The sequence below is a fragment of the Streptomyces mayteni genome (genome assembly GCF_054783955.1).
In genome coordinates, this window is sequence record NZ_BAAGPR010000067.1 from 1 (window position 1) to 44,242 (window position 44,242).

Here is a 44,242-nt window from a genome sequence, read left to right on the forward strand (position 1 = left end):
GCCGCCGCGCTCACCGCGGCCGCCGCCCTCACCGCGCGGGCCCCGCTCCTCGCGGCCACGCCCGCCGCCGCCGGCGCCCTGCTCCTCGTCGAGCCGCAGCGTCAGCGAGATCCGCTTGCGCGGCACGTCGACGTCGAGCACCTTCACCTTCACGATGTCCCCCGGCTTCACGACCTCGCGCGGGTCGGAGACGAACTTCCGCGACATCGCCGAGACATGGACCAGGCCGTCCTGGTGGACGCCGACGTCGACGAAGGCGCCGAAGGCCGCGACGTTGGAGACCACGCCCTCCAGCACCATGCCCGCCTTCAGGTCGCCGATCTTCTCGACGCCCTCCTTGAACCGGGCGGTGCGGAAGGCCGGACGCGGGTCGCGGCCCGGCTTCTCCAGCTCCTTGAGGATGTCCGTGACGGTGGGCAGGCCGAAGGTGTCGTCCACGAAGTCGGCCGGCCGCAGCGCCCGGAGCGTCGACCCGTTGCCGATGAGGGCCGCCACGTCGCCGCCGGACGCCTCGACCATGCGGCGGACCACCGGGTACGCCTCGGGGTGCACCGCCGAGACGTCGAGCGGGTCGTCGCCGCCCCTGATCCGCAGGAAGCCGGCGCACTGCTCGAACGCCTTGGGCCCGAGCCTCGGCACCTGCTTCAGCGCGCCACGGCTGGTGAAGGGACCGTTCTGGTCGCGGTGGGTCACGATGTTCTCGGCCAGGTTGGTGCCGATGCCGGAGACCCGGGCGAGCAGCGGCACGGAGGCGGTGTTGACGTCCACCCCGACACCGTTCACACAGTCCTCGACGACCGCGTCGAGCGAGCGGGAGAGCTTCACCTCGGCCAGGTCGTGCTGGTACTGGCCGACGCCGATCGACCGCGGGTCGATCTTCACGAGCTCGGCCAGCGGGTCCTGGAGCCGGCGGGCGATGGAGACGGCGCCGCGCAGCGACACGTCGAGCTCCGGCAGCTCCTGCGCCGCGTAGGCGGAGGCCGAGTAGACCGAGGCGCCGGCCTCGGAGACCACCATCCTGGTCAGCTTGGCCTCGGGCAGCCGGCCGATCAGCTCGCCGGCCAGCTTGTCGGTCTCCCGGGAGGCCGTGCCGTTGCCGATCGCGATCAGCTCCACCCCGTGCTCGCGGACCAGCGTGGCGAGCCGGCCGAGCGCCTCGTCCCACCGGCGGGCCGGGGCGTGCGGGTAGATCGTGTCGGTGGCGGCCACCTTGCCCGTGGCGTCGACCACGGCGACCTTGACGCCGGTGCGCAGCCCCGGGTCGAGCCCCATGGTGGCCCGGGTGCCGGCGGGCGCGGCGAGCAGCAGGTCGCGCAGGTTGGCCGCGAAGACCGCCACCGCGTCGTCCTCGGCGGCGGTGCGCAGCCGGGTGCGCAGGTCGATGCCGAGGTGGACCAGGATCCGGGTGCGCCAGGCCCAGCGGACCGTCTCGGCCAGCCAGGCGTCGCCCGGCCGACCCCGGTCGACGACGCCGAAGCGGTGGGCGATGGCCCGCTCGAACGAGGAGGGCCCGGCGTCCCGCGCCGCGGCCGGGTCGTCGCCCGAAGCCTCGGACCGTTCGGGCTCCAGGGTGAGGTCGAGGACCTCCTCCTTCTCGCCCCTGAACATGGCGAGCACCCGGTGCGACGGGAGCTCGGCGAACGGCTCGGCGAAGTCGAAGTAGTCGGCGAACTTGGCGCCCTCGGTCTCCTTGCCCGACCTGACCCTGGCCATCAGCCGGCCCCGCTGCCACATCCGCTCGCGCAGCTCGCCGAGCAGGTCGGCGTCCTCGCCGAACCGCTCGGTGAGGATGGCCCTGGCGCCGGCGAGCGCCGCCTCGGCGTCGGGCACGCCGCGCGCCTCGTCGACGAAGGCGGCGGCCGCGGCCGCCGGCAGCACGCCGGGATCCGCGAGCAGCCCCTCGGCCAGCGGCTCGAGCCCGGCCTCGCGGGCGATCTGGGCCTTGGTGCGGCGCTTGGGCTTGTAGGGCAGGTAGATGTCCTCCAGGCGGGCCTTGGTCTCGGCGCCGCGGATCGCGGCCTCGAGCGCCGCGTCCAGCTTGCCCTGGGTCCGCACCGACTCGAGCACGGCCTCGCGCCGCTCCTCGAGCTCCCGCAGATAGCGCAGCCGCTCGTCGAGGGTGCGCAGCTGGGTGTCGTCGAGCGCGCCGGTGACCTCCTTGCGGTACCGGGCGACGAACGGCACCGTCGCGCCTCCGTCGAGCAGCCCCACGGCCGCCTGGACCTGCCCCTCCGCTACGCCGAGCTCCTCGGCGATCCTGGTTTCGATGGACCGTCCTGCGACGGACTGTGTCACGATCTCGCTCCGCATTTCCCGCGCTTTCCCGGCTTCGCGACGCGCACTCCACGCCGCGCAGAGCATTGTGACAGGCGGCACCGACATCCGGGCGTTCCGCTAGCGACTCGGCTCGGCGTTCCGCGTGTCGTAGCGCTCCCTGGCCTCGACCACCCGCGGCAGCCGGCGCTCCACGAGCCGGGTGAGTTCCCAGACCTGGGCCGCGAACTCGCGGCCGAGCGGGGTGAGCGAGTAGTCCACGTGCGGCGGGATCACCGGGCGCGCCTCGCGCAGCACCAGGCCGTCCCGCTCCAGGGTCTGGAGCGTCTGGGCGAGCATCTTCTCGCTGATGCCGCCGACGGCGCGGCGCAGCGCGCTGAAGCGCATCCGCTCGGCGTCGAGCAGCACGGCGAGCAGCAGCACGCCCCAGCGGCTCGTGACGTGGTCGAGCAGCACCCTGGACGGACAGTTCGCCAAGTTCACATCGGCGGGCAACGCACTTACCGGCATGCCAGTACCTTACTTCAAAGTGGGTACTTTCCCATGGTTAGTGTGCAGCTTAGGGTCGTGGTGACCGACAGAACAACACCGAGGAGACATGCATGTACGTCGTCACCGGAGCCACCGGCCACCTGGGCGCGCTGGCCGTCAGGGCGCTGCTCGACAAGGTCCCGGCCGAGCAGGTGGCCGTGGTGGTGCGGAACGAGGCGAAGGCCGCCGACCTGGCGGCCCGCGGTGTGAGCGTCCGCGTCGCCGACTACGACCGCCCCGAGGCCCTGGCGGGCGCCTTCCGCGCCGGCGAGCGGGTGCTGTTCGTCTCGGGCAGCGAGGCGGGGCGGCGGATACCGCAGCACACCGCCGTGGTGGCGGCGGCCGGGGCGGCCGGGGTGGGGCTGCTCGCCTACACCGGCGTGCTGGGCGGCCCGAAGGCCGACTTCCGGCTCGCCGACGACCACAAGGCCACGGAGGAGGCCATCCTCGCCTCCGGGCTGCCGTACACCTTCCTGCGCAACGGCTGGTACCACGAGAACTACACCGAGAACCTGGCCCCGGTGCTGGAGCACGGGGTGGTGCTCGGCAGCGCGGGCGAGGGGCGGATCGCCTCCGCCTCGCGGGCGGACTACGCGGCCGCCGCGGTCGCCGTGCTCACCGGCGAGGGCCACGAGGGCAGGGCCTACGAGCTGAGCGGTGACACCGCCTGGAGCCTGGCCGAGTACGCGGCCGAGCTCTCCCGGCAGACCGGCCGGGAGATCCGCTACGCGCCCGTCAGCGCCGAGGAGCACCTGGCCGTGCTGACCGGCGCCGGGGTGCCCGAGCCGTTCGCCGCGATCCTCGTCGACGTGGACACGGCCGGCATCGCCCGCGGGCTGCTCGCCGGCACCTCGGGCGAACTGACGCGGCTCATCGGCCGGCCGACCACCCCGCTCGCCGACGCCGTCGCGACCGCCCTGAACCCGTCCTGACCTGCGCGGGGAGGCGCCCGAACGGCGCCTCCCCGCACGCTTTTCGGCCATACCCGAGTGCGGGAGCGCTCCCGCCGAATACCAATCTGAGCCGGTGTCAACTCCACCACTCCTTCGAGTGATATGAACTCCACACGTGCAGCTGAATTCCTTGCGGACTGCCGGGAGTTAGGGGCAGGGTGCGAGACATAACGCAGCGCACCCATTCCCTGACAACGCGTGGAGCACCGGAGGGACCATGACGCTCACCAGCCCGGACGCCGAAATCCAACGCCTCTCGTACAGCTGGCTGCTGACGGCCAGGCGTGAGGATCTGGCGCACTTCCGGCGGCTCGCCTCGCTCGCGATGCGGGACTGGGGGCAGCCGCCCCGGGTCACCGAGGTCGTGCTGCACGCGGTCACCGAGCTGTTGTCCAACGTGGCCAGGCACGTCGGCGACCGCCGCTGCACGTTGGAGCTCGCCCTGCTCGGCAACGCCGTCCAGGTCTCCGTCAGCGACCGCTCAGCCGAGTTGCCCAAGATCACCCTGCCCGACTGGACGGCCGAGGAGGGCCGGGGGCTCTGGCTGCTGCGGGAGATGGCCGACGGCCTCGGCTACGCGCTGACGGAGGAGGGCAAGCAGGTCTGGGTGCGGGTCGGCACCGACCCCGGCGGCTCCTGAACACACGGCGCACGGCCCGGGTGTTCCGCCACCCGGGCCATGCTCACGACGGTCCCGCTCACTCCGCCGCCGTGTCGAGGGGGCGGCGGAACCGCACCCCGTTCGCGTCCGCCTTGTAGAGGTAGCCGAGCGGCCCCTCGCCCGCGTAGCCGCCCGCGGCGTCGAAGGCCAGGTCCCGGCCGAGACCGTGGTACTCGGCGTCGCGCAGCCGGGTCAGCAGCGCCCCCTTGGTCACACCCGACGGCTCCCCGGCCAGCGCGCGCATCGCGTCGACCAGCATCCGGGTCGCGTCGTACGCCTCGACCGCGTACGGCTCGACGGTGCCGCCGAACCGCCCCCGGTGCACGGTGGCGAACCCGCTGGCGTCCGGGTCACCTATCGGATCCGTGTACGTGGTGACGAAGTACCAGCCGGCCGCGGCCTCCCCCGCGAGTTCGAAGAAGGTGGCTCCGAGCGCCTCCTGGGTGGCCACCACCGACCCCTGGTAGCCCGCCTCGGCCAGCGCGCCGGCGAGCCGCCCGGCGCCGTCCGCCAGGCCCCCGTACACCACGGCGTCCACCCCGGCCGCCGTGAACTCCGCGGCGACCTCGGCGAAGTCCCGGGTGCCAGCGGGCAGCACCCGGGGCGTGAGCTCCACCGTCGCCCGGTCCACGGCGTCGCTGACCGCCCGGGTGACCAGCCAGCTGTACTCGTCCGCCGTGCGGTCGTCGATCAGGCCGACCCGGCGGGCACCGAGCTCCTGCGCGAGCACCAGCGGGATCGCGCCGGCCGCCGTCCCGGTGTCCGGCCGCCCGAGCAGCAGCGTGTCCTCGGCGGCGCGCGGCTCGAAGTTCCCGGCGGACAGGGCGAACAGCGGCATGCCGGCCGCCCCGTACGCGTCGGCCGCGGCCCGCGCGACCGCGTCCGCGGTGGGGCCTATGACGGCCATCACCGCCGGGTCGGCGATCAACGACCGCGCCACCTCGGCCGCGCGCTCGGCGTCACCGCCGTCGTCCACCTCGCGCAGGCTCAGCGAGAAGCCGAGGTCGCCCAGCGAGTTCAGCTCCTCGACGGCCATGGTGACGCCCCGCCGCTGGCCCTTGCCGTACTTGGCGTGCGGGCCGGTCAGGTCGGCGTGCAGCCCGATCGCGTAGTGGCCACGGCCCTCGGCCGAGGCCGCGCCGCCGGACCGCGGCAGCAGCAGCCTGGCGGTGAGCGCCCCGCCGAGCAGCAGCGCGCCCGCGCCGCCGATCGCCGTCAACACCCGGCGCCGCGACGACATCGGCTCGGGCGCGGGTTCGGGCGGCGGCTCCTGGGCCGCACGCGGCGGCCTGGCGGGCGGCGGCGGTTCCGGGTCGAGCCACTCGGACAGCTCCGGCCCCGGCGCGGGCAGCCGGGCGTGGAAGCGGTGGTTGACGTCGGCCGCGACCGCCGAGGGCAGCCAGCCGGCGGAGTGGCCGACCCCCGCGGCGTCGCCGGCGTCCGCGAGTTCGGCGCGCAGGTCGGCGGCGGTGGGGCGGAGCATCGGGTCCTTGGCCAGGCACGCCTCGATCACCTCGAGCAGGCTGCGGGGCACGTCCGCCAGGTCGGCCGGCTCGTGCACCACCCGGTGCAGCAGCTCGCGACCGGTGCCGGTGCCGAAGGGGTGGCGGCCGGTGGCCACGTAGGCCAGCACGCAGCCGAGCGAGAAGACGTCCGTGCCAGGACCTGGCGGCGTGGCCCCGCCGCGGGCCTGCTCGGGCGACTGGTAGCCGGGGGTGCCGCCGACGGTGCCGGTGCCGCCGAAGCCGGTGAGCCGGGGTCCGTCGGGCACCAGTTGGACGTGGCCCGGGCGCACGTCCTGGTGGACGAGGCCGGCCTGGTGCACGGCCGCCAGCGCCTCGGCGAGCATGGCCCCGACCGTCCGCACCGGGCCGCGCGGCAGCGGGCCGTGCGCCGCGACCGTCTCGGCGAGCGTGGGCCCGGGCACGTAGGGGAAGGCGGCCCACATGGTGCCGCCCGCCGTGTCGGCGGCCAGCACGCCGACCAGGCAGCGGGCCGACACGTGCCGGGCGGCGGCCACGTCGCGTTCGAACCTGGCGCGGAACTCCGGGTCCCTGGCGTGCTCACGGCGGATCACCTTGAGCGCGGCCGGTGCGCCGCCGAGCGACCTGGCGAGGTAGACGACCCCGGTGCGGCCGTCGGCGATCCGCCGCAGCAGCCGGTAGCCGCCGATCCGCCGGGGGTCCGACAATTCGAGATCCCTCACCGCAGCTCGCTCTCCGCCCGCGACAACATCAGTTCGAGGCCCGCGTTGAGCAGCGCCCCGACGTCCTCCTCGTCGTAGCCCCCGGTGCCCTTGACGGCGAGCGCCACGGTGACCGGGCCGAGCCTGGCCACGCCCCACAGATAGGGGTGCGGGCCGCCGGGACCCCGGCCGTGGTACTCGCCGCCCTCGTGGATCATGTCGTCGGCCGCCAGCTGGCCGCGGACGCCGTAGGGGGCGCCCTCGGAGCGCAGCCCGGTGATCCGCTCGCCCTCCCTGAGGGTCTGCTCTGGGCAGCGCAGCCCCTCCTCGAGGGTGGCCGCCATCCGCTCGTCGGCCACGGTCGTGCTGCGGTACACGGTGACCGAGGACATCACGCGTAACGGCTCGTCCCGCTCGTCGGGCGCCGGGTGTTCGCTGTTGCGCGAGAGGCTGGCGAGCACCTCGTCGGGCAGCGCCTCACGGCGCCAGACGCAGCCCTCGTCGAGCACCGCCCAGGTGGCGGGTTCCGACTCGAAGGGATCCTGCTCCAGGAATCCGTCGCCGAGGTCGGCGGGGCCCGCGGCGACGGCCCTGGCCAGGTCGAGGGCGGCCGCCGGATCGGCCGGCGGGGCGACGACCCGGGGCGAGGCCCCGTCCGACGCCCCGCTCGGCGGTGACGAGCCGTCCGCGGCGCCCCGCCCACCGCCGCCACCGTCGTCCGCCGGCCCGTCGCCCGCGTCGGCGGTGGTGCAGCCGAACAGCAGCACCGCCGTGGACACCGCCAGCGCGGCGCGCACCTGCCTCAGGTACCGCACCGTGACCTCCCGAGTCCGCTGAGTGGGGGATCACCCTAGCGTCCCGGCCCGACAACCGGCAGTGCCGGCCGACCCGATCGCCGCCCACCAGGCCGAAACGGGATGGCGGCCGGCCGGCGCGGTCAGCAGACTTCGAGGCATGGAGCTCCTGCCGCCCGGCGAGTACGCGCCGTCCCTGTCGTATCTGAACACCGCGAGCCACGGTCTTCCGCCGGCCCGGGCGGCCGCCCGGCTGCGCGCGGCGCTCGCCGACACGCAGGAGGGCCGGATCGATCCGGGGGCCAACGCGGCGGCCCTGGAGGCGGTACGCGCCGGCTATGCGGAACTGGCCGAGATCTCACCCGAACGAGTGGCGCTCGGCTCCGGCGTCGCCGTGCACGCCGCGCTGATCGCCGCCGCGTTGCCGCCGGGCTCAGAAGTGCTCTGTCCCGAGGACGAGTACACCTCGCTGGTGACGCCGTTCGCCCGGCGGCCGGGGATCAGGCTGCGCGAGGTGCCGCTGGCCGAGCTGGCCGGGGCGGTGGACGGCTCCACGGCGCTGGTGGCGTTCTCGGCCGTGCAGTCGCTCGACGGCCGCACGGCCGACCTGCCGGCGATCCTGGCGGCCGCCGGTCGGCACGGCGCGCGGACGCTGCTCGACACCACCCAGGCGCTCGGCTGGCTGCCGCTCTCCGCGGGGGACTTCGACTTCACCGTGTGCGCCGGCTACAAGTGGCTGCTCTGCCCACGCGGCACCGCCTTCCTGACCGTGCCAGAGGACGGCGGCGGTCTTGTCCCGCTGCACGCGGGCTTCACGGCCGCCCGCGCCTCCCGGCGGGGCCCCTACGGGCCGGTGGCCGAACTGGCGGCGGGCGCCCGGCGGTTCGACGAGAGCACCGCGCTGCTGCCGTACCTGGCGGCGGTCGAGTCGCTGGGCCTGGTGGCGGAGTTGGGGCGGCCGGCGATCCAGGCGCACGACGTGGCGCTGGCGACCAGGTTCCGGGCCGGGCTGGCGCGGATCGGGCTGCCTGCGGTGCCCGGCGACTCCCCCATCGTGTCGGTGCCGGGCGCCGCCGGGGCCGAGGCCCGGCTCGCGGCGGCGGGGGTGCGCGTGGCGGCGCGCGGCGGCGGTCTGCGCGCCGCCTTCCACGTCTACAACACCGAGGCGGACGTGGACCGGGCGCTCGAAGCGCTGGCGGACGCCCGTCAGGCGTCGGGCGGGTAGCACGTATGAGGTTGGTTTAGCTCGATCGTGTGGTGGTCGGTTCCTAGGCTTGCATCGCTACGGACAAGGCGGGTTAGCGTGGGGGGCGATCTGGGATGCCGGGTGCGGCGCCAGTGCACGGGGCCCCCGCTCCACCGGAGTGATGGTTCGGGGCCTCCCCGTCGCTCTTGGCCGTACCTGGCTGGCCAGATCACACAGGGAACCGGCCTCCCGGGATCGGACCACGCACAGGATGCGTGTCGCTGCCTCGGGGTTGAGTACGCCGGGGACCAGTGCGCCCAAGACCGTTCGGGGCGTGCGGCTGACCGGGCAAACTCCCGCCCAGTCCTAAGGAACGGTTCTTGGCGACGCCGATGGCGTCCAGCACAACCGGCAGCTCCCCGGCACGTAGGGGAAGGCCACCCGGTCCACCGCCGTGGCGTGCTCGACCTCGGCCAGGGTGGCCGCGTCGAGCGCCACGGCGGCGGCCGCGACGGTGTCGCGCGCGTCGTCGTAGGCGACGTCCACGCCGACCACCACGGTGCCGGGGGCGCCGGGTGCGGGGCCCGAGTCGTCCAGGCGGGTGTGCGGTCGCAACCGTTCCTGGACGGCCTCGGCCTCGGCCTCGGTGGCCGGGGTGACGTGCGGGTGGACGAGCGGGATGTCGGGCACGCTCAGCTCAGGTCGATCCCGGGGTAGAGCGGGTGCTTGGCGAGCAGGTCGGCGGCGCGCTTGGCGACCTGGTCGGCCACGCCCTCCTCAAGCCGGTAGGTGGCCTTGGACGGCTTGCCGTTCTTGGCGGTGCCCGGGGTGGTGCGGGAGAGCACGACGTCGATCAGCTCGGCGACCTCGTCCATGCCGGCGGTGTCCAGGCCGCGGGTGGTCAGCGCCGGGGTGCCGACCCGGATGCCCGAGGTGTACCAGGCGCCGTTGGGGTCGCGGGGCACCGCGTTCCGGTTGGTGACGATGCCGGCGTCGAGCAGCGCGGCCTCGGCCTGGCGGCCGGTGAGGCCGTAGCCGGAGACGTCGATCAGCGCGAGGTGGTTGTCGGTGCCGCCGGTGACCAGGCGGGTGCCGCGGCGCAGCAGGCCCTCGGCGAGGGCGCGGGCGTTGTCGACGATGCGCTGGGCGTAGTCCTGGAAGGCGGGCTGCCTGGCCTCGGCGAGGGCCACGGCCTTGGCGGCCATCACGTGCGGCAGCGGGCCGCCGAGCACCATGGGGCAGCCGCGGTCGACCTGGTCGGCGAGCGAGTCGTCGCAGAGCACCATGCCGCCGCGGGGGCCGCGCAGCGACTTGTGGGTGGTGGTGGTGACGATCTGGGCGTGCGGCACGGGGTCGAGGTCGCCGGTGAGGACCTTGCCGGCGACGAGGCCGGCGAAGTGGGCCATGTCGACCATCAGCGTGGCGCCGACCTCGTCGGCGATCTCGCGCATGATCCGGAAGTTGATCAGCCGGGGGTAGGCGGAGTAGCCGGCGATCAGGATCAGCGGCCGGAACTCGCGGGCGGCGGCGCGCACGGCGTCGTAGTCGACCAGGCCGGTCTCGGGGTCGGTGCCGTAGCTGCGCTGCTCGAACATCTTGCCGGAAATGTTCGGGCGGAAGCCGTGGGTGAGGTGGCCGCCGGCGTCCAGGGACATGCCGAGCATCCGCTGGCTGCCGAGGTCGCGGCGCAGGGCGGCCCAGTCCTCCTCGCTGAGGTCGTTGACCTGGCGGGCGCCGGCCCGCTCCAGGGCCGGGCTCTCGACCCGCTGGGCGAGCACCGCCCAGAAGGCGACGAGGTTGGCGTCGATGCCGGAGTGCGGCTGGACGTAGGCGTGGCGGGCGCCGAAGAGCTCGCGGGCGTGCTCGGCGGCGATGGACTCCACGGTGTCGACGTTGCGGCAGCCGGCGTAGAAGCGGCGGCCGACGGTGCCCTCGGCGTACTTGTCGCTCATCCAGTTCCCCATGGCGAGCAGCACGGCGGGGGAGGCGTAGTTCTCGCTGGCGATGAGCTTGAGGGACGCGCGCTGGTCCTCGATCTCGGCGCCGATCGCGTCGGCGATCCGCGGTTCGACGGACCTGACCACGTCGAGACCGCTGCGGAAGGCGGTGGAGACGGTCGGGTCGGCCGCTGGCTCGTGGGTCATGGTGGGCCTCCTTGACAGCATGAGTCGCGATGGCCCAGGCGCACGGCTCCACATCGCACAGCTCGGGCCGCTTCCCGATGGTTGCCCCCATCCCGACGCGCCAGTCACGGCCCGCGTGTGAGGGTAGCACCGCTGGTCGCGGCCGTGTCGCGGGTGTCCACGCGGTGGGGCACGGTGGAGGTGGGGCGGGGTTCGGTGCCCCGTTTTCCCCTTCGTCTTCTTCTTCGTCCTGGCATGGAGGCCGGCATGAGCGAGCACATCTACCGGGTGACCGAGATCGTCGGTTCCTCACCGGAGAGCGTGGACGCGGCGGTGCGCAACGGGATCGCCCGGGCGGCCAAGACGCTGCGCAACCTCGACTGGTTCGAGGTGACGCAGATCCGCGGCCATGTCGAGGACGGGGTGATCGGCCACTACCAGGTGGGCCTGAAGGTGGGCTTCCGGCTGGAGGACGCGTAGGGCAGGCGGAAACCCTGCCGCCCCCGGCCGACGGGCGTCGGCCGGGGGCGGCAGGGTGAATCTCGGTGACGCGTCAGCGCCAGCGGGCCAGGAAGGAGCTCCACCAGCCGCTCTTGGCGGGGGTGGACGGAGTGGCCTGGACCGGCTGAGCCGGGGCGGTGGCCTTGGTCGGGTCGGGCGTCCTGGTCTGGAGGCGCACCGGGGTGAAGCTGGCGGGGAGCTCGACGAGCCCGCGCTGGAACGGGCTCGGCCGCCAGGCCAGGTTCTCGACGGGCACCGCGAGCTCGATGTCGGGCAGCAGGTTGAGCAGCCGTTCGATCGCCCCGACGGCCATGAGGGTGGCCGGGTCCTTGGCCGGGCAGGCGTGCGGTCCGGCCGACCAGGCGAGGTGGGCCCGCTTGCTCAGCATCTGCCGGGAGGCCGAGAGCGCGGGGTCCGTGTTCGCGCCCGCGAAGCTCACCACGACGGGATCACCCGCGGCCAGCTTCATGCCGAAGAACTCGATGTCGCGGGTCGGGTAGTGCACGCCGTAGTTGGGGACCGGCGCGTTGTTCCACAGGACCTCGTCCACCGCGTCCTCGACCAGCAGCGCGCCGCCGTACTGCCCGCCGTAGAACCGCTCGTCGGAGAGGACGAGCATCAGTCCGGTGCCGATGAGGTTGCGGACGGGGTCGGCGCCGGCGGCCGTCATCGTGAACAGCTGGTTGGCGATCTCCTCGTCCGACAGCGCGGACGGGTGCTGGATCATCCACGAGGTGACGTCCTCGCCGGGCTGGGCCCGCTTGATCGCGACCAGCTCGGCCAGGCACTCGGCGGTCTGCATGGCCGCGGCCGCGGCGTCCTCGCCGGCCCACACCGCAGACCAGCCTTCCGCCAGCCGGTCACCGAGGTGGGCCGGGCAGCCGAAGATGTCGTTGACGACCAGGAGCGACACCAGCTTGGCGTACTCGTCGACCAGGTCGACCGTGCCCCGGGTGCTGAACTGCTCGATCAGGTAGGACGAGATCCGCTCCACCTGCCGGCTGAGCCGGTGCGTGTCCACCTTGGCCATGCTGTCGCTGATCGCCTGACGCAGCCGCAGGTGCTCGGCACCGTCGGCGAAGAAGGCGTTGGGCCGGTGGGCCATCATGGGAACGGCCGGGCTGTCCAGCGGTATGCGACCCTCGTTGAGGTCCCGCCACCGCCGGGAGTCCTTGGAGAACAACTCGGGCGACTGGAGCACCTGCAGGGCGGCTGAGTAGTCGACGACCAGGGTCGCCGGCACCCCGGGAGCGACCTCGACGGGCGCGGCCGGGCCGTACTGACGAAGGTAGTCGTAGAACCGCTGCGGATCGGCCGAGAACTCGGGTCCGTGCAGCGGCACTCGCTCCACGTACGCAGGCCCGCTGCCGTTCTGGGACTGGTGTGCGGGGCAACCGGGCGGCGGGGTCTGGGAGCCTGCGGGGAATTCCATTCTTACTCCTGTCGGGTGCGGCTCTGCAGATAGCGCACGAGAGCCACGAGAGCCTGGGCCGACGACTTCTCGTCGCGGGCATCGCAGGTGACAACCGGGGTTTCGGGGAGCAGGTCGAGCGCCTCGCGCAGCTCCGCGTCGGAGTGTGACGTCGAGCCGTCGAAGTGGTTGACGGCGATGGCGTACGAGATGCCGTACTTCTCGACCAGGTCCATGACGGCGAAAGAGTCCTTGAGACGCTCGGGATCCACCAGGATCAGCGCGCCGAGGGCACCCCGGGTCATGTCCTCCCAGACCTGAACGAAACGCTGCTGTCCCGGCGTTCCGAACAGGTAGAGCACGAGGCGGTCGCTCAGGGTCAGACGACCGAAGTCCATGGCCACGGTCGTCGTCGTCTTGCCCCGCACTCCCTTCAGGTCGTCGATCTCCGCGCCGGCCTGCGTCATCGTTTCCTCGGTGCGCAGCGGCGGAATCTCCGAGAGTGTGCCGATAAACGTCGTCTTGCCGACCGCGAAGTGGCCCACAACCAGGATCTTCGCCGCGATCTGGACCTTGTCGGCCAGATGCACGCCGTCAGCCGAACCGAGCCTGGAGTCCATCCAGCACCTCCTGAAGAACCTTGATATCAGCGAGTTGGGCTGGCGGAATCGGCGCCCTGGTAAGGATGAAGCCGCGTTCTGAGAGGTCCGCCAGGAGCACCTTGACGATGCCGATGGGCAGGCCCAGGTGCCCGGCGATCTCGGCGACCGAGAGATAGCCGCCGTCACACAGGTCGACCACGCCACGCATTTCGGGGTCGAGCTGTCCCCTCTGCTGCTCGGAGTCGGCCGATGCCGTCACCAACGTGACCAGGTCGAAACGGTTTCCGTCGGAAAAGCCGCGCCCGTTAATGATGACGTACGGTCGCACTAATTCGCCGGCCATCGCATCGATGTCGCCGCTGTCCGGTTCCTGGGGTGTGGTCATGCCTGAATACCGGAGTTCTCACGGGGCGGGGTGGTCAGCACCTTGCCGAGTTGACCGACGAGCTGCTGCATGCGGAAGGTGATGTCGGCCATGTCCACCGTCTGCGCGGCGGAGACCGCGAGGTACGCGCCCTCGCCGGCGGAGATGAGGAACACCCAGCCTCCGTCGAACTCCACCACGGTCTGTCGCCAGTGCATCCGCGCGTCGCCCCCGAAGCCGGCGACGGTGCGGCTGAGCGACTGCATGCCGCTCATGGCGGCGGCGATGGTGTCGGCCTCGTCCTTGTCGACGTCGTTGGAGCGGGCCATCAGCAGACCGTCAGCCGAGACGAGGATGGCGTGGCGCGCTCCCGGGACCTCGAGCGCGCTCTCAAGCATCCACGACAGTTCGGTGTTCACTGAACCTCAAATCCTTCCCTGCTCGGATCGGCCTTGCGACCTGACTGCGTGCCCCGCTGAAAAGCGCCCATGATCGACGCGGTCTCCTCGCTCGTCCGCCCGGCGGTCGACTCGGATTCGCTCCTCGACTGCGGCACGATCGCCATCTGCCCGCGCCGCCTGCGCTTGGGCAGACCGCCTGCGGTGGTCGACGGGGCGGGCCGCTCCTCGGCGGAGGTCGTCTGGGGCACGGCAGGGGTCTCGGGTTCGGGCATGTTGGTGAGCAGCTCCTGAGGCAGAAGGACCACCGCCCGCACGCCGCCGTACGGGGAAGCCGAATCGACTGAGACGGTGAATCCGTAGCGGGCGGCGAGCACACCGATGACCGCGAAACCGAACTGGGGCGGGTTGCCGAGCTCGGTGACGCCGATCGGGTGCTCACCCGAGAGCAGCCTTCCGGCCCGGCTCTTCTCCTCCTCGTTCATGCCGACGCCGGCGTCGTCGATGATCACGCACACGCCCTTGGGGACGGTGCGGATGTTGATGTCGATCGTCGTCTCGGGCGCCGAGTAGCTGGTGGCGTTGTCCAGCAGCTCGGCGAGCACCAGAGCCACGGGCTCGACGGCCCGGGGAGCCACCGCGAAACTGGTCTGCGAGCGGATCTCGACCCGGGTGTAGTGCCGGACGCGCCCCTTGGCGCTGCGCGCCACGTCGTAGAGCGAGGCGACCGAACGCTGACGACCGAGCCAGCCGTCGCAGAGCACGGCTACGGACTGTGCCCGTCGACCGAACTGCGAGTTCATGTGGTCGATGTCGAGCAGGTCCTGGAGGATCTGCTGGTCACCGTATTTCTCCTGCACCTTGGAAATCGCCAACTGCTGCTCGTTGGCGAGACCCTGCAGGGTACGCATAGCGGATTTCAGCGCCGTTTTGGTCGCGTCCTCCGCACGGATTCTGGCGTCTTCGACAGATTCCGAGAGGGTGCTTTCGAGTTCCGCGTGTCGGGCCGCCAGCTCCTCGTTCTCCTTGCGGAGCCTCGCCGCCGACTTGCGGCCTCGGTAAATCACGGCTGCAGCAAGGGGAGTGCCAGCAATCAGACCCCAGAGCGCCGGATCCTGCATGTATTGCGTCATGAGATTCTCTTTAAGCTAGACCGCCAGGTACGAAGACAAGAGGGTGCCCTGATGTCGAATCCGACGTCCCCCGAGGTGGATTCACCCCGCCAACCGGCCTGGCACCGCGACGAGGCCCTCTCAGCCCACAGGTCGGCTCCCTATGCCTGGGTGTCGGCATAACGCTCCTCGGGGTGACCCTCTTGTGGCTTGGCTGATTTCCGATGGCCGCTGTCTTACGCGCCCTCAGCTCGCTTGGCAAGCGCGGCGATCGTATCATCTGAGCGACTGTCGGGTTCGGTCACTGCGGCAAGCGGATGAGTCCTGACGGGGCCTCAACGTCGCTGGCGTTTCCTAATTGTTAACCCCATCTCATCTCCCCCACAGCGGAGTCACAACGCCGCGAGTTCTTCCCAAGTGGGCGGGTCGGCGCCGATCCTGGTGCAGGTGATGGCGGCGGCCGTCGCACAGCGCCGCAGCACGGCTGACAGCTCGTCAGGCGCGGCCGGCGGGGCGCCGTGTTCGGCGATCGAGTCGAGCAGCGCCGCCTGGAACGTGTCCCCGGCGCCGATCGTGTCCACCACCGTGACGGCCGGCGCCACCACGCCGACCTCGTGTGCGGCGGTGACCGCGAGCGCCCCGCGTTCACCCAGGGTGACCACGACGAGCCTCGGGCCGGCCGCCAACAGCGTGCGCGCGGCGTCGGCCGGCCCGCTGCCGGGGAAGAGGAACGCCAGGTCCTCGTCGCTGGCCTTGAGCACGTCCACCGCGCCGGCCAGCCGCAGGCCCGCCTCCCGGTAGGCTTCCCGGTCCGGCTGCACGGCCGGCCGCACGTTGAGGTCGGCCGCCACCGTGGTGCCGGCGGCGCGGTGCGCCCGGCACAGCTCCAGCACCCGGGAGGCGCCCGGCTCGATCACCACGGCCAGCGATCCGGTGTGCAGCACCGCCGTGTCCTCGGGAACCGGCAGCTCGCGCGGATCCCAGGAGGCGAGGAAGTCGTAGCTGGCCGCGCCGTCCGTGCCCAGGTAGGCCAGCGCCACCATGGTGCGGTCGGTCTCGGCCGGCACCCGGATCACCGCCACCCCCGTCTCGGCCAGGTGCTCCCGCACCAGCTCGCCCGGCGGATCGTCGCCCCAGGTGGTGAGCAGCGTGGCGGGACGCCCCAGCCGACGCAGGCCGACCGCCACGTTGGCCGGGCTGCCGCCCGGCGCCGCGTGCACGTCCCGGGCACCGGTCTTCCACAGAAGATCGACCAGAGCCTCCCCCACCACCGTCACCCGAGCTGTCACTTGGCCTCACCTCTTCGTTCGGGGGACAACGCGCCGACCGCCACATCCTGGTGTGCCGAACGCCGCAGGGCAAGATCCAGTTTCCCGATCCCCCAGCTCAGCCGGTCACCGACCGGGCCGGAAACCGACCGGATCCGGGCCCGGGACGGGGCCGGCCAGGGCCCGGCTCACGCCCGGGCGCGGCCGAGCAGGTGCGCGCTCACCCCGAGCGGCGCCCTGACCCGGTCGGCCCGTTCCCGCAGGTGGTGGAGCGGCCCGAGCACCAGCACGCCGTCGAACGCCCCGTCCTCGCACGGCAGTCCCCTGGCGTCGGCCGGGCGGCCAGCGGCCTGGGCGAGCCTCGCCTCCTCGCCGCCCCGCGCCGACCGGGACGGCAACGGGAATACGTCGTGGCGGGGCTGCCACGTCGCGCCCAGCGGTTCATACTTGCCAGGGCCCTGCCGCCGCGGACGAGGAGCGCGCCATGGACGTCGGAACCACCACGGCGCCGGACGGCCTTCCGGTCACCACCTACACCTGGCTGCCGCCGGACGGAAAACGACCGCGCGGCTGGGTGCAGTTGGTGCACGGCGCGGCCGAACACGCCCTGCGTTACGACCGGTTCGCGCGCCTCCTGACCGGGCACGGCTACGCCGTGGTCGGCTCGGACAACCGCGGCCACGGAGCGACGGCCGCGCACACCGGTGGGCTCGGGGTGGCGGGCGAGTCGGGTTGGCGGGCCGTGGTGGCCGACCTGCGGGCGGTCTCGGACGCCGCTCGGGCCCGGGTTCCGGGCGTCCCGCTGGTGCTCTTCGGGCACAGCATGGGCTCCCAACTGGCCCGCGACTACGCCCAGGAGCACGGCGACACGCTCGCCGGCCTCGTCCTCTGCGGGACCTTCCGCTCACTGCCGGGCTGCGAGCCGCAGAGCGCGGCGGACCGGCTGCGGGCCGAGATCTACCGGGGTGGCCGGGCCGCGCCGTCGTCCTTCGTCCCCGATCTCTTCGCGTCCTTCAACGATCCCTACCCGCGCCGCACCGGCTTCGAGTGGCTCTCCCGCGACCCGACCGAGGTCGACGCCTACGTCGCGGACGAGCGCTGCGGCTTCGCGTTCAGCGCCGGCCTGGCGCTGGACTGGGTGCTCGGGGTCCGCAAGATCAACGATCCCGGCCACCAGGCACGGATCCCCCGTGAGCTGCCCGTGCGTGTCGTGGTCGGCGAACTCGACCCGTGCCACTCGGGGTTGACGCTGGTCTACGGGCTGCTCGAGGACTTCAGGTACGCGGGCACCCGGGAGTTGAGCTGGCACGCCTACCCGGGGGCGCGGCACGAGATCCTCAACGAGACCAACCGCGACGAGGTCGGCGCCGACCTGGTGGCGTGGCTCGACGGGCGGCTCGGCACCGGGTGACATTCAGGCGGTGAGCGGCGGCGCCTCGCTGCCGCCGGTCGCTCAGAGGTTGGTCTTCAGCCCGTCGAGGAAGCGGAGCCCGTCGAGGAAGTCGCCGGTCTTGCCGTGGGGTTCGGCGGTCGCGCACAGGTTGTCCATGACGGCGAGGTAGTCCTCGACGTCCTCGCGCTTGTCGAGGTACAGCGCGCTGTTGAGCTGCTCCAGGTAGACGATGTCCGGGAGGTCGGGCTCCTGGAACCGCAGCACGGTGATCGGGCCGCCGGCCGCCGAGAGGCCGCCGATCCTGAACGGCGCGATCTGCAGCGTGACATTGGGCAGCTCGGCCATCTCACGCAGTTGCCGGATCTGGGCGCGCATCGCCTCGGCGCCGCCGAGCGGCCGACGCAGCGCGGCCTCGTCGATCACGGCCCACAGCCGCGGGGCGTGCGGCTTGTGGAGCAGCTTCTGCCGCTCCATCCGCAGCTCGACGCGGCGTTCGATCATCCGCTCGGAGGCACGCGGGTTGCCGAGGCGGATGCAGGCGCGGGCGTAGTCGGCGGTCTGCAGCAGGCCGGGGATGAACTGCACCTCGTAGGTGCGGATGACGGACGCCGCCTCCTCGAGACCGATCAGGGTCTCGAACCAGCTGGGCACCACGTCGTTGTACTTCTGCCACCAGCCGGGGTTGCTGGCCTGCCTGGCCAGCGCGAGGAACTGCCCGCGCCGCTCCTCGTCCAACACGCCGTACAGGGTGAGCAGGTCGGCGATGTCCCGCTCCTTGGCGCCGACCCGGCCGAGCTCCAGCCGGCTGATCTTGGCGTGCGAACCACGGATCGCGTCGCCGGCGGCCTCGCGGGTGATCCCGCAACCCTCACGAAGTCGACGCAGGTGGGTGCCGAGCACGATGCGCAGCACGGTGGGCCCGCCGCGCGGGTGAGCGAGTATGTCCCTCACCGACGAGGCAGTGCTTGGCTGAGCTGACGACATGTCTGTGTCCCCTGAGTGTTGAATCCGCGCCCAAGTGTTGCACTGTTCGATCGCTGCGTACAGTCGCCGCCGCGCAACTCGGGGCGATCCACGGGGTATCGGCCGGGCCGAGCCCCAGGTCAGTCGACGCGCACGAGGTCGTCGAAGTCTCCGTCCTTCGCGCCCTGGAGGAAGGCGGTCATCTCGGCGTGCGTATAGATGAGCGCGGGGCCCTGCGGGTCGCGGGAGTTGCGCACCGCGACGTCGCCGCCGGGCAGGCCGGCCATCTCGACGCAGTTGCCGTTGGGGTTGCTTCGTCCGCTCTTCCGCCAGGCCGCGCCGCTCAGCAGGCCAGCCGAGACTCCGTTGACGAACTGCGACATGAGGACTCCTACGTTCTGCTTGCGGCACTCGCGTGCGTGCCGTCCGGTGGTTCACGTGGACAGCTTCTGACCGAATACTGCCTCAAGTCCGAGCGTTCTTGCATCTGTTCTTGCATCTGTTCTTGCATCAGTTCTTTCGGATGTACTTGCAGGGATACGCTCGGTTCAGTGAGGATGGACCCTGCGGAGCCACTGCCCAGGGTGAAGTCGGATCGTCCGGAGGTCGTCATGACAGCTCTCCCGTTCGCCGCCATGGCGCCTTACCGCGCGCCGGCGACCCGGACAGGAGCGGCCGACACGGCCGGATTCGCCACCTTCCCGCTGGCGAACTCGTCGGACTCGCCCAAGTCCGCGCGGGACAGCACACGTTCGGCGCTCAACGGCTGGGGCCTCGGCGAACTCCTCGACGACGCCCTGGTGATCGTCTCCGAGCTGGTCACCAACGCCGTGCGCTACGGCCGCCCGGTCGCGGCCGACCACCGGCCGCTGGCGCCCGCCACCCCGGAGCAACCGTTTCTCCTCAGCCTGGTGCACTGCGACGGCGCCGTGCTCTGCGCCGTGTTCGATCCGGGCCGCGAGGTGCCGCGGGTCAAGCAACCCGACTACTTCCAGGAGTCCGGGCGCGGGCTGCACGTGCTGGAGTCACTGGCGCGGAGCTGGGGCTGGACCACCCCGGACCGCCATGGCAAGGCCGTCTGGGCCCTGCTCACCTGTCCCGAGCGGTACGCCGACGCCGAGGACGACCCCGAGTGGGAGCCGCTGACCCGGCTCCTCCTGCTGCTGGAACTGCTGAGTGGCCCCTCCTGGCTCCGCGCCCTCGGCTCCTCCCCCACCACCCTCCCCGGCACCGGCCGCCGCTGACCGCACCCGCCGCGACCACGGGCCCCGGCACCCTCCGCACCGGCTCGATCACCCTGTGAATCCGGGAGAGAGCACCCACCGAACCTTGATATGGTTAACCCGTCGCGCCGGCCGCTCAGGCCCAGCGCACACACCCCGTCCGGGTGGCGGAATGGCAGACGCGCTAGCTTGAGGTGCTAGTGCCCGTTTAAGGGCGTGGGGGTTCAAGTCCCCCCTCGGACACACTCTCCCCCTGCGGGGCCCGCTTCGCGGGCATGCAGGATCGGCGCCCGCCTCCGGCTACCAGCCGGACGTGGGCACTCCTTTTATCCGACGTGTCCTGGCTCTTCTCCTCTCGTCGTGCGGTGCGGGACGGCTCGGGGTCAGCCGACGGCGATCCGTTCTCCTCGTAGCGTGTCGGTCGTCAAGGTCCTGTCCGCCGGGTCGAATGTCAGTGACACCACCCGATCCTTCAGGCTGCGGACGGCGTCCTCAGGCAGAAGAGGGTCTCCCCCAGCCGTTACCGGGGAGAGGCCGTCCTGGTCAGCGGAGAGCATGATCATCAGAGCGGGTAGATGCGGCAGGATGTGATCCTCACGCACATAGGCATTCGGTGGGCGGCTCGAGTCCGGCGTGGTCGCGCTTGAGTGCCCATGCCGGCAGCGATAGGCCGGACGGCCATGCGCCCAGGTCGATTCCATCCGCCGCTGACACACTCCACAGCGCAGCAGCCCAGCCAGCGCATAGGTACGGCCTGGGGCGTTCTCGCGTGGGGCCCGGATGCTTTGGACCGTGACGAAGTCCGCCTCGCTGATCAGCGCGGGATGGGCCGTCTTGCTGGAGATGACCCAGTCCTCGGGCGCGTTCCAGCGCATGACATCACGGTGCCCCAGGGTCGTGTTGTCCGGGTCGAGCAGTTCGTGGTCGGTGCGCTGCCGATTCCATACTTGGCGGCCGGTGTAGCGGGGGTTGGCCAGGATCGCCCGCACCGCTGTCAGTCTCCACCTGTGCGCTTGCCTGTGCGGATTGCGTTCCGGGTCGGCCGCGGACGGGCAGGGGATGCTGGCATCATTCAAGGCACGCGTGATCCGAGCAACACTGTGTCGCGCCAACCGCTGCGCGAAGATCCACCGCACGATTGGCCCGCACTCCGGATCAACGTCCAGGCGCCGGATCCGCACACCACGCCGCGCGAGTGAACGATTCGGATGTGGACCAGCATCGACCAGCCGGTAGCCATACGGCGGTCTACCGCCGAGGTAGCGACCCTGATCACGGGCCTGGACCGTCATCGCAGAGCGGACTCTGATCCTGGTCCGGGCGATCTCCCGCTTCGAGAGGATCCCCAGCAGGATCATCAACTCCTCATGCCCGGCGACCTTCGGATCGACCACCCCGCCCAGCTCCGGCACCCACAACTGCACGCCGAAATGCTCGAACAACGGGGCCATCGCCGCGAACTGGTTGCCGAAGAAGGCTCGCTCGCTGGACCCGATCACCACCGCGTCGAACTCCCGGTCCGGATCCGACAGCGCCCCCACCAAGGCAGCGGCCTCAGGCCTACGCGCCCATGGCAGTACTCGGCTGTGTCCGACATCGAAGAACTCCGCCACGATCCGGCCATGCCCGGAAGTGATCGCCTCAGCCCGCAACAGCTGCCAGGCACGGGAAGTCTCCGGATCCTGATGATCCTCCGTCGACACCCGCCCATAGAACGCAAACCGTAACCCGCCCGGCCATGTCGCCTTCGCGTGCACCTCGTCCGCGTGGCTTCGGCGAACCCATCCCGATAACGGACTCTCCTCAGCCGAGTCATCGTGTCCGTCTGTTGTCCGCGACATCCGTGCTGGCATCGCTCACACCCCCGGCAGACTGGCCCATCTACCTCAGACCCGATCCTGTCAGCCAGATCGCCGAAGCTCCGGACAACGAGGATCTTTCACCCGTACGGGTGAGCATCCGGCAGAGGAAGACCCTCGAGAACATGTGGCATACGACCAGCCAGCCTGATCCCCAGGAGGCAGCCTTGGTCCTCGAACGGCGCTCAAGCAGGCTTCTCTGGGCGCCTCATCGGGCACCGGTGCGAAGAAGGTCCCGTCCTACGTCGGCCCCGAGTACCTGACCGAAAATATCTCATCCCAGAGTTCACGTTCCCGGCAGGTTCTGGCTCTTACTTCATGACGGGTCTGTCATCGGCCCGCGACCAGATCAGGAGGGGACTCTATGGATACGGGCACGGTCGCCGTCACCATTGCCTCGATCATCACCGTCAAAGGTTTCGCTCTGCTCGGCCTGTGGCTGCGCCTGAACTGGCGTGTACGGCAGGAAGAGGCCCGACATCGGTACCTCACCGACATCGCCGGAGCTGTCACCGTCGGCGATCACCTGGAGTTGGACGAGCAACAGGGTGATGGGCTTCGTCTTCGAATAGTGGTCACCCGCACCTCAGCAGGGAATGCGAGTAGGGCAGCGTGAGTGATCCTGATCCCGTGGATGGCTTAGACCATCCAGCTGCTGCTGCGGCAGCCGCCCGCCCGGGTGCGCTCAGCGAGCGTGATCACGCGCGCTACCTGGTGGATGAGAAGTTCTCGGCGTTCTACCGAAGCACCATTCGCAAGCTGGTCGGCTTCTTGATCAACCACGGCGCCACGCTGCCCGTTGCCACGGACATTGCTCAGGACACGATGGTCAAGGCGTACCAGCGCTGGAGTGAGATCACGCAGCCCCAAGCGTGGGTCCATACGGTGGCCTCGCGTGCACTGGTACGCAAAATCGCCGACATCCGTGAGGATCCGGTAGAGCAGATGCCGGAACCGACCTCACTCCTGCCTCGTCCAGACGCCGTCGTGGAATGGGAAGTCCGGCACGACACCCTACGGATGCTGGTGACCCTGCCGCCCCGGCAGCGGCAGATCCTGGCCTGGACGCTCAGCGGCTACACGCCGACCGAGATAGCAGGCCAGCTGAGCCTGACCCCTGAGGCAGTACGTGCCAGCCTCAAGAAGGCGCGTCGTACCGCCGCTGCGTACATCAAGGCAACGGAGGAGGAGCAGTGACCAGTCCCCAAGCGTCTGACCACCATGACGACGACGTGGACCGCTGGCTCAGCCAGCACCAACGCGCCCTCACCAGCCTTCTCGGCAGCATGCTCGATAGCAACGCCGGCCTGCGTGAAGTCCTCCTTCAGTCACGCCATGACTCCCTCGTCAACAGCCTCGGCCCCGTCCTCGACACCGAAGCCGGCCTAGCCGCCATCCTGCCCAGTCCACCACTCACGTCTGACCAGTCCGCAACAGGCGAGAGGAACAGCGCCCAAACGACCGCCGAGCTCCTCCAATCAGTCCACGCACACACACGCATGACATTGCGAGCGGACCCTCATGTCGGCGAGGCATACTTCACTCTCAACCTCGCCCGGGCACTCAACCGCGACCTCACGCGTGACCGCGCCCTGGAACTCGCCCGGGCACTTGATCTCTCCCGTGCCAACGCACTCACCACCGCACTCGAGTACATCCGCCCTCAGGAACTCACCGCGGCGCTCGAGCATGCCCGCATGCTCAGTCTCAGTCTCAGTAGCGACCTCGACCGCGACCTCGTCCACATCACGGTCACCGCCAGCGGGCTCATCAGGAACAGCAGCAAGGCCAGTGCCCTCGCCGACGCTCTCGACCACGCCCACACCAAGGCCAGCACCAGCGCTCTTGGCATCAACGGCCTCACCAGTGCCTGCCACGACGCCATCGAGCTCGCCAACACCCTAGAGCGCGCCGGCTCCCTCGCCCGCGCCTTGGCCCATGCTCTCGATATCGCCCGCATGAGCGACCTCATCCGGCATGCCCGCCACTCCCATGCCCACACACTCGCAAGCAATATCGTCACCATTTCCGTCACGGAGACTCGGCGCGCCATCGGCACGCTACTCGGCCAAGCACCCCCCATCACCGAAAGCTCTGCAGAAGCTTTCCTGAATGACTTCACCACATCAGATCTACGCAACGCCAACCTGGCTGAGTCCGACCTAAGTGGCATCCGCTGGTCGGAAATTGGGACTCTGTGGCCACCAATGGTGAACCTCGCAGATCTTAAATCCCGATCGGAGGAAATCCCCACCAGAAGCGGAGTCTACGTCGTCCGACCGGGCGCAACGACGGCACGCGACCTCGCCCAACTCACATAGAAGCGGCAACACACGAGTGCACGAAAGGCCGTTGAGAGGGACTGTAAAACGAGTGGTGTACCCCGATCACGGAAGATGCATCTGTGACCAGCGAGAACATGTCCAAAACCCGCGGTCCCCACGGACCGACGCCACGATGGCTGACACCCTGCAACAACTGAGCGCTGCGGGCTGGCTGTTCGTCGACAACAACTGCTGGTGCCGCACGCCCCCGGCCACATCTACCATCGACGGGTGGCCCGCTAGAAGGAAGCGCGGCACGATCGACACCGGAGCCACGCCTCGGACCCCCGCCCCCGGCCGCTCACAAGGCTGCCGCTCCCCGGCGCCTCCCGCCGACCCCGTGGTTCAGGAACCGGCGAAGGCAGCACCCCGCGTGCTCACCTCGACGCCGCCCCTCCCTCTCCCGGCGCGCGGCGAGATGGTATGAGAACGTCCCCCAACCCCGCCTTCCCACCGACGAGCTACCCGGAGGACTGTGGCTCATCCCCGGCGCGCAAGTGGTCCTCGGTCCTCGTCGCGTTCCGAGATAGCCGCACCCGAACTGGCGCTCAGGTGTCGTAGGGGGCATGCCCGAAGTGGTCGATCTTCCACTGGTCGTTGTGGCAGTCCCGCGATAGGCCCGGGTGCAGGGCAGCGAGGCGGCGGGAGATCGTTGAGGCAGTCGGCCCAGGGGCAGTTGGCGAGGTGGGGGCACCAGTCGATGGCGTTGTTGCAGTTGCGGCACAGCAGTCCGCGAACCCGGCCCGAGAAGTGGTGGTGCTCGACCTCGGTTCCGAGGGAGGTTCCGCAGCCGGCGCACAGCGGGCCGAAGGCCACGGCCAGCTGTGCGCGGATCCGCCCGAGCTTCGACTTCGCGCGGAGGTATCTGGGCCAGCGGCCCAGGTGGACGTTGACCGGGCAACGTTGCTGAAGGGGAACCGAGGCCGGGACGACTTCGTCGTCGTCGAGTCGGACTGTCCAGCGGACCTCAAGCCCTTGGTGGCCGTCGAGACCGCGGCCGCGGGGGCCGGTCAGCCGGTATCGGGTCCCGTCGGTCTACCAGGAGGATGTCCGAGTGGCCGTCAGCGAGGCGGCATTCGGTGAACGGGGCGGCTTCGCCGCACACGAGGGTCTGTCCGAGCCGGACGTGGTAGCGGCCAGTCCCCGCGGACGGCGGAGGCCGGGCTCCAGTTGCCGCTGCTGAGGATGGGAGGGGCGCGGCAGGCCGGTTGGCGGCTGTCGACTCGGACGTGTTCGTCGAGGTCCTCGTAGGTGCACAGGTAGGCCCAACACCACAGCATCACCACTGGTCCACTTTCAGCCGTCGCCGACAGAGGGAGTCGGCCGGCACCGGCCCTGACACCTTGCTGCGGCTGCTCGTGTTCATCGGCTTCCTCGGGGGATCTGCGGGCCGCCGCGCGCGGCGACAGCTCGGCCCGGTAGGTGGGGATCACGTCTGCTTGGGGGTGGGGCATCAACGAAGCCATCCGCGGACTCGTTCAACGACGGAACCGTGAGGGCTGGACGCCATAGGCACGCCACGAACTCGCCGAACTCTACGAGCAGCGGCACGAGGCGCTCGTAAGCGAACGGTGTTAGGCCGCGGCGGCTCCGGACTTCTCTCCAGTCGCGACGCCGTCCTTCACGGTGAAGAAGGCGCCTGGCTACATGCCGTCCAGGCCGAGCATCCGGTTCACCGCCGCCTTGACGGAAATGCTGCGGTCCGGCGGGCTCGGCGGCTCGGCGTCCTGCTGTGCCTCGAGCACCTCGATGTGCTGGCTGGGGTGGGTGTTGGCGGCGATGCGGTCGCGTTCTCGTTCGGTGGCGGCGAAGAGGATGAGCCCGGCGAGCCGGTCGCGGGTGGCAGGGATCCGGCCGGCGACGGGGCAGATGATCGCGCACTGGGCTTCGCCCAGGTAGACGGGCACGCCCATGGCGAAGTCGGAGATGCCGTCCTGGGCGACCCGCGGGTATCGGCCGGTCTGCTTGTAGACGTACTCGACGGCCAGCCTGGTGAGCGCCCTCTGTCGCGAGAGGAGAGTCTCGATGGCGGCCTGGTGGTCACGGGCGTCAGTCCGTTGCCGGCGGCGGGCGACGAGCCGGTCGACGGCATGTTCGCGTCGGGCCTGGGCTTGGACCTGTTCCTCCTCAAACTCATAATACTGGCGGGTGATCCACCGCCACTGGTCTACGCCTTCCTCGGTGCGGAGTTGATGGGGGCGGGTCGCATCGGCGCAGATGGCGCGGACGAAGCGGTCGAGGCGAAAGGGGGCGACGGTCTGCCAGGTGCCGTGGCCGCCGCAGGGCAGCGGCCCGTCGACACCGCCGGCACAGCACTCGCACTGGCACTCGCCGCACGTTGCGCGGTCCTCGCACCACTCGGGGATAAAGCGGGCCGGGCCGGCGGTCACCTGGACCGGGCCGTCGTCCTCGGGCCGGGCTATCTGGGCGGCGGGCGCGTTGCCGCGCCAGGGATCGTCTTGCGGTCGGTGAACCAGCACACCTCGATCCCGTCCGCACGGTAGCGGGCGGTGCGCGCCGTGATGTCCGCGATGGAGATCGACGCAATCTGCGCTTCGAGGGCGAGGCGGCGGGCGCCGTCCGGGGAGGTGGCCAGCACGTCGGCGCGCCAGGCTCCGTCTGCGGCGGGGACCTCGTACTCGGCGGTCCAGCCGGCGGCGCGGGCGTGGTGGGCGAGCTTGAGCAGGTGGTGTTGGAGGCCTTCGCCGGCGGTCTTGGTCGCGCAGTGGGGTGCCTTGTTGGCGTGCCGTAGGAACCACAGGTCGTGGGCGGCGTGGGTCTTGTGGACGAGGTGGAGCTGCCACTCGCCGGCTCCTTGCTCGTCCCGGTCGTGGAGGTGACCTGCAGATGTCGAGCCGAGGGGAGATATTGTCAATGTGACAGCAATCCGATACGGTTGACACCATGCGTGATGATTCCTGGTTGCCGCCGTCCGTTCTGCTCACAGTTGACCTGGTGATCCTGACGTTGCGTGAGGGACAGTTGTGTGTCCTGCTGGTGAAACGAGGCAAAGAGCCCTTTGCGGGCATGCAGGCACTGCCTGGCGGTTTCCTCGACTACATCGGTGAGGCGATCTCGGACGCTGCTCGCCGCGAGCTGGGCGAGGAGACGGCCGTGGATGCCGGACAGTTTCATCTTGAGCAGTTGGCGACCTACGGGGATCCGGGGCGTGATCCACGTGGGCGAGTCGTCTCCGTGGCGCATCTGGCGATCGCCCCGCGCCTTCCTGATCCGGTCGCGGGAACAGATGCCGCGGATGCCTCATGGGTCCCCGCGGAGGCGGTCCTCTCCGGACAGGTAAAGCTCGCTTTCGATCACGATCAGATAGTGACCGACGGAATTGAACGCGCGCGTACGAAGCTTGAATTCTCGGCGCTGGCCACGGCGTTCTGTGAAGCCCCCTTCACGATCGCCGAGTTGCAGCAGGTGTACGAGGCAGTGTGGGGCGTCACGCTCGACACCCGGAATTTCTACCGGAAGGTCCAGGCCGTGGAAGGGTTCATAGTCCCGGCCCGAACGGAACGCAGGACCACGGTAGGGCGGCCCGCGCGACTGTTCCGCGCGGGACCGACAACGGCGCTCTCCCCCCCACTGGCCCGGCCCATTCTGCCACCGACAGAACAGCAGACGGAAGAACCATCAGAGGAACAGAGGAAGGAATAAGATTACATGCCAAACGACCTGGTTGTGATTCTCACCGCCCTCAATCTCGAATACGAGGCCGTGCGCCGGAAACTTGCCGATCCGCAGGTGACCGTACATAAGAGCGGCACTCGGTTTGAGGTCGGGACCGTGCCAGGCACCTCCTGCCGTGTGGCACTTAATCTGACGAGCAAGGGGAACCATTCGACCGCGGTGCTGACAGAGCGCGCGATCGACCACTTCTCCCCGGCAGCCGTGCTGTTCGTCGGTGTCGCCGGGCGCAGGCGGAGCTCGATCGCGCTGGGCGACGTGGTGATGGCCACCCATGTGTACGCCTACCACGGCGCGACCAGTGAGGACGACGGTCTCAAGGCGCGGCCCCGGGTGTGGGAGGCGCCGCACCCCATCATCCAGCTCGGCCAGCATCTGGCCCGTATAACGGCTGGGGCCGGCCACGCACCGGAGAACGGGGAAGTGCCGAGGGTGCACTTCGGCCCGATAGCCGCCGGTGAGGTCCTGCAGAACTCGCGGGACTCCGCCGAGACCGTATGGCTCCGGCAGCACTACAACGACGCGTTCGCGATTGACATGGAAGCCGCTGGTGTGGCACAGGCCGGCCACCTCAGCGGTCTGCCGGTCGGCATCATCCGCGGTATCAGCGACCGAGCAGACGGCACGAAGAACGGAGAGGAGGACCGCGAGCGGCAACCGCGCGCCGCAGCGAACGCGGCGGCTTTCGCGATACGGCTGGCTGCGGAACTGATCAAGGAAGCAGAACTGGCAGAGAATGCAGAGGAAGAGGAGCAGATCGCCATGGCTCAGAAGGACAGAACTGGCAGGGGCAGCGGAGGCGTCGTCAACACCGCCTTTTCCAGTGCGGTGGGAATCATGGCTGACAAGGCCACCGGCAACACCGTTTACGTCAGCGGGGCGGCTCCAAAGGTGTCCAACCCGAGGGAACTGGTCATGGAGCTGGACCGCTTCCGTGAGCACCTGACACGACATCACGCCCACGGCACCCTCGACGCAGACATTCACCACGAGGCGCAGGTCGAGCTGAGCATCGCGAGGCGCGCAGCGGAGAAGTGCACCGCGAACGACCCGGCGCCTCCGAGGCAGGCAGTTCTGGCGCTCAGGAAGTTACGCGGCCTGCTCATCGACCACCCGGAACTGGCCGCCGGTCTTGCGGTCCTTATCGCGGCGGCGGGTGACCCGGCATGACCGGGGGTTTCCCCTCCACGCACAACGAGGCGCACAACTCCTACGTCGGCATCCAAGCCTCGGACGTACACAACTCCACCATCAACATCGTCCCGCCGGACGCCTCGCCCCAGAAGAAGTACGAGGTCGGGGTCCGCTGTCTGGAAGAAGGCTTACCCGGCCGGGCGCGGGAACTGATCTGGGACGCGATCACCCACAACCACGACGGCCCGCAGATCCGTTTCCACTGGGCGCTTGCGATGCTCAGCAAACGCGCCCACCACGACCTCAGCGCCGAGGAACGCCGTCAGCTGGACCGGACGTGGGACGTCATGCAGGGCTACGCCGACGACAAGGACTGGAAACCCGGTCTGCAGGTCGTCTTCGATCTGCTGGCACTGCCCGGCAAAGCTGACAGTGAGACCGCCGCTGTGCTGAAGCGGCTGAGGGATCTGGCACCGCTCCAGCGTGACCTGATCGTCCGCCACCTCGATTTCGTGCTCACGAGCCGGACAAAGGCCGCCCTGTGGGCCGAGATCTGCGAGCTCGCCAAGGCCGGGCAGTTCAGCGGCGACCGTTCCCGGCGGGTCCGGTTCTACTTCGAGCCCGATCCCATCGGGGCACGGACCCGGCGTCCCGAGGAGGACACCGCCTTCCGTTACCGTCCTCGCCTGGCGACCTGGACGGGTCTGTTCGTCGTCGCCGCGGGTTTCCTCGGGATCTCGGCAGTGATCGCGGAGCCGCTGACCGCAATCGGCGAGATACTGATCGCGCTCGGCACCGGATTCCTCGCCGCCCGGTTCGGTCAGCGATGGTGGCACAACAAGCACCGGCTGCAGGCCAAGGAGCAGGAGCTGGGCCAGGCGCCGGACCAGGATCCGGCCCGCTCTCCGGCCGCCCCTTCCTCCGCATCCGCGGGCGGCGAGACCCTCGCGGCGGACGGGTTCACTAGCCGCGTCCGCGAGTCCTTCGAGCGCTACTTCAGCAAGTACGTGCCGCACGGGTTCGACCGGCCCGAGTGGCTCGCCCGCACCGCCGGCATCCGCGCCGTTCTGGCCGCCGAGGTCGCGTTCCTCTACCGGGAGAGCAGAATCAGCGTCGATCGGGTCAACTGGCTGATCCGCTACCTGGCCCGGGACGCCAGGGACCGCCACAACAACGGCACGCTGTTCGCCCACCGGCAGCAGTACCGGACTCCGGTGACGACGAAACTTGCCTGCGTGCTCGCCCTCGCTCTCCTGGGCGTCACGTCCCTGGCCGTCATCGTCACCGCCGCGACGGGTTCAACGAGTGCGTTCCACGCCCTGCTGACCTTCGGCGTATTCTTCGGTGCCGTCGGGAGCGGGCGCCGGGCAGCGTCGGTGTGGCTGGACATGCGCAGCGAGGAACAGCGGTTCGCCGAGGAGACGCAGAAGTATCACCGGCGGATGTACGCGCGTGAAATGGAATTCCAGCGCTGGAAGGAGCGTCTGGAAGCCACCCGGCCCTCCGACGCCGAGATGGAGGCGTGGCTCAGCCAGGACAAGGTTCTGTTCACCGCCGATGTGCTCCGTCACTACCAGCTCACCTGGCACGACATCATCGCCCACACGATCCTGACGACACCGGCAGGCTCCTACAGACGAGCACGGCGGCGAGGCGGCCCCTGGCGCTACTCCCGTTACACCTTCCGGCTGTTCCTGGCCACACGGGACGGTATCCGCGAGATCAGCACCGAAGCCGACTTCGCCCACGCCACTCGTCCGGGCGAACAACGCACCAACTACCGCTTCGACGCGCTCTCCTCCGTGCAGGTCACCGAGAACGACCACGTTGGCTATGAGATGGCGCTGCTTCTGTCCAACGGCCCGGTCAGAACCATCCGGATCAAGGACGCCGACAGCCACCAGCTCGAGCCGTACGAGAACGCCCGGGAACTCTCGGAGATCAACCTCGACGCGGCCGGCTTCGCCCATACGTTCCGTCTCATGGAGGGCATCGCGGCCGACGGGAAGGCATGGATCGAACGGAACAACGCCGACAGTCCGCCACCCGCGGGCAGCACCGACTGAGTCCTCCCGGACAGATCGGGAAGGCCGACCGGCCAGGGAGCTGCCGAGCAGCACGGCAGCTCCCTGAAGGTCCAGGCACCACGAGGGCCGAGTACGGGTACCACCAAGTCCCCCTGTCAAAGGGTCGCGAAATGAGGGTGACAGCCAGTCATGACCGACAGAGAACGGAGCACCAGCGCCGCACTCCTTGCCGAGTACGCACAGATTAAGGACGAGCAGCGTGCACGTATCGGCTTTCGGGACAACCTGCTGTACGTGACGCTTGCGGCCATGACCGCCGTCGCGGCCTTCGCTGCGCAGACAAACTACCCGGAGCTGATCCTGGCCCTTCCGGTGGTGTGTCTTGTGCTCGGATGGACGCACTTGGTCAACGACGAAAAGATCTCAGCCATCGGGCGCTACGTCCGCACCGAGCTCGCGTCCCGGCTCGCAGAGGCCACGAAGGTGGAGGAACCGCTGTTTCGCTGGGAGACCTATCATCGCAGCGACGACAGACGGGTCTCACGCAAGACCACACAGACAGTTGTCGACCTGGTGGCCTTCCTCGCCACTCCCTTTGCCGCACTCATCACCTTCTGGTGCCACAGCACGGACAGTGCCCTTCTAGTTGCGGTCTCAATCCTCGAAGCCGCCGGGCTCGTCATCCTGGGTGTGCTGTTCCTGCAATACGCCGAGAGGTGAGATGCTGCCCGACGCTACGGACTAGAAATTCATTCCGAGGGCGATGGCGCATGGTGGGCACACTGATCCCACCGCCCGTGAGGAGGCTAACGAGTTCGTACATGGTTGGCGGTGAGGCGTCGAACTCGTGATCGTTGATCATGGTCGTGTGGTGGGGAACGCGATTCGTACTGCGATCATCGGTGACCGAAGGATCACAGGTCTGTCGGCCGAGGTGATCGCTGAACTCGTCACCGAGGTAGGCCCGTTATGGCATGAACGCCACCAGGCCAGGGTGGCGTCCAAGCCGCGGAAGCGAGGCATGGGTGCCGGCGCGAAGCACCGACTGGCGTTCGTCGACCGGCTCCTGGCCGCCCTCGTGCATCTCCGTCACGGGGCCACGCATGGCGTACTGGCGTGCTGGTTCGGCGTGGACCGCTCCACGATCACCCGCGCCATCGGCGAGGTGCGGCCACCGCTCGCCGAGCGTGGGTGCACCATCGGCCCCGGTGTCCGACTGCGGACCCTGGCAGAAGTCATTGACCATCTCGGCGCCAGCGGGAAGACCGGGATCATCGATGGCACCGAGATCCGTGTCGGCAGCGATAGACCGGACAGCCATGCGTCCAGCACGACTCCATCCGCCGCTCGCAGATCCCGCAGCGCAGCATGCCGGCCAGCAAGTAGACGCGACCCGGCGCGTTCTCACGTGGGGCCCGGATGTTCTGGACGGCGACGAAATCGGCTTCGTCCACGAGCGCGGGATGGGCCTGGTGGTGGGAGATGACCCAGTCCTCGGGTGCGTTCCAGCGCATGACATCGCGGTGTCCCAGGCTGGTGTTGTCCGGGTCGAGGAGCTCGTGGTCGGTGCGCTGCCGGTTCCACACCTGGCGGCCGGTGTAGCGGGGGTTGGCCAGGATCGCCCGCACCGCAGTCAAACCCCAATTGCAGTTCGAGCGGTGCCCATTGCGCTCCGGATCGGCCGCCGACGGGCAGGGGATCCCGGCATCGTTCAAGGCACGAGTGATGCGCGCGACGCTGTGCCGCTCAAGCCGCTGGGCGAAGATCCACCGCACGATCGGCCCACACTCCGCGTCCACATCCAGCCGCCGGATCCGCACCCCGCGCCGGGCCAGGCCACGGTTGGGATGCGGACCGGCATCCACCAGACGGTACCCGTAGGGCGGACGACCACCCTGGTAGCGGCCCTGATCCCGAGTCTGCACCGTCATCGCTGAACGCACCCGGATACGCGTACGGGCGATCTCCCGCTTGGACAAGATCCCCAGCAGGATCATCAACTCCTCATGCCCAGCGATCTTCGGATCCACCATGCCACCCAGCTCCGGCACCCACAGCTGCACCCCGAAGTGCTCGAACAACGGCGCCATCGCAGCGAACTGGTTCCCGAAGAACGCCCGCTCACTCGACCCGATCACCACCGCATCAAACTGCCGGTCAGGATCCGACGACGCCCCCCACCAAAGCTCCGGCCTCCGGCCGCCTGGCCCACGGCGCCACCCGGCTATGGCCCACATCGAAGAACTCCGTCACGATCCGCCCATGCCCCGACGTGATCCCCTCAGCCCGAAGCAACTGCCAGGCCCGCGAAGTCGCCGGATCCTGATGATCCTCCGTCGACACCCGACCGTAGAACGCAAACCGAAGACCACCAGTCGCAACCTGCCCACTACCGAATCTACGCAACGGCGACATATCCATCCGGACAGCGGCCCCTCCCCCATCCCTGAACCAGACCGGTCGCCACTCGGCTCCCCAACCGCCACGACACCACCACCCGTCCACGAACGCTCTCCGCTCTGAACCTGGTGGTCGGCATGCGCCGCCATGCCACTGCATGAGCAGAATCACCCATACCGCCGAAAGATCATCTGACAGTGAGGCCGTCGCGCCGGGCGAGCCGGGCAGTGACTTGTTCGAACTCTGCGGCGTTCATCTTGTCGAAGTCGTCGAGGCTGATGCTGGCCGGGGAGGCCACGAACCTGCGGAACTCCTCTTCCCGCAGAGCTATGCAGTGCGCCTGATCCCGGTGCTCATCGAGCGCGTTGGCGAGCCGGATCTCGGCGTTGTCCAGGCGGAGCATGAGGTCGCCGATTTGATCGAGCTCGGCCGGCGGCTCGACCTCACGCCCGTATCGCGCGGTGAGGTCATCGCCTGCGATCTCCTGCAACGTCCACCACAGGTTGGCGGCCTTCCGCTCGGCCTCTCCCGCTTCGCACAGAAGGTACGCGAGATGCACTGGCAGCTTCTTGTTGGCTTCCTACAGGGCAGCGTCCGTAGGGCCCGATGACGAGCTGGAAAGCTGGCGGGCTTGGTCGCGCTCCTGCTGAAGGTGTTCCCCGAGCTCCTTGAAGTCCCAGAAGGTCTGCAAGGCGAACCACCCCTCGGCGTGATGATCCGCGCGTACCCGTAAGCGTCTGGCCGGGGGCTGATGCCGGGCTCGGCGGCGGCGAACGATGGCCGGTTCGCTCAGATGAACTCGGCGACGTGGCGCTGCCTGGGCTCCAACGGGGCCGGGAACCCAACTGCCTCGTCACGCAGCTCATTGTCCGGGATGGGCGCGGATCGGCCTCATTCGCCTACGGGGAGGGTTCTGGCTCCCCGGGTGGCAGTTCGAAGCGCAGACGCATCGCGGTGCCGACGAGGCGGTAGCCGCCGAGACCAGGGGCACTGAACGGGTTGGGGAGGGGCGTGATGCGTCGGTGGGTGCGGTCGAGGACGTGGGAGACGTAGACGATGGTGTAGATCTCGTCGGGGCGGAGGTGACTGGCTCGTTCGACTTCGGACTCGCCGAGTTCGAACTCGCGGCGGTTCTTGGTGGAGGCCTTCACCTCGTACAGGAAGGTCCGGTCGCCGTCGTGGACGAGGAAGTCGTAGCCGAGGCTGTCGTCGCCTGTGCCGTCGGCGAGGACGTGCTGGCGTAACCCGGACTTCCAGGATTCCTCGCGGGGGACGCCGTACTGCCGCTCCAGCCAGGCGGCGACGGCCACCTCCCCCGCGAGTCCGACGGCCCTGTCCCTCTGGATGTCTTGCGGAGGGACCCGGTACGCCCCTCCGCGTCCGCCGGACGCGGAGGTGGTTCGTTGCCTCGGGAAGGCGGGGGGCGACGGTGTCCCGGGCTGTGGGGAGGCGGCCAGTTGGTCGGGGGTGAGGTCGGCGGCGACCTGTCGGGCGAGGTCGCGCAGGTGGTCGGGGCCGATCGGGACGGAACGGCCGTTCAGAGGGAGTGACGGGCCCGACGGCGCGGCGGGGAGCGGGGTGCTACCGACGGGTGGGCTCGGCGGGAGGGGTGGGGGTTCGTGCAGGCCGAGGTCGGCTGCCCGGTCCGTGGCGGGCATGCCCTCGGGCCAGTGACCGTGGGTCTGGAGCCAGGCGATGAGCGTACGGGTGCCGATCGGCTCGAAGTCGAGCAGGCCTTCGGTGTCCATGGCAGATGCGACCTCGGTGGCGGATGGCAGGGAGGACGCCTCGCGGCCCTGGCGGTGGAGCCAGGCTTCCATGCGGACGCGCAGGCGGGGAAGGCGTGTGTGGATGGTGTCGACGCAGTTCTCGCGGATCTCGGCCACCGGGCGCGGGTGGTGTTGCCGATCCGGTGGCGGGGGCAGGTGCGTGACGGTCCATTCCTCGGCGTGGGCGTTGAGGAGATCGACAGGAAGGTCCCAGTGTTCGAGTCCCCACCGGGGGTCCGGCTGCAGTCCGGGGAGCGAGCGCAGCCGGACGTAGTCCGTAAGGGGGGCGCCGGCCTTGTGCGTGGCATCGTAGGCGTCGCGGACGCGGTCGGCCAGGCGGGCCCGGTTCTGCTGCAACCAGGCCTGGAACTGGCGTTGGTGGGTCTCCGCGTTGTCGACGGTCGGCAGGCCCAGTGTCTGCCAGGCCCGGTTGGCCTCGGCCAGGGGCACTCCCAGCGCGGTCAGCGTCCGCTGCCGGTCGTCCTCCTCCACGAGCCCCAGCAACTGGTCGGCGCGGTCGACATCGAGCCGTGCGACCAGCCAGTCGTGGAGTTCGCCGCGATCGTGCAGGCTCTCCTGTCCGCGTTGCAGTTCCTCGGCGAGGGCGAGGTCGACGCAGGCGAGTAGGGGGACGAGTCGGGCACTGCCGGAGCGGATCGAGGCACGATCGGCGAGGACCGCCTCCAGGCGCTGGTGTGGGATGGCGAGTACAGAGGCGATGTCCGCCTCGGTGACGTCCGCGACGGTCCGGCCCACGCGGTTCAGTTCGATGAACGCCAGCTGTACCGCCGTGCTCAGGTACGGGGCGCCGATCAGGGTGCTCAGTGCGGTCGCGGCGGTCTCCAGCACATGCCAGTCGGAGCGCTGCCGGGCGCACACCGCGACGAGGCGGGGTTCGTCCGGATCGTCGTGCAGAAGGGAGCGGTCGGCGCCGGAGGCGTCGAGGGCGTGACCGGCGATATGGGTGACCACGGTCTGCGCCACGACGACGCCACAGGATCGAAGCCGTTGCCTGACGCGGCCTGCGGCGGGGACCCTGGCGCGGGAAGACCGCTCCTCGTCGAACTCGACCAGCGCGACGATGAGGGTCTCCAGCCAGGGCCCGGCCAGGGCGAGCAGAGGTACCCGGGGTGCGTCGACGATCGGCAGCTGGTCGACCCGGACGTCGAGTTCCGCCTCGCTTGTGGGACGGGTTACGAAACGGCCCTGCGCCTCCAGGTGCTCGTGGACGCGCTGGCCCAGAGCCCGATCGTCGACCGGGAGGACGGGCAGGGGTGTCTGGTCGAGCAACCTGCGCTGCTGGGTGCCGCGGATGTCGGCCACGTAGACCGGCTCGGGCTCGGACTCGGCGGTGAGGACATCCACTGTCCCGGCCCGGCTCACGAGGAGGTCGGGGAGGATCCCGGATCGCCACCCGCTGCCGAATCCGTCCGAAGGAAGGAGATCCGCCCAGGCCTGTTCGTAGGCTCGGCGCAGCAGATGCCCGAGGCGTCCGTGGCGTAGCCGGGGCATGCGGTGGAGCAGGGCGGGCAGGTGGCGGAGCCGGTCCGCGGCGGTCCCGGGGTCGTCCCAGCGGCGTACGCCGAGCAGTTCCAGGCGTTTGAGCACGCGGTCCGATTGCCGTCTGCGCAGCGCGGCGGATGCGACGGTGAGGAAGGTGGGCGGTGCCTCCGCCAAGGCCCACCACCATGCCTGGTTGGCCGTGGTGAAAGCTGGGGCGTTTTCGTCGTCGCCCGTCTGGGGAATCCACGGCGCTCGGCTCAGGAAGGCCGCCAGCGGGGTGGGCCACGGCGTGCCCTTCTGGTCCGAGCCGCCCGTGAAGCGGAACTCGAGTGCCTCTGGGACCCAGGTGTCCAGGCCGTGGACGATCAGTTCGGCGTAGAGCCGACGGCTCTCCTCGTCGAACGCGGCGTACTCCCGCTGGCCGGGGAGCATGGCCACCCTCCTGCGGGTCGGGCGGTACTCGACGGTCAGGTAGAGATCGTCGCGGCGCTTGGGCCAGCGCTGGGCCGTCGACTGCCATTGGGCCCGCTCGTCAGGGTCCAGCTTCAGGGCCCACAGTCCGGGAAAGAGGGAGGGTCGGTTGAGATACTGCCCCTTCACCGCCTGGAGCGTTGCCACGTAGCTCGGTAGCAGGCCGTGGCGGACGCCCTGCTGTTCGAGGAAGCGCCGCAGGGTCTGCGCGTCGGTGCGGGTGCCGGCGCAGATGTCCTGGGCGGGGCGGACGACCCGGTCGGCGGCAGAGACGAGGTCACGGGAGACAGCCTCGGTGCGGTCGAGGAAGCGGGCAAGCGTCCGGTCGATCCCGCCGTGCCCGCCTGCCCAGCCCTCTCCGAACATGGCCCCCCTGGCGGGCACCCAGCCTTTGCGGCCCGGCACCAACAGCCCGTTGATCACGGGCCGCTTGCCGTGCCGTTCCGGGGACAACGCCCACAGGGCGCAGGCGAACAGGAGGTGCTCGCGTAGGGCCTCGTCGTCCTCACGAACCTTGCGCATGGCATCGCCCAGCACGTCCAGGAGGGCTTGCGGGCTGTAGTCCCGTACCAGCCCCTGTTCCTCCAGCCAGGTACGGCCGCGGGAGCGCCGGCTGGTCTTCCGTCCTGTCCAGGCGATCTCCGTGTGGACGAAGGAGATGCTCTTCGCGAGTCCGAGTGGTAGGGCGGACAGTGTGGCCGACGGGCCGTCCGAACGGCGGAAGAACAGCCGGGGATTGCCGGCCGGAGCCCGCTTCCCGTCGACCGTGAGGACGATCTTCTTCCCCTTCAGTTCCTCGCCGGTGCGCGCGAAGCAGACCGAGAGGTCGTGGTAGTAGTCCGCCCACCTGCCCGCGTCGAACTCCTTCTCGGAGAGGTCCGAGGCGACGCTCTCCGCCCAGCCGGCGAGCACGGAGACGTGCGGGAGGAGCCCCTGCGTACGGGCCGCGCCCAACGCGACCAGCCGGTCGACGCGCAGGGGATGCAGCCGCGTGTCGATCAGCTGCTGAACCCCGGCGGCGGCCACGGCCTGCGGTGTGAAGACGCGGGCCCGATCGGGGCCGTGCCACAAATAGCCGTACCGGTACGCGGTGCGGGCGCCCGCTGGGTGCAGTACCGGCATGAACGGCACGTCATCGAACTCACGGCCTCGCGTCTTGAAGGCCAGCTCCAGGCGCCGCATCTGATCGTGCTCCCAGCACATCAGGTCGACTAGGGCGCCCGCGGGCATCGTGACGCGGCCCTCATCGACCAGTACAGCCGCCCGCGCGCAGGCCTCGGCCACGGTGTCGAGCAGCAGCTCGTTCCAGCGCGTCGACTCCGCCATGGTGCGCCGACTCACGTCCGTGTGGAAAGGAGCGTTGAGGAACCCGCGGACCGGGCAGGTCGGCTGTGCGCCCATGGGCAGGAACGTGTAGAGCCTGCCGCGCTTCAGCGGCTCGCCTGCCGGCACCGCCATACTGACCACGGCCGAGTCGCCCAGGGCCTGCCAGTCGTCCGTCAGCGGTCCGGTTTCGACGTCGGCGGCGATGGCTTCGTGAGCGCGCTCACTGTCCACGGCGGCCGTCACCATGATCAGGCGGGCGCGACGGCGCAGGGTGATCTGCTGGATCTTCAGGCCGCGCGAGGTGAAGAGCGACTCCACCTTGCGTGTGTAGACGTTCGGGCGCCCCCGGCCGCCCACCCTGTGCGTCACGGACACCTTGCCGAGGCGGTCCAGGAAGAGTTCGAACGGCACCCCGTCGTCGGTCAGTTCGCTCAGCTGGCGTACCGCTTCCTGGCGCGCGTCGGCGTTTCGCAGCGGGATCCGGACCACGGTCACCAGTCCACGGCGGCGGAAGGGCAGCACCGCGGCCGGGATGTCGTCCACCGGCACCGGGACCTTCAACGACGAGAGGTTCGCACGTAGCTGACCGGCTGCCTCCGGGCGGTCGGGCGCGACCTGGTGCGCCAGTCGGTCGATGTCCTCGTCCCGGGCGAAGCGGAAGCAGAACCCGTCGAAGGTCTTGGACGTGGCCCGCACGACGCTGTACAGCTCGGGTGCGGCGGTGAGTTGCAGGACGCTCTTGAAACCGACGCCCTTGTGGCCAATGCCCTCGTCAGGGCGCTTGCTCGACAGGCCGATGCTGCACAGCGCCTCGAAGTTCTTGGGTCCGAGCGGCCTGCCAGCATTCGCCACGTACAGGACACCATGTTGGCCCTCGTCCTCGTCGAGCACGATCTCGACGCGGCCGACGCCGTCGCGGGCGGGGTGCGCGTCATGCGCGTTCTGGAGCAGTTCGACGAGCACGCGCCCCTTGTACTCGGGCGAGAGCATCCGTTCGGTGACTTTCTTGATCTCCAGAGCAGCGCGCCGTCCGCGCTTCAGGTCGTCCAGGCACCCCTCGGCCTCCATGACCGCCGTCGCCACAACCTGCTTGCGCCTCGCCGAGCCGCCGGCGCCCGTGGACCGCCTCACCCGCCGCTGTCCGTCGATCACTGTTCCCCCCTAAGCCCCCTGAACGTACTGATGCCGACGATACGGGTGACCGCTGACATTCGGGCGCACAACCCGGAGCACGACGGTCGGCGGGGGCTCTTGGCCTCCGCCGCCCGGTATCAACGCCCTCGAAGATCCCATCCTCCGCCCGAGCGGCGAAGACATCATTCCTTCCTCAAGCACGTCCCGTCGAGCGATCGAGTCACCACCCAATAAACCTTTCTACGTATAGAGGTGGGGCGACTTCTCTCGTCCGCGCGGAGGCGGCGGCGTCTCCGTGGCGCCCGGTCAGGGCCCAGTCTCACCGAGCGCTGGAGCAGGTCACCCGGCATATGGGGTGCGATAGTCGACTCATGGGTGTATATCGATTGAATCCCTACTGACGTGTTGTGAGGGGCGCGGTAGTCGGATGGCGGCGCTGGGGCGACTGAGCTGCCAGTCCCGACGGGTGAGGAACAGGAGCACGTGTGCACGTCGCGACCAGCAATGTGTGGGCCCAGCAGACCGTCTTCGGCCGCAATACGGTGCGCCAACTACTGGTGCCGTCAGGCACCTTGGATGTGCTGGAGGCAGCCACTGGACTAGAGGTAGCGAGCGAGCAGGGCAGATGGCCGGCGATACGCGCCGGAGGCGGAGAGCCTGAGCAGCTGACGGCTGTCATACCCACCGTCAGAACGAGCGGGCGTGTGGGATGGGTCGGCGACACGGTACTTCGCCCGCCGCAGACGGTGCTGGCCTCGTTCGTTGACGGCATCGGGTTCCGCGACCACACCGAACCGCACGCGCTGCGACGTCCCCAGATCGGTGCACTGCACTCGGTGATCGGCTACTGGGCCTCCGGAGTAACCGCTCCGGGAATCGTGGTGATGCCCACCGGAACGGGCAAAACAGAGACGATGCTCGCGCTGCTCGTGGCCGCCCGACCCGAGCGTCTGCTGGTGCTGGTTCCGACCTCGGCGCTGCGTGATCAAATTGCGGCGAAGTTCGAGTCGCTCGGCATCCTGCACACACACCAGATCGTCACCCCGGGCGTGATGCGGCCCGTGGTGGGCAAACTCCAGCACGGCTTCCACGACGCAGCCGATGCTGCGGCATTCGCCTCCGCCTGCAACGTGGTAGTCGCCACCCCACACGCCCTTCAGGCCTGTGAGCCGGAATCTCTCGACACCCTGCTGGCCGCGTTCACTCACCTGGTGGTCGACGAGGCCCATCACGCGCCGGCGCCCAGTTGGTCGCGCGTGGTCGATAACTTCGCCGACCGGCGTGTCCTGCTGTTCACCGCCACTCCGTTCAGAGAGGACGGGCGCCCCGTGCCCGGGCGGACGATCTTTCGGTTCCCGTTGCGGGAGGCCCAACGCGATGGGTACTTCACCTCGATCAACTACCGGGCCGTGCTCAGCATGGAGGACACTGACCGAGAACTCGCGCAGCTGGCGGTGGGACAGCTGCGCCAGGACCGGACGGCAGGGCTCGATCACATCGTGATGGTGCGGGCGAGAAGCATCGCGCGGGCCAAAGAGCTCGGCGAGCTCTATCAGGCACTCGCGCCAGACATGAATCCAACCGTTCTGCACGAGAAGGTGTCGGCCAGAGCACGGCGTACGGCGCTTGCCGCTCTGACAGATCGGTCGTGCCGGATCGTGGTCTGCGTCGACATGTTCGGCGAAGGCTTCGATTTGCCGGCCCTGAAGATCGCCGCACTGCATGACGTGAAGAAGAGCCTCAGCCCAATGATCCAGTTCATCGGGCGATTCACCCGATCCACTTCCGCAGGCTCGACGATCGGAACGGCCTCGGTGTTCGTGGCCCGTGATCCGTCGGTAGCGCTGTCACCACTGCGTGAACTGCTACGCGAAGACGCGGACTGGGACACAATCCTGCATGACATCACCGAGCGAGCCACGGCGAGCGTCGAGGAAATCAGCGACTTCGAGGCGTCCTTCACCGATGCCCCAGAAGAGGTGTCGGTCACAGTGCTGGAACCCAAGATGAGCGCCATCGCTCACCGTGCTCCCGGCCACACCTGGGCTCCCGAACGGGCGTTGGAGGTCTACGGCGAAGGACGGGTCCTGGACAGCACCATCGCGGTCAACACCACGTCCACTGTTGCCTGGTTCGTGGTGGAGAATCGCAGCGAAGTCCGCTGGGGAGCCCCGCAAGCCCTGGAGCAGGTCACCTACGAGCTGATCGTCATGTACTTCAGCCGTGCCCGAGGCCTGCTCTACATCCACGGCTCGAACAACACCGGTGACTACCGGGAACTCGCCCAAGCCGTCTTGGCCGTGGACTCCCGGCCGGTCACCGGTATGCCGACCTTCAGGGTCCTGGGCCACATGGAGCGCCTGATCCCCACCAACGTGGGCCTGCTGGATTCACGGGACCACTTCAACCGGTTCTCCATGCATGTGGGAAGCGACGTCTACGAGGCGCTGACCACCGCCGACCGGCAGGGCAAGAGCCAGACTCACATCGCCGCCTCTGGATTCCGCAACGGGGAGAAGACCACCATCAGCGCCGCCTTGTCCGGACGGTTCTGGTCGATGCAGACAGCCTCCAACCTCAAGGCCTGGACCGACTGGTGTGACGAGCAGGGGGCCAAGCTCACCGACACCAGCATCGACCTGGCCAGCGTCATGGAAGGGTTCATCTTCCCCGAGGACCTCACCGAACGCCCCGAGGGCGTACTCATCGCTGCCGAATGGCCCTGGCCGCTGTTCACCGGCAACGGGCCCGGCCCCCAGATCTCCCACGGCGACACCGCCTACCCCGCCATCGACGTCGCCCTGGAAGTCACAGACCACTCACCCACCGGCCCCTTCCGGATCCGCCTGACCACTCCTGCCTGGCAGATCGCCTACAGCGCCGACTTCACCGACACCGGACTGACCTACTCTCCCGACGAGTTGGACGGGCGTGTCCGCTCGGGAATCCATGACTATGCGCTTGAGGAATGGATCAATCGGAACAAGCCCACTCTGTTCCTGGTAGGCGACAAGATGATCACCGCCGAGGACCGGCTGCTCGCTCCACGTAAGGACCTCGCCCCCTTCGACCCAAGACGACTGACCATCCTCAACTGGGCCGGAGTGGACATCCAGAAGGAGTCGCAGACTGCCACCCGCGAACCTGATTCCATCCAGGCCTACATCTCCGCCCACCTGCAGCAGTCGCAGGAGTTCAACATTCTCATCGACGACGACCGCGCCCGCGAAGCAGCCGACTTGGTCGGAATGAAGATCGACGGCGACGAACTCGTCGTCACCCTGGTCCACTGCAAGTACTCCTCCGAGCCGGCCCCCGGCGGCCGGGTGGCCGACCTGTACGAACTGTGCGGCCAAGCCGTCCGCGGTGCAAAGTGGCGGCAGGACCACTTGGGCCCGCTCCTCAACCACCTGGACCGACGCGCCAGAAGCTTCCGAGCCCGCACCGGAGTCTCACCCTTCGAAGTCGGCAGCATCGAGGAGCTCTACCGGATCCGGGAACTTGCCCCGCAGTTGCGGCCGCGCGTCCACACCGTGCTCGCCCAGCCCGGGCTGTCCGCATCTGCTTGCACCGAGGAACACCTGCGGCTACTGGCCGGCGCCGAAACCTACGTCCACGCCCTTACCCGGGGCACGTTCACCGTGTACTGCAGCGCCTGAACTCATTCGACGGGCCGACCGCCCTGTCGCATCCGCACGAGCATGACCGAGCCGGATAGGCAGTCCTGTCCATGCCGTTTCGTCACCGGGCTCCTCGCGCCGGATCAACGACAGGAACTGATCAGCAGCGACCGAAACAGAGCTAGCTCGCCACACCTCTGACCACTTTGAGAAAAGTAGGCATCTCTGCCCCTTCCGTATCAGATACTGCTTTGACTCTCGGTAGTCGCACGCGTATGCCGTCCCGGGAGCGGGGTTGGGGACGATGCCGGGAGTGAGATGCAGCTGACGCATGCCGAAGTGATCAACTTTCGCGCCCTGGAGAGGGTGGATGTCCGGATTGATCCGAAGGCCACCCTCATCGTCGGGCGCAACAACAGCGGCAAGACGTCATTCGTCAGTCTCTTCGAGAAGTTCTTCGGCGAGGAGGACACGAGGTTTCGTCCTGGAGGACTTCTCCACCTGCCGTATCGCCGACATCGAGCAGGCGCGGCAGATCTTCAGCGAGGCTCAGGCGCATGCCGGTCGTGGCGACAACGAGAAGAGCGAGGACCTGCTGGCCAAGGCCTACGACCTCATCCCGGCCATCCGCTTGGCCCTCACCATCGAGTACACGGAAGACGACGACCTCGCGCCGCTCACGGGCGTGATCCTCGCCCCTGGACGACACCTGTTTCGAGGTCAAGATCGAAGCGGTGGTGGGGGTGGCCCGCCCGCACGAGTTCCTCAAGGACTTCTGGTCGGCCAGCCAGCGGGAGCCCTTCGACCGCATCAAGTGGCTGCGCAAGAACTTCTCGGACTACTTCGCGCCGGCCTATCGCGCGGTCAGCCCCTTGGACGAGAACGTCCGCAAGGAAACCAAGCGCGGCGCCGCCGAGTCCATCCTGTCGGTCAAGTTCGTCTAAGAACTCCTAACGAAATGATCTTCGAGGTGGTTGGATCACTCCGAGGTCGATGATGTGGGGGTGCGGGGTGGTGCGGCCGAAGCCGTGGGAAGTCGA

General features: G+C 69.4%; 36 protein-coding genes, 1 tRNA gene, 3 pseudogenes and 1 riboswitch. Of the genes and pseudogenes, 18 read left to right on the forward strand and 22 right to left on the reverse strand.

The window, feature by feature from the left end; translation table 11 throughout:
* On the reverse strand, window positions 1-2,310 hold a 2,310-nt coding region (locus ACYVPE_RS25670), incomplete at its 3' end, for a Tex family protein (RefSeq protein WP_461036080.1).
* Window positions 2,311-2,394: 84 nt separating this feature from the next.
* Window positions 2,395-2,784, reverse strand: coding sequence for a winged helix-turn-helix transcriptional regulator (locus tag ACYVPE_RS25675; RefSeq protein ID WP_461036081.1), 390 nt, complete (start codon window positions 2,782-2,784; stop codon window positions 2,395-2,397).
* 92 nt (window positions 2,785-2,876) lie between these two features.
* On the opposite strand from ACYVPE_RS25675, the gene ACYVPE_RS25680 reads away from it, so the two are divergent.
* Window positions 2,877-3,737: an NAD(P)H-binding protein gene (locus ACYVPE_RS25680; RefSeq protein ID WP_461036082.1), complete on the forward strand. Its 861-nt coding sequence runs from the start codon at window positions 2,877-2,879 to the stop codon at window positions 3,735-3,737.
* 238 nt (window positions 3,738-3,975) lie between these two features.
* Window positions 3,976-4,398, forward strand: coding sequence for an ATP-binding protein (locus ACYVPE_RS25685; RefSeq protein WP_461036083.1), 423 nt, complete (start codon window positions 3,976-3,978; stop codon window positions 4,396-4,398).
* A gap of 58 nt (window positions 4,399-4,456) precedes the next feature.
* On the opposite strand, the gene ACYVPE_RS25690 is transcribed toward ACYVPE_RS25685, so the two are convergent.
* Together ACYVPE_RS25690 and ACYVPE_RS25695 are read right to left on the reverse strand one after the other, a co-directional pair.
* On the reverse strand, window positions 4,457-6,625 hold the full coding sequence (locus ACYVPE_RS25690) for a bifunctional serine/threonine-protein kinase/ABC transporter substrate-binding protein (protein ID WP_461036084.1): 2,169 nt from the start codon (window positions 6,623-6,625) through the stop codon (window positions 4,457-4,459).
* The gene (locus ACYVPE_RS25695; protein ID WP_461036085.1) at window positions 6,622-7,419 is read right to left on the reverse strand and encodes a hypothetical protein; all 798 of its coding nucleotides are present in this window, start codon (window positions 7,417-7,419) and stop codon (window positions 6,622-6,624) included. The genes ACYVPE_RS25690 and ACYVPE_RS25695 overlap by 4 nt, the downstream gene beginning before the upstream one ends.
* 139 nt (window positions 7,420-7,558) lie before the next feature.
* Here ACYVPE_RS25695 and ACYVPE_RS25700 point away from each other — a divergent pair, with 139 nt between their 5' ends.
* Complete coding sequence (locus ACYVPE_RS25700) at window positions 7,559-8,623, forward strand: aminotransferase class V-fold PLP-dependent enzyme (RefSeq protein ID WP_461036086.1); 1,065 nt, start codon at window positions 7,559-7,561, stop codon at window positions 8,621-8,623.
* A 378-nt stretch (window positions 8,624-9,001) separates the two neighbouring features.
* Here ACYVPE_RS25700 and ACYVPE_RS25705 read toward each other — a convergent pair.
* Both ACYVPE_RS25705 and ACYVPE_RS25710 read right to left on the reverse strand, forming a co-directional pair.
* Window positions 9,002-9,280 (reverse strand): annotated as a pseudogene (locus ACYVPE_RS25705) (endonuclease V); the annotation flags it as partial.
* Entirely contained in the window at window positions 9,277-10,728 is a 1,452-nt protein-coding gene (locus ACYVPE_RS25710) for a glycine hydroxymethyltransferase (protein WP_461036087.1), read from the reverse strand. The gene ACYVPE_RS25710 and the pseudogene ACYVPE_RS25705, both read right to left, overlap by 4 nt.
* Window positions 10,729-10,753: 25 nt before the next feature.
* Window positions 10,754-10,846, reverse strand: a riboswitch (ZMP/ZTP riboswitch).
* Between the two features lie 128 nt (window positions 10,847-10,974).
* On the opposite strand from ACYVPE_RS25710, the gene ACYVPE_RS25715 reads away from it, so the two are divergent.
* Window positions 10,975-11,187, forward strand: a complete 213-nt coding sequence (locus ACYVPE_RS25715; protein WP_461036088.1) for a dodecin — start codon at window positions 10,975-10,977, stop codon at window positions 11,185-11,187.
* Between the two features lie 73 nt (window positions 11,188-11,260).
* On the opposite strand, the gene ACYVPE_RS25720 is transcribed toward ACYVPE_RS25715, so the two are convergent.
* From ACYVPE_RS25720 to ACYVPE_RS25750, 7 genes are all read right to left on the reverse strand, one after another.
* A complete protein-coding gene (locus tag ACYVPE_RS25720; RefSeq protein WP_461036089.1) occupies window positions 11,261-12,640 on the reverse strand; it encodes a cytochrome P450 in 1,380 nt (459 codons plus the stop codon).
* 2 nt (window positions 12,641-12,642) lie between these two features.
* On the reverse strand, window positions 12,643-13,239 hold the full coding sequence (locus tag ACYVPE_RS25725) for a GTP-binding protein (RefSeq protein ID WP_461036090.1): 597 nt from the start codon (window positions 13,237-13,239) through the stop codon (window positions 12,643-12,645).
* Window positions 13,214-13,606, reverse strand: coding sequence for a DUF742 domain-containing protein (locus tag ACYVPE_RS25730; RefSeq protein ID WP_461036091.1), 393 nt, complete (start codon window positions 13,604-13,606; stop codon window positions 13,214-13,216). The genes ACYVPE_RS25725 and ACYVPE_RS25730 overlap by 26 nt, the downstream gene beginning before the upstream one ends.
* On the reverse strand, window positions 13,603-14,004 hold the full coding sequence (locus ACYVPE_RS25735) for a roadblock/LC7 domain-containing protein (RefSeq protein WP_132817720.1): 402 nt from the start codon (window positions 14,002-14,004) through the stop codon (window positions 13,603-13,605). The genes ACYVPE_RS25730 and ACYVPE_RS25735 overlap by 4 nt, the downstream gene beginning before the upstream one ends.
* Window positions 14,001-15,116: an ATP-binding protein gene (locus ACYVPE_RS25740; protein WP_461036092.1), complete on the reverse strand. Its 1,116-nt coding sequence runs from the start codon at window positions 15,114-15,116 to the stop codon at window positions 14,001-14,003. Before ACYVPE_RS25740 ends, ACYVPE_RS25735 begins: the two co-directional genes overlap by 4 nt.
* Before the next feature lie 371 nt (window positions 15,117-15,487).
* Entirely contained in the window at window positions 15,488-16,384 is an 897-nt protein-coding gene (locus tag ACYVPE_RS25745; protein ID WP_461036093.1) for a carbohydrate kinase family protein, read from the reverse strand.
* Between the two features lie 167 nt (window positions 16,385-16,551).
* The gene (locus ACYVPE_RS25750; protein ID WP_461036094.1) at window positions 16,552-16,761 is read right to left on the reverse strand and encodes a hypothetical protein; all 210 of its coding nucleotides are present in this window, start codon (window positions 16,759-16,761) and stop codon (window positions 16,552-16,554) included.
* A gap of 86 nt (window positions 16,762-16,847) precedes the next feature.
* On the opposite strand from ACYVPE_RS25750, the gene ACYVPE_RS25755 reads away from it, so the two are divergent.
* Window positions 16,848-17,774, forward strand: a complete 927-nt coding sequence (locus ACYVPE_RS25755; protein ID WP_461036095.1) for an alpha/beta fold hydrolase — start codon at window positions 16,848-16,850, stop codon at window positions 17,772-17,774.
* A 42-nt stretch (window positions 17,775-17,816) separates the two neighbouring features.
* Here ACYVPE_RS25755 and ACYVPE_RS25760 read toward each other — a convergent pair whose 3' ends face one another.
* Both ACYVPE_RS25760 and ACYVPE_RS25765 read right to left on the reverse strand, forming a co-directional pair.
* Entirely contained in the window at window positions 17,817-18,740 is a 924-nt protein-coding gene (locus tag ACYVPE_RS25760; RefSeq protein WP_132817716.1) for a helix-turn-helix domain-containing protein, read from the reverse strand.
* Between the two features lie 119 nt (window positions 18,741-18,859).
* On the reverse strand, window positions 18,860-19,102 hold the full coding sequence (locus ACYVPE_RS25765) for a DUF397 domain-containing protein (RefSeq protein WP_461036096.1): 243 nt from the start codon (window positions 19,100-19,102) through the stop codon (window positions 18,860-18,862).
* Between the two features lie 228 nt (window positions 19,103-19,330).
* On the opposite strand from ACYVPE_RS25765, the gene ACYVPE_RS25770 reads away from it, so the two are divergent.
* Window positions 19,331-19,963, forward strand: coding sequence for an ATP-binding protein (locus ACYVPE_RS25770; RefSeq protein ID WP_461036097.1), 633 nt, complete (start codon window positions 19,331-19,333; stop codon window positions 19,961-19,963).
* 137 nt (window positions 19,964-20,100) lie between these two features.
* Window positions 20,101-20,185, forward strand: a tRNA-Leu gene (locus tag ACYVPE_RS25775).
* A gap of 140 nt (window positions 20,186-20,325) precedes the next feature.
* On the opposite strand, the gene ACYVPE_RS25780 is transcribed toward ACYVPE_RS25775, so the two are convergent.
* Window positions 20,326-21,645 carry a recombinase family protein gene (locus ACYVPE_RS25780; protein ID WP_461036098.1) on the reverse strand — a complete coding sequence of 440 codons (1,320 nt, stop codon included), beginning with the start codon at window positions 21,643-21,645 and terminating at the stop codon, window positions 20,326-20,328.
* Window positions 21,646-22,165: 520 nt separating this feature from the next.
* Here ACYVPE_RS25780 and ACYVPE_RS25785 point away from each other — a divergent pair.
* The 3 genes from ACYVPE_RS25785 to ACYVPE_RS25795 are packed head-to-tail and all read left to right on the forward strand — an operon-like array spanning window position 22,166 to window position 24,122.
* Window positions 22,166-22,417, forward strand: a complete 252-nt coding sequence (locus tag ACYVPE_RS25785; protein WP_461036099.1) for a hypothetical protein — start codon at window positions 22,166-22,168, stop codon at window positions 22,415-22,417.
* Complete coding sequence (locus tag ACYVPE_RS25790) at window positions 22,414-22,998, forward strand: RNA polymerase sigma factor (protein ID WP_461036100.1); 585 nt, start codon at window positions 22,414-22,416, stop codon at window positions 22,996-22,998. The genes ACYVPE_RS25785 and ACYVPE_RS25790 overlap by 4 nt, the downstream gene beginning before the upstream one ends.
* Window positions 22,995-24,122 (forward strand): hypothetical protein, encoded by a 1,128-nt coding sequence (locus tag ACYVPE_RS25795; RefSeq protein ID WP_461036101.1) that lies wholly within the window; start codon window positions 22,995-22,997, stop codon window positions 24,120-24,122. Before ACYVPE_RS25790 ends, ACYVPE_RS25795 begins: the two co-directional genes overlap by 4 nt.
* Window positions 24,123-24,605: 483 nt before the next feature.
* Here ACYVPE_RS25795 and ACYVPE_RS25800 read toward each other — a convergent pair whose 3' ends face one another.
* The 3 genes from ACYVPE_RS25800 to ACYVPE_RS25810 all read right to left on the reverse strand — a co-directional run bounded on the left by ACYVPE_RS25800 (window position 24,606) and on the right by ACYVPE_RS25810 (window position 27,000).
* Window positions 24,606-25,139: an endonuclease domain-containing protein gene (locus ACYVPE_RS25800; RefSeq protein ID WP_461036112.1), complete on the reverse strand. Its 534-nt coding sequence runs from the start codon at window positions 25,137-25,139 to the stop codon at window positions 24,606-24,608.
* Window positions 25,140-25,768: 629 nt separating this feature from the next.
* Window positions 25,769-26,605, reverse strand: a complete 837-nt coding sequence (locus tag ACYVPE_RS25805) for a hypothetical protein (RefSeq protein ID WP_461036102.1) — start codon at window positions 26,603-26,605, stop codon at window positions 25,769-25,771.
* Window positions 26,545-27,000, reverse strand: a complete 456-nt coding sequence (locus tag ACYVPE_RS25810) for a competence protein CoiA family protein (RefSeq protein WP_461036103.1) — start codon at window positions 26,998-27,000, stop codon at window positions 26,545-26,547. The genes ACYVPE_RS25805 and ACYVPE_RS25810 overlap by 61 nt, the downstream gene beginning before the upstream one ends.
* A gap of 29 nt (window positions 27,001-27,029) precedes the next feature.
* On the opposite strand from ACYVPE_RS25810, the gene ACYVPE_RS25815 reads away from it, so the two are divergent.
* The 5 genes and pseudogenes from ACYVPE_RS25815 to ACYVPE_RS25835 form a co-directional block, all read left to right on the forward strand.
* Window positions 27,030-27,788 carry an NUDIX hydrolase gene (locus tag ACYVPE_RS25815; RefSeq protein WP_461036104.1) on the forward strand — a complete coding sequence of 253 codons (759 nt, stop codon included), beginning with the start codon at window positions 27,030-27,032 and terminating at the stop codon, window positions 27,786-27,788.
* A gap of 6 nt (window positions 27,789-27,794) precedes the next feature.
* Window positions 27,795-28,988, forward strand: coding sequence for a 5'-methylthioadenosine/S-adenosylhomocysteine nucleosidase family protein (locus ACYVPE_RS25820; protein ID WP_461036105.1), 1,194 nt, complete (start codon window positions 27,795-27,797; stop codon window positions 28,986-28,988).
* Window positions 28,985-31,018 (forward strand): hypothetical protein, encoded by a 2,034-nt coding sequence (locus tag ACYVPE_RS25825; RefSeq protein ID WP_461036106.1) that lies wholly within the window; start codon window positions 28,985-28,987, stop codon window positions 31,016-31,018. The genes ACYVPE_RS25820 and ACYVPE_RS25825 overlap by 4 nt, the downstream gene beginning before the upstream one ends.
* Before the next feature lie 150 nt (window positions 31,019-31,168).
* Window positions 31,169-31,699 (forward strand): hypothetical protein, encoded by a 531-nt coding sequence (locus ACYVPE_RS25830; protein WP_461036107.1) that lies wholly within the window; start codon window positions 31,169-31,171, stop codon window positions 31,697-31,699.
* A 301-nt stretch (window positions 31,700-32,000) separates the two neighbouring features.
* Window positions 32,001-32,162: pseudogene (locus ACYVPE_RS25835) on the forward strand (helix-turn-helix domain-containing protein); the annotation flags it as partial.
* Window positions 32,163-32,250: 88 nt separating this feature from the next.
* Here the strand turns inward: ACYVPE_RS25835 and ACYVPE_RS25840 are convergent.
* The 3 genes from ACYVPE_RS25840 to ACYVPE_RS25850 all read right to left on the reverse strand — a co-directional run bounded on the left by ACYVPE_RS25840 (window position 32,251) and on the right by ACYVPE_RS25850 (window position 39,531).
* On the reverse strand, window positions 32,251-33,120 hold the full coding sequence (locus ACYVPE_RS25840) for a recombinase family protein (protein WP_461036108.1): 870 nt from the start codon (window positions 33,118-33,120) through the stop codon (window positions 32,251-32,253).
* Window positions 33,121-33,566: 446 nt separating this feature from the next.
* Window positions 33,567-33,938 (reverse strand): hypothetical protein, encoded by a 372-nt coding sequence (locus ACYVPE_RS25845; RefSeq protein ID WP_461036109.1) that lies wholly within the window; start codon window positions 33,936-33,938, stop codon window positions 33,567-33,569.
* A 340-nt stretch (window positions 33,939-34,278) separates the two neighbouring features.
* Window positions 34,279-39,531: a sacsin N-terminal ATP-binding-like domain-containing protein gene (locus tag ACYVPE_RS25850; protein ID WP_461036110.1), complete on the reverse strand. Its 5,253-nt coding sequence runs from the start codon at window positions 39,529-39,531 to the stop codon at window positions 34,279-34,281.
* A 536-nt stretch (window positions 39,532-40,067) separates the two neighbouring features.
* On the opposite strand from ACYVPE_RS25850, the gene ACYVPE_RS25855 reads away from it, so the two are divergent.
* From ACYVPE_RS25855 to ACYVPE_RS25865, 3 genes and pseudogenes are all read left to right on the forward strand, one after another.
* Window positions 40,068-43,241: a DEAD/DEAH box helicase gene (locus ACYVPE_RS25855; RefSeq protein WP_461036111.1), complete on the forward strand. Its 3,174-nt coding sequence runs from the start codon at window positions 40,068-40,070 to the stop codon at window positions 43,239-43,241.
* Window positions 43,242-43,520: 279 nt separating this feature from the next.
* Window positions 43,521-43,610, forward strand: a pseudogene (locus ACYVPE_RS25860) (hypothetical protein); the annotation flags it as partial.
* 326 nt (window positions 43,611-43,936) lie between these two features.
* Window positions 43,937-44,146 carry a hypothetical protein gene (locus tag ACYVPE_RS25865; RefSeq protein WP_461036113.1) on the forward strand — a complete coding sequence of 70 codons (210 nt, stop codon included), beginning with the start codon at window positions 43,937-43,939 and terminating at the stop codon, window positions 44,144-44,146.
* The last annotated feature ends 96 nt before the right edge of the window (window positions 44,147-44,242 follow it).

Bases quoted from the DNA above. Each gene is read 5' to 3' on its own strand.
- ACYVPE_RS25830 (WP_461036107.1), top strand. From the start codon at position 31,169: ATGACCGACAGAGAACGGAGCACCAGCGCCGCACTCCTTGCCGAGTAC.
- ACYVPE_RS25720 (WP_461036089.1), bottom strand. From the start codon at position 12,640: ATGGAATTCCCCGCAGGCTCCCAGACCCCGCCGCCCGGTTGCCCCGCA.
- ACYVPE_RS25815 (WP_461036104.1), top strand. From the start codon at position 27,030: ATGCGTGATGATTCCTGGTTGCCGCCGTCCGTTCTGCTCACAGTTGAC.
- ACYVPE_RS25675 (WP_461036081.1), bottom strand. From the start codon at position 2,784: ATGCCGGTAAGTGCGTTGCCCGCCGATGTGAACTTGGCGAACTGTCCG.
- ACYVPE_RS25680 (WP_461036082.1), top strand. From the start codon at position 2,877: ATGTACGTCGTCACCGGAGCCACCGGCCACCTGGGCGCGCTGGCCGTC.
- ACYVPE_RS25725 (WP_461036090.1), bottom strand. From the start codon at position 13,239: ATGGACTCCAGGCTCGGTTCGGCTGACGGCGTGCATCTGGCCGACAAG.
- ACYVPE_RS25715 (WP_461036088.1), top strand. From the start codon at position 10,975: ATGAGCGAGCACATCTACCGGGTGACCGAGATCGTCGGTTCCTCACCG.
- ACYVPE_RS25770 (WP_461036097.1), top strand. From the start codon at position 19,331: ATGACAGCTCTCCCGTTCGCCGCCATGGCGCCTTACCGCGCGCCGGCG.
- ACYVPE_RS25820 (WP_461036105.1), top strand. From the start codon at position 27,795: ATGCCAAACGACCTGGTTGTGATTCTCACCGCCCTCAATCTCGAATAC.
- ACYVPE_RS25825 (WP_461036106.1), top strand. From the start codon at position 28,985: ATGACCGGGGGTTTCCCCTCCACGCACAACGAGGCGCACAACTCCTAC.
- ACYVPE_RS25710 (WP_461036087.1), bottom strand. From the start codon at position 10,728: ATGACCCACGAGCCAGCGGCCGACCCGACCGTCTCCACCGCCTTCCGC.
- ACYVPE_RS25685 (WP_461036083.1), top strand. From the start codon at position 3,976: ATGACGCTCACCAGCCCGGACGCCGAAATCCAACGCCTCTCGTACAGC.
- ACYVPE_RS25730 (WP_461036091.1), bottom strand. From the start codon at position 13,606: ATGACCACACCCCAGGAACCGGACAGCGGCGACATCGATGCGATGGCC.
- ACYVPE_RS25740 (WP_461036092.1), bottom strand. From the start codon at position 15,116: ATGACGCAATACATGCAGGATCCGGCGCTCTGGGGTCTGATTGCTGGC.
- ACYVPE_RS25755 (WP_461036095.1), top strand. From the start codon at position 16,848: ATGGACGTCGGAACCACCACGGCGCCGGACGGCCTTCCGGTCACCACC.
- ACYVPE_RS25765 (WP_461036096.1), bottom strand. From the start codon at position 19,102: ATGTCGCAGTTCGTCAACGGAGTCTCGGCTGGCCTGCTGAGCGGCGCG.
- ACYVPE_RS25785 (WP_461036099.1), top strand. From the start codon at position 22,166: ATGGATACGGGCACGGTCGCCGTCACCATTGCCTCGATCATCACCGTC.
- ACYVPE_RS25700 (WP_461036086.1), top strand. From the start codon at position 7,559: ATGGAGCTCCTGCCGCCCGGCGAGTACGCGCCGTCCCTGTCGTATCTG.
- ACYVPE_RS25760 (WP_132817716.1), bottom strand. From the start codon at position 18,740: ATGTCGTCAGCTCAGCCAAGCACTGCCTCGTCGGTGAGGGACATACTC.